Source organism: Arsukibacterium sp. UBA3155, from assembly GCA_002364615.1.
GTDB lineage: Bacteria > Pseudomonadota > Gammaproteobacteria > Enterobacterales > Alteromonadaceae > Alishewanella.
Genome location: DEYP01000013.1, coordinates 115,343 through 173,013 on the forward strand (window position 1 = coordinate 115,343; position 57,671 = coordinate 173,013).

Consider the following 57,671-nt stretch of genomic DNA (forward strand, 5'->3'; position numbering starts at 1 on the left):
CACCGGTTAACGGGTAGCAACCAAGGGTTCGAAATCGCACATGCTTCATCTGCGGTGTTTCACCATCTTTTAACGGCATACGCTCATCGTCAACCATAATCAGCGTGCCATCACGCTCAACCACCGGCCGGGGCTTAGCGAAATACAAATCCGGAATATCAATGTTTTCCAGGTAGATATATTGCCAGATATCCAGCTCAGTCCAGTTAGAAAGCGGAAATACCCGGATACTCTCACCTTTATCTACCCGGCCATTAAAAATACTCCACAGCTCCGGCCGCTGGTTTTTCGGGTCCCAGCGATGGTGTTTATCGCGAAACGAATATACCCGCTCTTTCGCCCGGGACTTTTCTTCATCTCGACGCGCCCCGCCAAAGGCCGCATCAAACTTATACTTATCCAGTGCCTGTTTCAGGCTCTGGGTTTTCATAATATCAGTATGCTTGGCACTGCCGTGGCTGAACGGCCCAACATTCATTGCCCCCCCTTCCGGATTAATGTGCACTAGTAAGTCCAGGTCCAGCTCTTTGGCAATTTTGTCGCGAAAGGCGATCATTTCCTTAAACTTCCAGGTGGTATCAACATGCAGCAGCGGAAACGGAATTTTGCCAGGATAAAATGCCTTGCGGGCCAGATGCAGTAGCACTGAAGAGTCTTTGCCTACCGAATACAGCATCACCGGATTATCAAACTCGGCAGCCACTTCGCGGAAAATCTGAATAGACTCATTTTCCAGCGCTTTTAGATGGGTCATTCCTTTACTTTGATTTGGGTTTTGCAAAGAGGTTTGCATAAATCACTCCTGTTGATTCGTTGCTATAGCTTACAGAAATAGTCATGGCAGTACCAGATATCAGCGAACGATAAACCACCGGCAGTGGCAGATAAATGCAGCGGTTTAGATGGCTGCAACGGCGCAAATATACCGCTGAGCATATGAAGGGTTCAAGGAATGGTTTGGTATAAGATATAGCGCTGTGCTTTGGCTTCTAATTAGCCCTTAAAAAAAGGGTCTGAGTGAATAATTTATTCACTCAGACCCTTTAAAATAAAATAAAAGACGCTTATATAAGTTACCAATATTTTGGTACCAGTTATCAAGTGTTAAGCCGAAGCCAAAGCCAAAACCTCACTTAAAATCTGACAGCTTTTTGCCATTTCGTCCTTAGTCAAAGTTGGATGCACCAGCATCATCATGCTGGTTTCACCCAATAACTTTGCATTTGATAAGCGCTTAGTTGGTCGCCAGGAAGTATTATCAAACGCTTTTTCCAGATAAACTTCAGAACAACTACCCTGAAAGCAAGGCACACCTCTGGCCATAATTTCATCGACAATACGGTCGCGACTCCACTCTGCGGCCAGATGCTCTGGATTAACAAAGAAATAATGCTTATATTCGGCATGCTCATAGTCAGCAGGAACCTCGACTAACCGAAGTACCGGAAAGTCTTGAGCAACTGCATCCAGTTTAGCGGCGTTCTGTTGCCGGGCATTAGTCCAGCTTGTAATCCGCCGAAGCTGAATCCTTCCGATCACTGCCTGCATTTCCAGCATGCGCCAGTTGGTACCAAAGCTTTCGTGCACCCAACGAAACCCAGGTGGGTGCTCCCGCTCGTACACGGCTTCAAAACTTTTGCCATGATCTTTATAAGACCACATCCGCGACCAAAGTGCTTTGTCGTTAGTAGTCACCATGCCACCTTCACCACCGGTGGTCATTATTTTATCCTGACAGAAACTCCAGGCACCGATATGGCCGATAGAACCAACTGAACGCCCCTTGTATTTTGCGCCATGCGCTTGAGCGCAATCCTCTATAACAGCAAAACCGTGCTTTTCAGCCAATGCCATTATAGGGTCCATGTCGGCAGGCATACCAGCAAGGTGCACAACTATCACAGCTTTGGTATTAGGTGTTAATACTGCTTCAATGGTCTCAGCTGTGATATTTTGGCTGTTTAAATCAACATCAGCAAAAATGGGGTTAGCACCCGCCGTTACCACACAAGAAGCAGAAGCTAAAAAAGTCCTAGGCGTTACAATTACGTCATGGCCAACACAAACACCCAGCGCTTTGAGTGCAACATCGAGTGCTAAAGTGCCATTGGCCAGGGCTACTGCATACTTAGCCTGTGACCATGCAGCAAAATCTTTTTCAAATTCTCGGCATTCCTGACCAGTCCAGTAATTCACTTTATTTGAAAGAACGACATCACGAACTGCATTGGCTTCTTCTTCGGTAAAGCTTGGCCATGGAGAAAATTTAGTGTTTAACATACCACTCCGTTACTACTTAATAATTTTGGCGGGTACACCCACCGCAGTGACATTGTCTGGAAAATCTGTCACAACCACAGCACCAGCACCCACCATTACATTTTTACCAATACTTTTTAATTGTATTACCGAAACACCGATGCCTAACCAACTGCCCTGCCCGACTTCAACGCCGCCCGCTAAACATGTACCAGGACTGATATGAACCGCCGCAGCAAGTTTACAATCATGCTCTACCACAGCATTTGAGTTAATAATGCAAGCATGGCCAATTTTTACATCTGCATTGATTACCGCACCAGCCATCACCACAGTACCTCGTTCGATAACAGCAGATGAAGAAACTGTCGCTGCGGGGTGCACAACAGTCGCTACAGCAAACCCTTTAGCAGCAAGTTCTTGTTGTTTAGCAAGTCGCACATTATTGTTGCCAATCGCTACAATAACAGCAGGTTTGTCAGTTAAACTAAATAAGCTGGCGGTACTGCCCACAATATCAGAACTGCCATTTTTAGTTTTAGCGGGCCAGGCATCATCATAAAATGCTACTTTATCCCAAAGCCCAGTGGCAAGTGCAGCATCTGCTACTACCTTGCCATGTCCACTTGCACCCAATATTGCAAGCGTTGTCATTTAGGCTTACTACCCGTGAATTTTGACATAGTTGCTTCACCAGCAGCAGATATACCCTCACGCACAAATACTTTTTTCACCGTTAGAAAAAGTATTTTGATATCCAGCCACAAGCTGCGGTTATCCACATACCAGACATCAAGCTTAAGCTTTTCTTCCCAACTAATCGCATTACGGCCATTTACCTGCGCCCAGCCAGTAATGCCAGGCCGAACTTCGTGCCGTCTTGCCTGTTCAGCAGAATATAAAGGTAAATACTCCATTAGCAATGGACGCGGCCCAACTAAACTCATATCACCTTTTAAAACATTAAAAAGCCCAGGCAGCTCATCTAAGCTGGTAGACCGTAAAATTCGACCAAAGCGTGTCAAACGTTGATCATCCGGTAACGTCTTACCATCGATACCTACTGAGTCAAGCATCGTTCGAAACTTAAGTATTTTGAAAGCTTTACGATTAAAACCGGGTCTAACTTGACTAAATATAACCGGTCTTCCTAATTTCAGACTTACAAGCAAACCGACAACAATCATCAATGGAAGTGTTAAGGCTAAACCGACTGAGGACAACAAAATATCAACTAATCTTTTCACTTAAATAATACCTTAGCTAGGCTATCTGAAAGTTTGGAATAATCATGATGTTTGACGGCGTAAAGATGACCATTCTCACCCAGAATATCAAGTTCGTTCTGGGTTTTTGATTTTAAATTCAAAACAGCATCTGCTATAGCTTGTGGATCTTCAGCGGGAACAGATATACCCGCGTTTGCATTTACAACAAAATCGAAACTACCAGAATAAGAATGTATAATTGGTTTTCCAGCCATCATATACTCAGGCAATTTATTAGGTGCGATACCAAATCTATAAATAGACTCTTTTCGCCAACCAATAAAACAAGCATTGAAAGCCCTTAACATTGATTGAATTTGTGATTTTCTGATTGCCTCTATAAATACTACATTACTCAGACCTCTTGCCTGCTCCATTAAGTTTCGCTTCTCTTTCCCATCACCGACTAATACAAAAACTACATCAGTCTCATTTTTTAATATGTAAGCAGCTTTAATCAAAATATCTAAAGCATTAGCAACACCCAATGTACCGGTGTATCCTACCAAGAACTTATCTTTCGGCAATTTTTCTACAATACTATCAGGTAAAGGTGATGTTTGTGATATCTCAGACATGTCAATACCATTAGGAATCCAATAGAATTTATCTCGAGTTAGCCCCCTTGCTACCATATGTTCAACAGCATTTGGAAGGTTTGACAAAACTATATCTGAAACTCGGTAAGCCCTATCTTCAATCCATTGTAAAAAACGAATAAAAAGGTGCTTGGCAGAACGACCACCAAGTTCAATAAATGTCAAAGGCCAAATATCACGAACTTCAAAGACAAGTTTCGCTCCAAATTTTTTAGCTAATCGTTGGACAGAAAGAAAAGGTATCAAAGATGGGGAGCTGTATAGAATAACATCAGGCTTGTTCGATATAAATTCTAATAAATAGCGCAATTTCCAAGCAAAGACGAACCAATTAAGTATCCTTTTTATGCTGTGAGCGTTAGAGTATTTTGATACCCTAACCCAAACAAAATTAAACCCTGAAACTTGCTCAATGTTTAATTCACTTTTACACAAAGGAGGTTCTCTTAACAAATGCGTATAACTCGCAGCAACTACATATACGCTGTATCCACGCTTTGAAAGCTCCTTAGCCAAATAATAATGACGACCACCCATTGAAGTTTCAGGGGTTGAGGCATATTGGTTTATGATCCAAATAGTTTTAATTTTCTTACTAACGTGCATAATAAGCCTAACAGATAGATGGAGTCATGAGTTAAAAAAAGATGAGATTATCATCTGCTGAATTCGTCTAAGAAATAAACAAATATGTAAATATTGAAAATCAGTTTTGCTTTTTCCACCAATTGAAAACTTCGCAGCCAAATACTGCGCCGCTGCAAGATTTAAAATCTAAGTAATGATCTTTAATCTTAACCAATTTCACATTATTTTCGAAAATATATTCGGATATTACCAGTTGTCCTGAAGTAGTAGATGAAAGTAGCGAATATGTTAAAAAAAGTAGCTGGTCATCATAGTCTGGATAGCTTCTAATAATATCATTCTCATAATAACCACTAAAAAATGGCGAATTCCCTAAAACGCCTGTAGGTAAGTAGCGCCAACTAGGTTCATAAAATTCTGAACCACTGACAAAAAAAGAAAATTTATTATCATCTTTAACAACATTCTCTGCAATATCGTTGATGAATATGGGCATATTTTTATTTAGTAAAAGACTCGCTTCTAGCAAAAAATCTAACACCAAGGTGGCATGTATCGTGTCTTCAAATAAAAGGTCACTAGTTGCGAGTTGAGAGGGCCGTGTTTGGCTAGAAAATCTAGAAGAATCCCATCCATCATAGAATGATGATGGCCAGTAGCGCCAGATAATAGTATCAGAATTAGCTTGAAGATCTTCCGTAAATTTATTAAATAATATTTCAACACGGTTGTAATATGAAATATCATTAGTCATCTCATACAATTTTATAAGAACCAGGCCCAAAGCAAACTGCTGATTATATGGCATTACTATGCCGTCATAATCCACATCTGAAGTGCTCTGTATTCTATACTCATGATAATCTTCGTACCATTGATCCTCATAAAACTCAATCATTCTCTTTGCTTTAAGAAGGATATCATTGGAAGTATTATACTCACCTAGAATACTAAGTCCTGTTAGAATAGCATTCCAAATAAGACCATTATCAACTGCAAAGGCAATCTCACTAGTACCAGAAATGGAATACTTCTTACTATATAGAAGTCCATTTTCATCAAACTTTGACACTATTTCTTGAACAGATTGCTTTAACAACAACTTAATCTCTGGTTGCCGAAATTTTTTATATAAAACACTCAATGATTGCAGTCTATAAGACTGATTATTCGACACCCTTCCAAGGTAATCATTTGAAAAACTAAAAGGCTCATTACCTTGTTCAACGAAGAGTTTTTTGAGCGCCCAAAAATAATGTAGAGCACCACTTGATCCTCTTACGCTATATAACCGTTCCATATTATTATTGGAACCGGAGATGTAAATAGATTCTTCGAAACTCTCGACGAAAACTTGAGTAAAAGCACGGTCGAATACCTTAAATTCATATGTAAGGGTATCTGAATAAAAGAAAACTCCAGCTATGTAATTTTTAGCTCTAAAAATAGCATTAGAAAAGGAACGAGATGGCTGACAATTATGTTGAACTTCTGATAAATCCATTTTACAAATATACTGTCTATCTGATAAGAACTTCAGCCAATAAAGTATCCCATCAACTAAAACGGGGGAATAGTGATAACCCAACCCGACATGCAGTTGCTTACCATTAAGGATAATATTAGTTTGTGTATTAGAATTTTTAACTTCAACCCAAACGACATCATTGCCAAATACATCTAAATCATACTTAAGGCTTTCACTATTAGTAATTCTAATCCCGTCTCTATAAACATTAGAATTACCTTCTTTATCAAACCTAATAGAGTAATGAATATCTGTATAAAAAACAGACGATAATACAGGTGAAATTAGCGTGCTGTCCCCATCAGACTTGCACGATGAAAGTAGTAACAAACTCAGTAAAAAAAAAAATATTTTTTTATCCAATTCGAACTTCCCGATACACAGCAATAATTAGACCTACGAAAAGACCTGAGATTAACCCAAGAGCAAGGAGTAGTTTTAAATTAGGCCAAACCCGTTTTACAGGTGCGACTGCCTCGTCAAAAATAGTTATACCAAAGTTTGGTTCAGATTCAGTAACCAACTTATCAATCAAAAGTTGTAATAGACGATCATTCAACGCGACTTTAACTTCTACAGACAATGTATTGGACTGCAATCGATTTTCTACCAGGACAATCGTATTACTCAATGATCTCAATTTTAACTCTTGCAATCTAGAGTTAGCATGAATTGCAACTTTGTTAGCCCAGTCAGCTGCCTCGGCTGGATTGGTCCAACGAGATGATATAACAAGATGCCCATAGTCATAATCATACCTAGTTGAAAAAATATTCCTAAACGATCTGATTGCTGCCCAATCTTCAGAACCTTCAGCAACCCAAGTACCTCCGTCGTACGAATCAGAGTTTACTACCTGACTGATTCCGCTACTTATCATAAAATCTATGGCAAATGAACTACCAGACATTAATGATTGAATCTGCTTCTCTGAGCTACTTAAGGTATTTCCACTCAATATTGAACTTACATCAGGTACGCCAGAGAAACTAAATCCACTACTAATGTTTTTTATAGGAGAACCAATTATAACTTCTGCTTGATACATGGTAGTCATCAATTTTGACGATAATAATGAAATACCACCACCTAAAACACAGCATATCATTATAATGTATTTAGAACGCCAGACAATTTTAAAAAAGTCTGACAATTTCAAATAACTTTCATTGTAGGGTGATTTCATTATCGATGCCTTTGTTCGATGATTTATTCAATTCAAGTTTTTTAGTACAAAACTTCATCAAATCCTGATCATGTGTTACTACAATAACTATTCTGTCTTTAGATAAATCTTGAATAAGTCGACCGATAGCATTAGTCATATCCAAATCTAGTGCTGCACTTGGTTCATCAAGGATTAAAATACTTTTATCGAAATATAGTACTCTGGAGATTGCTAGTCTATGTTTCTGGCCTCCAGAAAGCATACGTCCAGAATCCCCCACGTGTCTGTTGAGACCTTCAGGACTATCGACATAAAGACTATTCAAGCCTACCCGGTCGAGAGAAGATTTTACTAAACCTAAATCGATGTCAGGCTCTGCTAAACCCAAGGCTACATTCTCCGAAAGACTTGCAGACAAGAGGAAGCAACTCTGTGGGATATACATAATGTGCTCTCTTGAAAAGTCTATAGAGCTTGAGTGCACTAACTTAACACCGTTGACTTTGACTGTCCCTTTACCTGGAGGTAATAGTCCGAGCATAACTTTTAACAATGTTGTCTTTCCTGTTCCTGATGGCCCTACAATTCCTAAAACATCACCTTTAACAAGTTTGAAGTCTATACCTTCGAAAATATTCTTTCCACCACCATAAGAGAACGCTAAATCCAACATTTCAAATGAGTCAACATTAGGTCCTTTTAACGTAACACAATCAACTGAACCAGACTTACTCAAAAATTTATCATTGTCTTCAGACTTTACTAAGGACTTGTCAAGTGAGTCTAATAACAACTCAATGTCGTTGAGCAGTGGCTCAGAAAATCTTATTTTATTGACATAATTTATTATGTTATTTATTACTGGTATAAGTCTAACAATTCCAATGCCAAAAGCGCCTGCAATCGCACCAACATCAACTAAACTTGCGCTTGTACTAAAAGCCCAAAATGAACCAATAACAAAAGAAAGAACGACTACAAACTCTAATAAATATCTTGGTATCGCTTGTAAAACATAGAATTTTGCTCCTGTTGTGGCGAATCGATGTGAGCTCATGTCTATTTTGTTTACAAAGTAACTACCTAAATTATGAACTTTTGTTTCAACGAATCCATCAATTGACTGCCTTGCCGACTCTATAACATTTTCTTGCGCATTTAACATTTCTTTGGAATATCCTGTCGAGCGTTTTCTTGTCACAAAAGCGAATAAGATCCCCAGGACCATCATCATCGAAAATAGAAAAATAGCTACGTGAGTATCAATTATTATTAATGTTGCAATAATCAAAGTAAATACAACTATTTCCGTCACCAACCTAATAGATGAATGAAGGCCCTCTTCAATAAACCTAGGTATCGACGTAACAACTGTCTGTATTAGTTTACTAGGTTCTTGTTTTAAGTACTCTAAATAGCTAAGAGAGAAAAATGAAGTGACTACTTTCTTTGTTAACTGAACTTGTTTATTGGAAATAAATATCACAACCCAGTACTGAACAGATAAAGAAACCAACACTTTGATAATAGATGCTATAAGTAGCGTAAATAAGGCGATTTCTGCTATGTGTTCTACAGGAATACCAAAAGTTGCAAGTTTTGATATTATCGGAGATGAACCTTCAAATGCAGCGGCTATACTTATAGGAATTAAACCTATGACTAGGGCATCTAATAACCCTGAAATACTTATAAAAAGTACAATTGTAATATACTTAAAACTTGTAACTTCAGCAATCTTAAGAATCTTCTTTAAATAGCTTATCATATATTCAACATTGATTTTATTGAGGTTTCAGGGTAGCTAATCATAATCCCTTTTGTCTTACTTGAATAAACAAATATACTACCCGCAGCTGCACCAGTGACACCTTTTATATCAAGTAATTCTCTTACATGATCAATAGACCCCGCTCCTCCACATACTACACATGGCACATCAATTTCATTTGTTAAACTTCGAATATGTTCTATGTCATAGCCGTTCATTAAACCATCAGCATCAGCGTAATTAATAAAAATTTCGCCAACACCTGCTTTTTTAAGTTTAAGTAAATGTGATGACATATCTAACTTCATTATTTTTTGCGAAGAAGAATTAAACAAGTGATAATTACCAAAAAAGCTCTTTTTTATTGTTACACCAGACACAACGGAGCTTGAACCAAATCTGCTAGCTGCCTCTTGAACAAGTAGATAATCATCGTTATAGTTATGTGAATCTATACATACCTTTTCAATGCCCATGCGGTAGAGCTTTGACATAGTCTGTATGTCTTTAACTCCACCTGCATAAGTAATAGGGATAAAGCACTCATAGACGATTTCCTCTAGCATTTTGAAATTAACACCATTTGATGATGCGCTCTTATCACAAATGACTAGTTCATCAACCTCTTTGTCCGAAAAGATTCTTGCTGCGTTAATAGGGTCGCCAATATAAGTTTCATTCTTAAATCGCACGGTTTTAACTAAGCGCTTATTATTAATCAAAAGTACAGGTATTACTCTTTTTTCAAACACAGCTCAACTCCAGTACGCTTTTAAAGAGAGCCATTCCATTCTTTCCACTTTTTTCTGGGTGAAATTGAAAGCCGAAAATATTTTTATTTCTAACTGCCGATATGAAACTACTACCGTAAACAGTTTTTGACAGAATGTACTCTTCATCACATTCAAAATGATAAGAGTGTACGAAGTAGAAACGTCCTGGCTCATCCCAGTTTTCAGAGAATGGGAGCTGCTTAAATTCGACTCTGTTCCACCCCATGTGAGGGACAGGAAGTTTCGTATCACAACCCGTAAAATTAAACTTTTTTACGTAGCCAGGGATCATACCAAGCCCATCCAACTTACCCTCCTCGCTACCATTTGAAAGTATTTGCATTCCTAAACAAATCCCAACAAAAACATTACCAGGTAAAGACACATATGCCTCTAACCTTTGTCTTAGCGAACTGCTATTTATTATCTGCATAGCAGTGTCAAAAGCGCCAACACCAGGAAGTATTACTAAATCGAACTCTTCTAAATCGCATTCAAGAGATAAAAGCTCGGCATTAGCGCCAAGCCTCCTAATTAGATTCACAACCGAGCTGAAATTTCCAACTCCTAAATCAATTACACCTATCCTACGATCCATTTTTAACCCGCTTAACATTTGCACCACGAAGACCAATCCTATTCAAAATAGGAATTTTCTTTATAATCTTCCAATACTTTGCTAATACTCTAAAGTATTTCTCATCAGACTTGTAAAAATCATGAGGCTTAGGAGACCTTTTCATTATTTCTTCAAATTCTGACTTGTCAAAACCAATTTTTTTGCAGAAATATTCTATATCGTTTCGCAGTTCTTGAACTGTATATAACGGCTCTTCTAATTTGACTAGTACGTCCTCTCTCGTCATTTCGCCATTTCTAATTAGAGCTGAGTAATGCGAAATTCTTTTATCTACTTTGAACTTTTCGGGCAAAATGTATGCTTGATAAAATTTTGTGAAGAAAGATTCGTAATGTTTTCCTGGGTACTCTCTCCAATCATACTCTCTTTTTAGAACTTCTATGGCCTCAAGCTTTTTAAAATCAATGTAATCAAGTATCGTAATACTCTCTATACCTACATCTCCTTTAAGACGATTAAACAAAATGTCGAATGAACTGTATCTTGGGAAAGTTTTAATTTTAACTTCACCAAACTTACTATGAATATCCTTAATATTCATCCAATCAGCCTTTCTCCACGACCAAGAAATGGGCATTCCACTCTCCGTCGCAACATTTGAGCCAGACAGGGCATATTTGATCCCAAATTTCTTTGAAATTTTCAACATTGTCGCTGTTATAGCATGGTCTGAGACCATCTCAATATCCACTACGTCTGAACGAATAAAAGCTTTTTGAATGTCCCTAAACTCGTCCCAATCTACTACAAGAGTGTGAAGGTCAAAGCCATTTTTAGTTATAATTTTATTTATATTGTCCACTGCTAATTCAGTATTCCAACCATTATCGAAATGAACAACTAATGGTCTTAGTCCGTGCATCTTGGCTAAGTGGGCAACATAAGAACTGTCGACTCCACCACTCATTCCCATTACACAATCGTACTGCTTGCCTTTACCGTCGCTTTTAATTTTTTCAATAATTGATTGAAATTGACTTGGATAGTTCTCAATTCTTTTAAACTCGCTTTCAACATCGATACAGTAATTACATACACCATTTTCATCGAGTTGAAAATCTGGATCATTTAGTTCATTTTGAACACATACTTTACAGATTTTCATAAACACTACCTTTTTTAACGTTAACCTTCGAAAGGCCAATAATTATACCAAAAACCATCCAAACATACGGATATGCGAAAGATCTCGAAATTAATAATTCAAGTAAAAATGCAATGAGCAAAATAGCGAAGTATTTTACATTAGTATTTTTCAAAAACAAAACAGCGAATGCACTTTTAGTAGCAAAATAAATTAAAAAACAAAAACCAATAATTCCATACTGAAGCCAATATGACATCACATTGTGTATGTACTTACCTGTGTGATTAAAGTGTTCTAGCTGCCAAAGTATATTTCCGAATATATAATTATTCTTCAGATATAAAGCACCTACAAACAACAAGTCTTCTCTACTCGACAGTGACGTTGTAAGACTTCTATCTACCAGCCAACCTAAATGTCTAAAATCTTTGAGTAGAGATGTCATTTCTGTCTTGAAAATCGCAAACAACAAAACTGGCAAAGACACTAAAATTACTAAGCTGAAAAATACTCTAATATTTGACCAAAAAACAACCCAGAACAAATAAATAACTGATCCTGCAACTAAACAAATAAAGGAAGTTCGACTGTACATTAGAGCTTGAATTAAAATAATAAAAAACAACCAGAAATACTGTTTCGATTTGAAGAGATAATAAACACCAATGCTTGAGTAAAAAAGGAACAAATCTGATAGAGTTAGATAACTAGAATCACCATCACCGCTACCAAACCCTAAAATAGCAGCTATATCGCCTTTAATGGCTAATAGAAAAAAAATCATTAAAGAAACTGGTTTGATAAAAGACAAAATGAATTCAATATTTCTTTCTACCCATCTGCCATCGTAAAACAACATCCTTCCAGTAAAATAATATATGAAAAAATTTGAACCGATTTCAAAATAAAGTAAAAATACGCGATAATCATACTCTAAGAATAACACAGCGATAAAAGCTGATAATATTGCATAAATTGAAAAAAACAAAACATAGAGCAAGTCTTTTGGAATTAGTTTAATAGTGTATGTACACGCCAAACTCCCTAGCAAAAGAAATAGAGAATTAACTGGCCCCATAACTATTAACGAGATTATCGTAGGTAAATCAGCTATAAAAAAGTTAAAAATTATTTGAAACAAAAAGAGGTAAACGAAAACACACCTTGAGTAGAAAATATAAAATGGCATGTTAACGTTTACCAACAATCCAGAGTTCAATTAAAATTCCACAACATTTTTAAAACTACTGAATTGTTCTTCTGCACACAATACTTTTGCCGCATGATGAGAGTTGCGTTTCAAAACTTTAATATCATCATAAGTTAAGGAATTTATTTTCGCTGACAATGTTTCAACGTCGGCACTTGCACTATATATTCCGTTATTAAACTCATCTATTATATAATGAGACTCGACAATACCACCAATTGCGAGACACAATCTTGATTGAACGAACTCAAATATTTTATTACTTAGAGAGTACTTAAGATTAAATGTAGTATCTGGAAACATACAAAGACCAATATCATATTTGTTACCCACACTTATCAATTCTTTGCTTTCTATAGGGGGCAGCAAATTCACATTTTTTCTACTTTTCGCTAAGTCTGCAATAAATCTACCATATTCGTCTGAATAATCGCTCATAAGATACATATCTAAAATAAATCTATCATCTAACTTATCCATGAGATATATCATATCTTCAATTTTTCTATTAGCACCCGAATGACCATGATGAATTAACTTTATTATTTCACCTGTATTCGCCGGCTCAAGGTCATGGTAGTTTGCATAACTTGGTAGAAAATAAACCTCTTTATGAGATATTTTCCTGTACTCTTCGCATAGCTTTCTTGACACTGAAAATAGTTTATCGACTTTAGGAGTGTAACTGTATGTTAACCAGGTCATTATCGGCTTTTGAATTAATCGCCAGACAAAATTGTGTTCGAATTGCCGAGGATAGAACTCTCTTGCATCTAGAACAACTCGAGTTTCACACTCTCCTTTTAATTCAAACACTAAAGGGAGCAATAGGATATCTGATGATATAATAACATCCCACTTTTCATTCACTGGCGGGTTAAAAATTGGAAATTTTTTTAAATATCTTTCAAAAATCTTATATTGTCTAAGTAGAAGTAAAAGTGCAAGCCATGCGGATTTTATCTTTGAAGAAGAAAAACGTTTCAATTTATAGTGCTTCTTCACATTGTCTAGTTCTAAAGAACTCAAATCAGAATCCTTACTAACCACCGAAACTTCCACGTCCATTTTGTTCAACCATCTTAACATTTTGCGTGGTCTAGGATCAGATATAACCTCTGAGTTAGTAACTAGTAAATATCTTTTTCTTGCATTCATTTTATATTTCACGCCTGCATTAATTTTTTGATTTTCGTAGGTAGGGATGCATTGGCAAACTAAAAACCTGCTTCGCTAACCTTGATGCTACAGGTAGATCGTCGTCAGTGTAGGCTAACTGCTTAAACGCTGTTTGTTGGTGCATACAGGTACCATAATAAATCATCGTGGGCACACCTTCAGCTTTGTACCGAGCCATTTCTGCATCACGATTCTCACTGATTAAGGTATATTGTGCCCAGGAACTAAGAAATCCTTCGGGTACAAGTGGGGTAATGTATTTGGTTGCTAAAGATTCGTTATAATTTACTGCAGCCCTGTTTCTTGCAATAAGCTCGGTCGGAAACTCAGCAAGTTTCTCAAGTAATACTGCCGCTTGAATGGTATCCAAACGACTATTAATGCCGATGCGCACGTTGTCGTATTTATCTTTACCTTTACCGTGTACCCGATATGAGCGAAACAACGCGGCATATTCGTCACTATTTGTAAATATCGCACCACCATCGCCATAGCAACCTAGAGGTTTAGCCGGGAAAAAGCTGGTAGTGGCCATATCGCCAAAACTACCTGCCCGTTTTCCATTAATTTCCCCGCCAAAGCCCTGAGCTGCATCTTCAATAAGTTTCAAGCCATACTTAGCTGCGATGGTTTCTAATTCAGGATAGTTTGCTGGTAAACCAAATAAATCGACTGCAATAATTGCCTTTGGTACCAATTTACCTTCAGCTATAACCGCTTGAATACGCTTTTCCAAATCTTGCGGACATATATTGAATGTTCGTTCGTCAGAATCGACAAAGACAGGTGTAGCACCAGCATAGGCAATTACTTCAGCGGTAGCAAAGAAAGTAAAGGTAGGACAAAACACCGCATCACCTGGTTTTATATCCAACACCATCATAGTGAGCTGCAAAGCATCAGTACCGTTAGCACAGCTTATACAATGCTTAACGCCAACATACTCAGCCAGTCTTTGCTCCAATTCTTCTACTTCAGGCCCCATTATATAATGGCCATGATCAAGCACTGTCTGGATACGTTTATCAATGCGCTGCTTTAAATGCTGATACTGAGCTGCTAAATCAATGAACTGCATGTTAGCTAACCTTACTTAGTGTGTTATTTATTAATGTGTATTTTACACCAGTATGCTGACAAACCGCTTCGCCATCGCCAGATACTGGCAAGCTTAAACGCTCACCAAACTCGCTCATCCAGCCAACTTGCTTCGCCGGCACACCAACCATTAGCGCATATGCAGGAACATCCTTATTGATAACAGCACCTGCACCAACAAATGCAAACTCACCAATTGTTACTCCACAGACGATAGTACAATTGGCACCAAGGGTAGCGCCTTTTTTCACCAGCGTATCGCGATATTCGTCCTTGCGCTCAACTAAAGAACGGGGATTGTATACATTTGTAAAAACCATACTTGGGCCACAGAATACGCCCTCTTCCAAATGCACATTATCGTACACCGAAACATTGTTCTGAATTTTACATTTGTCACCAATGGTAACTTTATTACCAACAAAAACGTTTTGGCCAAGAGAAACGCCTTTGCCAATTATTGCCCCTCCACATACATGGACAAAATGCCAGACGCGAGAGCCTTCACCAATAACTGCACCCGTGTCTACAATAGCGCTAGGATGTAACTGATAATTACTCATATTACTTAACCAGTTTTGACACAAACGGATGGAAGTCTCCAACCAGAGGACTTAATGCAGCCTCACGAATATGGGCCACAGTTTCAATTGCCACACGGTTTTCCTCCAGGCCAAAACCTTTGCCGGCCAGAATCTCTCGATAGCTTACAGTATGCAAATCAGTAAAGCCGTCAGAAAACTCTATTGATTCACCATCGGCCGTAATGGCACGATAAGTGCGCTGACCTGCGGCACGAACATCTGCTGGAATATCATTGACATCTACTGAAAGGAACCAACGCACCCTGGCTTTCTCATATTCCAGATATCCAGCGGCTTTAGTCGGTGAATTAAAATGTACTTTATTATCTAGCAGCTTGCCAAACACAAAATGCAACATGTCGTAAAAATGCACACCAATATTGGTAGAAATACCGCCAGATTTTTTATCATCGCCTTTCCAAGATTGCAGATACCAATGTCCGCGTGACGTGATATAAGTTAAATCGACATCAAACTTTTTATCCGCCGGGCTAGCAGCAACTTTTGCTTTTAGCGCAATAATGGCTGGATGTAAGCGCAGTTGCAGAATGGTGTGAACTTTTTTACCTGTTTCACGCTCAATTTCCTGTAAACCGTCAATATTCCATGGGTTTAATACCAGTGGCTTTTCACAAATCGCGTCAGCGCCGGCACGTAATGCAAAACGCATATGAGAATCATGCAAATAGTTAGGAGAGCAAATGCCAACATAATCCACTTGTCTTCCGTTGTTTGCCCGGCGGAGTTTATCGATATGGCGATCAAATCTTTCAAACTCAGTAAAAAAGTCAGCGTCAGGGAAATGGCTGTCGATGATACCAACAGAATCATTTTTATCCAACGCAGCAACCAGGTTATTGCCAGTTTCTTTAATTGCTTTCATGTGACGAGGCGCTATGTAACCTGCGGCACCGATTAGTGCAAAATTTTTCATAAATTAGCTCTCTGAATTTTAAAAACGAATATCTACCAGATTTTTATCAAGTATGTATTTTAAATCATAAATAACGCTATCAGGCCGGCAAAACTTCCTGATGCCTGTTGCGCCCAAAGTTTTAAATTCGTTATGGCCAACAGCCAATATAACGGCATCATAATTACCATGAACAGGTGCTACTACTGGCGTAATTCCATACTCATGCTGCGACTCAGCCGCATCAACCCAGGGGTCGAAAACATCAGCCTGTACGCCATATTCGTTTAATTCTGTGAGAATATCTACAACCTTGGTGTTGCGAATGTCGGGACAATTCTCTTTAAACGTCAGCCCCATAACCAGCACTCTTGCACCGTCAACATGTATGCGCTTTTTCAACATGGCTTTAACCAGTTCACTTACAACATACTGTCCCATACTGTCATTAATACGCCGTCCAGCCAGTATAACTTCTGGATGATAGCCAACAGATTGTGCCTTGTGAGTTAGATAGTAAGGGTCGACACCAATACAGTGGCCGCCAACTAAACCAGGCCTAAACGGCAAGAAGTTCCACTTAGTACCAGCGGCTAATAATACCTCTTCAGTATCTATACCCAACTTATTAAAAATTACTGCCAACTCGTTAATAAGTGCAATGTTTAAATCACGCTGAGTGTTTTCAATTACTTTAGCCGCTTCTGCAACCTTTATTGAACTTGCTTTATAAGTACCGGCCGTAATGATGCTGCGATAAAGGCTGTCGACAAATTCCGCAACCTCCACATTAGAACCTGACGTTACTTTTTTAATAGTGGTAACACGGTGTTCTTTATCACCCGGGTTTATTCGCTCAGGGCTATAACCAGCAAAAAAGTCTACATTGTATTTAAGGCCAGATACACGTTCGATAACCGGAATACAGTCTTCTTCGGTGGCACCCGGGTATACCGTAGACTCATAGATTACAACATCTCCGGCTTTAATAACCTTACCAAGAGTTTCAGAGGCTTTAATTAATGGTGTTAGATCTGGCTGGCGGTGTTCATCAATAGGAGTAGGTACCGTTACAATAAATACATTGGCAGTGGTTAAATCTTCAATATTGCAGCTATACGTAAGATCTTTCGCTTCTGATAACTCCTCAGCGCTGACTTCTAACGTATGATCCTGGCCATTTTTCAATTCAGCCACTCGCGACTGATTAATATCAAAGCCTAAAGTGGAAAAGTGTTTTCCAAACTCAACTGCTAAAGGTAAACCGACATATCCTAAACCGATTATCGCTAATTTTGTTTCATTTAAGCTCAACATCTAAATATCCAAATTTTAAAATACTATTTGCAGTTTAAACAACATAATAATACGACTAAACTAGTTAATATATTATCCAGCACTATACTCGTTATGCACATAGATATTTTGTGCTGTTTTAACTAATTACCCGTAACTATATTTTGTTTCTTAGAATCTTTGATATATATTTCGAAAATTTTTCCGAAGTTATTTTTGGAACTAACCACTATCTAAATCAGCATTAGAAAAGTACTTTTTTCTAATACTATCCTAATTTTCTTAATGCTAGCTTTTGACGCTAACATTTTCATAATGCTCACCCCGAAATCTATTTACTCCACTTACTAATTACGACTAGTAGTAATTAATAACGCACTCGATTGCGCTAATTCTACTTGTTGAAATCGAGCAACTTAAAGAGTTGCAAACTCGAATTAGGATATGTAACTTATCCTAATTAAAACGAATTAAGCGCTGCGATGGCGACGGCAGTTTGATAGAAAATCTGGGTAACCTGGGCCCACATGCTTAAACTGTCTTTATACTCGGTATCAAGTGGCGCAATAATAGTATCTCCTGGTTGCAAACGGGTGCTGGATACAGCAAACCAGTTACTTTGCGGAATAACCACTGAGCCATCGGCACGAATGACATAGACCCGCTCTTCATCAGCACGTTTACGCAGGCCACCAGCCAGTTTCAGATAATCGTTTAGTGACATGGCCGGGTTAAAGCGGTGGCTACTGGGGTGTTGTACTTCGCCCAGAATAGCAACCGTGTTGTTTATTCTGGGGATAGTCAGCATATCGCCATCCTGTACCCGGATAATATGGCTTGGGTTACCGGCAATAATACTTTCCAAATCAATAACCAATCGTCCGACAGGTTTTTGCTGTTCTAATTCACTGAGCATAGCGCCAGCATCGGCTACCGCTAGCGCCGGCCCTTCGGCGGTAAGGGCTTTGGCCGCAATATCTGCCCGCAGCTGGCTAATTAGCTTGGTCATTTGCTCGCTTTCACTTTCCTGAATTACTTCCCGGGTAAATACAGCGCCGCCGCTAAAGGCGTTAGCCGTTAAGCCGCCAGCGCGCTTAATAACGTCGGCCAGGCTTTCGTGTTGCTGAATGGTATAAACACCTGGGAACCGCACTTCGCCGCGTAAAGTAATGTTACGGGTAAAGTTCCAGTCAGGCGTTTGAAAAACATTTAACGTATCGCGGCTGGTTAACTCTGGATTGTAGTCACCGCTAAAAACGGCATTAAGATTTAGCGCGATATGGTTTGTTTCCACAGCACCGAGCGCGTCGTTATATTCTGCCCGGGTAAGCTCTGCCCTATTGGCAAAAGCCGATTGTGCCAGACCGCCGGCAGCGATAATTAAATCGCTTACTTTTGCATTTCTAGTCAGTGGATAGCTGCCTGCTACTTTAACATTACCGGCCACATTAACAATTTGTGGCTGCAAGTTATACCGTGCCTGCTGCTCGAGTTTGGTCATAACTGGCACTAATAACTCAGTACGGGTTAAATGCGCCGTATAAGGCAGCAAGCGGCTGTCGAACATATACTGCTGCTTAACGCGGTTCAAATGATATTCAATTTGCTGTGCCTGTTCGACGGTAAAAAAACCAAAGTCGGTTTCTTGTAATACCAGCGCTGCCGGCTCATCGAAACTTTGTACGGTAAGTTTTTCCAGCTCAGTAAATAGCTGCTTGCGCTGATAACTGCCATCGCCGTGTGGAAACACTAACAACATATCCCGAGCCTGCAAGGTTAAATTGCTGACACTGGAAGGTTCGGTTATGGCCCGGCCTAAATTAAACTGGATAACTTCAATATCGCCTGCGTTACTGCGCTCACGAACAATAAGTGCGTAATCAAGATCGGCCACCATATGCACGCCAGACCATAAGGTGGGTAACACGTCTGCCACCCTTAAACCCTGCTGCCAGGCAAACTGTCCCGGTCTTATAACGGCACCAGCCACGGTAATACTGTTTTCGACCCGGGGGGAGGTGGTCGCGATGGTTAACACATCGCCATTTTTGGCCAATGTGCCAGCATCTTTACCACTTGTTAAATCCAGGGTCAGTAAGTCACGCATATTGTCGTTATTAAAACGCTGTAGCACTGCGTTGCGCGGATAGGCACCAGCTTTGCTGCCACCGGCCATTTGCAGTACATTGGCCAGGGTTTCATTACCTTTAAGCTCATAAATTGCCGGACGCTGTACTTCACCTATTACTTCAACTAATGCTTTAACCGGCTCAACAAATACCACATCGCCATGCTGCAGATTGACATCTGTGATAGCGTTGCCTTTTAGCAATAATTCATACAAATCAACGTTAGCCAGCGTTTTGCCGGCGCGATTAACTTTAATGTGCCGCAGACTGCCGATATCAGAGACGCCGCCGGCCACAAACAAGGCCTGGGTTACGGTAGTCAGTGCTGACACAGCGTACACGCCGGGCTGTTTAGCTTCGCCGGCAATAATAATATTAATGGTGCGTAGCTGGCCCATGGTAACAGCAGCGTTGACACCAATTTTGGCATTTTGCACCCGCTCGGTAATCAGCTCGCGCGCCTGATTAAAGCGCATACCGCTGACATTAATGGTGCCAATTTCTGGCAGGCTGATGCTGCCGTCACGATTAACTGCTAATTCATAACTGGTGTTCTCTTTACCAAACAACTGCAATTCCAGGCTGTCTTCCGGGCCCAGAATATAGCTATCCGGCACCGGTACATTGGTAACAGGGGCAAAAGTACTGATTTCGCTGTTAAATAGCTTTAGACCGAAGCGCTCTGGCTGTTTATCCGCTACTGCCTGGCGATTATTGCTATTACGTTCAGGCTGTACCACACGCTCTGGCTGACGCAGTTGCTGTTCTAGCGGTTGGATGGGTGCAGTTTCACTGGTACTGCCCTGGTTGGCGTTGCCAGCCATTGCAGGCAGATCATAACCATACTGTTTGGCTAATCGTTCTTGCTCTGCCCGCGGCAGCTTTTGAAATTGCTCAATCATCGCCGGCGAAATTGCCTGAGCAGATACCGTTGCAGCAGTTAACCCTAAGGTTAATGCCAGAAAACTAAGTTGGACAAATCTAAGCACCCGGAAACTCCGTTTTAATTGTGTATTTCATTTAACTGCAGCGGCGCTGCTTATTTCTGTTGTAGCTTCAGACACGCTACCGCCATTAGGTTACAGCTCCCTAAAGGCTGATGGCAAAACGGCTTGTCTGATGACGGCTTAAAAAGTTGCGGAATTCTACCTTTTTAAGCGACATTAATCGAACACTATTAACAGTTTTTGACTGCCATTAACCCTTATCTGGCTGAATTTTACTTATCTGCTGGTTATCCATCGTGGTTTTTACCCACTGCCCCAACAGGTTAAGTAACACGATACTGCGCTTATCGCCCTCGGCCAGTTGATACACTGCCTGAATACCGCTGAACGGACCATTAAGCACGGTAAGTTCATCACCGGTTTTAAATGGCTGATTCTGGTCTTCCTGCTGCTGCCGGGCATGTTGTTGCCGGCTTAGTGAGGCAATAAGTTCAGCTGGCACCTGGGCCAATTGCTGACCGAAGCGGACAAAATCAGTAACGCCACGGGTACTACGAATGGTGCTGAGATTAAGCTGTTCACTGCTGATGCGTAAAAACAAATAGCGCGGAAACATCGGCTCAGTAACTTTAACCTGTTTACCCGCTTTAAGTTTATTCACCGTGAGCAGGGGCACAAAGCTATGAAACCCCTGATTCGCCAGATGCTGTTGCGCCCGCTGCTCTTGCCGCGGCTTACAGTAAAGTAAATACCAGCAGTTTTGCTTCATATCACCAGCAGCCATGTTACCAGCGACGCTCCCAGCGTATGCCAACACCTTGAGTAAATTCAGCTTCAGCTTCACTTCGCGTATCACGGTTTAACTGAGCGTCGATGGTAAGTAAGCCATCACAAAAGGGGGTTTGATAACCGGCAGCCAACTGACTGCTTTTAGTTAATGGTATCTCTGCTACTAACGCAGTGTTTTCACTATAACTTGCCTGACTGAGATTGGCATAAAAGCTGCTGCCATCCCGATAATGCAATTCCAGCCCGGCTAACCAGCGTGTAGCAGCCTGACCAAAAAGGTTATTGTGCTGCAGGCTCTGCCATTGCTGCATATCATCTGCAGTGGATTTGTATTCTGCGACCAGCATCGCCTGAACCGTTGAATTTGCAATTAAATACTCGCTGCCAGCTAACCATCCCAGAGCGCTGTTATTCTGTGTTAGCTCGCCATAGGCAGCCAGGTTGGGGTTTATGCTGTAACGGCTGTCGATACTAAAACTCGTTATTCTGCTATCAGGAAACTGGTAAACCGGGCTGAATTGCTGCTGCGCTGGCACAACATTATTTACGGTATACAGCTGTGAACCACTAATGCCAAATTCAAGCTGACTGTATGGTTTAATATTTACTCTTGCTGCCACTACTTTGGCGTGACGTAGCAGGGCGCTGCCGGGTTGCTCGGCCAGCACCAGTTGCATATTAACCGCGCCCAGGGGCTCCAGTATAGTTAACAACGGCTCACTGCTATTTAAACGGCTTAGTTGCAGTGCCTTGAGTGGCCGACCGTTATTACTGAAATTAGCACTACTGTCGTAACCCGGCCCCCACCACAGTTGCTGCTGCGCGGCACTTAATACCCAATTACCCACAGTATAGGCGGCATAGCTGCCATCCCAGTTACTATTGGCCTGATAGCCGTTGTCATAATGGTTGTCTGCTGCAAACTGTTTACTAATTCCCACGGCCCAGTTTTTACCAATAAACTCGGTACTGATATTCACTTCAGCCTTATGCTGGTAGTGTCGGCCAAAGCCGTTACTGTCGATAGCGTCGCTGCTGGTCGCAACACTAAACGACTTAACTGTGGGCTGTCTGGCAAAATCGGCTGCTGACACTACCCGCAAATATGCAAACAATTGACTGTCGTTCATGCTGGCGGTATTGATGTTAGCTAAGTCGCTAAGTAGCGGCTGCCACATCAGCGGATAGGTATTAATGGGCGAATGCAGATAACCACCATCGGCCAGAATTTTTAAACTGCTACGCAAATACCTGTCGTCGGTATCTACCCAGGGCGCTGCCTGACTAAATAAGGCCACGCTGCTAAAGCATACTGCCAGAAAATAACCTGATAATCGCATTGAAAAATGACATCCTGTACGCTGAAAGCCTTTAGAAACGGCGTGGATGGTAGCAGACCACCGTTATTGTGACAAGCAGCAAGCCCGTACCGTTTTTAGTAAACCTGTTTGCAAGCTTTCAACCGGTTGCCAGCCAAGCTGAGCCCGGATTTTACTGCAATCAATAGCATAGCGTCTATCGTGCCCGGCACGGTCGGTTACAAACTGAATAAATTGGTGATAACTAGCGCCTTTACTTAGCTGACAAAAACCGGCAGGGGCCAATTCATCCAGCAGATCACAAATTTGCTGGACCAATGCTAAATTAGTCAGCCCGCTTAAGCCGCCTATATTGTAGCTCTCACCGACTATACCTTTAGTTAATATAAGATAAAGCGCTGCAGCATGGTCGTCAACGTATAGCCAGTCACGAATTTGTTGGCCATCACCATAAACTGGAATAGGCTTGCCAGCTAACGCGTTGTGAATAGTTTTCGGGATAAGCTTTTCTCTATGCTGCCCTGGGCCATAATTATTACTGCAGTTGCTGATTACGACAGGCAGGCCATAAGTGCGATGCCAGGATCGCACCAGGTGATCTGAGCTGGCCTTGCTGGCCGCATAAGGACTGCTGGGCGCGTAGGCGGTAATTTCGCTGAATGGTTTGGCATCTGGGGCCAGATCACCAAATACTTCGTCAGTTGAAACATGGTGAAACCTGAAGGCCTGCTGTGCAGACGCTGGTAAGGTTTGCCAGTAACTGCGCGTAGCTTCAAGCAACGTATAGGTGCCGACAATATTGGTTTGAATAAATGCTGCCGGCGCATTGATAGAATTATCAACATGGCTCTCTGCCGCCAGGTGCATAACGCAAGTAGGCTGAAAATTGGTAAAAAGATTTTGTAGCAAATTGGCATCACAAATATCGCCCTGCACCATGGTGATCCTTGGCTGCGCTTTAAAACGCTCAACCTCAGCCACATTAGCGGCGTAAGTGAGTTTATCCAGCACCAGCAACTTGTGCTGAGTATGCTTAAGCAAATAGTTAACCAGCGCACAACCAATAAATCCAGCCCCCCCGGTAATAACTACCCTAAAATCACTCTGACCCATTTAATTATTCACTCTGACCCTTTTTAAAGAATAACTTATTCACTCTGACCCATTTTTTGCAGGCAGATGGAGAGGCTATGTTGCCACGGGGGCAGACTAAGACCAAGTTGCTCCGTCAATGCTTCACTGGACAGCACACTGAAAGCCGGCCGCTTTGCCAGAGCGAGCCACTGGTTACTGCTTACTGCAGCGACAGCGATATCGCTGCGGGTTAGTCTGACAATTTCCTGCGCTAATTGATACCAGCTTGCCTGGCCCTGACCGGCGCAGTGCAGCAGCCTGGTTTTGGCAAAGCGTTCAGTAAAGTCTGGTGCCATAACCAGCTTAATACAAAGCGCTGCGAGCTCGCGGGCGTAGGTGGGGCTGCCTATTTGGTCGTTAACCACCTGCAAAAGACTGCCCTGGCGAATTTTACTAACTATACGGCGGACAAAATTGTGGCCAAACTCACTGTACAACCAACTGGTGCGCAAAATTAACCCTGCTGGCGCGATATCTAGCATCGCATTCTCGCCGGCCAGTTTACTCTTGCCATATTGATTAAGCGGTGCCGGCGTATCGATTTCAGTATAGGGCTGATGTTGCCCGCCGTTAAAAACATAGTCGGTACTACAATGCAGTAACGCTGCACCATTGGCTTTGGCGTAATGGCTAAGCTCCGCAACTAATTGCTGGTTAATAAGCCACGCCAGTTCAACCTGGCGCTCTGCTTCATCTACATTGGTGTAAGCACAAGCATTAATAATGATTGACGGCGAGTACTGTTGTAAACAGTGCTTGAGCGCTCTGCTGTCTGTCAGTTCCAGCGCCTGACGCGGTATAAAGCACAGCAGCCGTCGAGTGGCGTCTGGTAAGTTCATGGCTTCAGCGTTCAGCGCCTGGCCTAACTGGCCGGACGCACCGAGGATCACTATCCGCCTAGTCATACAACTTATCAGTAATATTAAAATGAACTGGAAGCGCGCTTAGCAGTGGCTGTTGCTGATCTTTCGCTGATAACCGCAACTGCGAAGGCTGTATAGGCCAGCTTATTGCCAGCGTTGGATCAGCATAATGTAAGCCGCAATCATCTGCCGGACTGTAATAATTATCAACTTTATATTGTAGTAATGCGTGCGACGTTAACGTCAGATAGCCATGAGCAAAGCCACGCGGAATAAATAGCTGCTGAAGCGTATCGGCCGACAACGGCGTAGCCAGTGCCTGACCAAATGTCGGGCTGCCGTGGCGAATATCGACAATAACATCCAGTATCGCTCCCTGCAGTACGCGCACCAGCTTACTTTGGGCAAAAGGCGGTTTTTGATAATGCAGCCCCCGTAACACGCCCAATTGCGAAACAGCTTCATTGTCCTGAATAAAACGCACACTATAGCCAGCAGCGTCATCCAACTGCTGCTGCCGGTAGGTTTCAGCAAAATAACCGCGTTCGTCACTATATGCTTTGTGTTCCAGCAGTAAGGCACCGGTTAAAGCTAATTTACTAATTTTCATTTTAAGTAAGTTCGGGTTTCCGGTTAATTTATTAATTGTAAAAGATACTGGCCGTATTGAGTATTGTGCATTGCCATTGCGAGATCTAATAATTTCGCTTTATCGATATACCCCTGCTCGTAGGCAATTTCCTCCAGGCAAGCAATCTTTAAACCTTGTCGTTGTTCAATAACGTCAATATATGCAGAGGCGGCTTGCAAATGTTCATGGGTACCGGTGTCAAGCCAGGCAAAACCTCGCCCGAGTAGCGTCAACGTTAATCGTTGTTGTTGCAGGTATAACTGATTTAACTCGGTAATCTCAAGCTCCCCGCGAGCCGAGGGAGAAAGTAACCGTGCTTTGTCTACGACATCGGCAGGATAAAAATACAAGCCTGTAACAGCATAATGACTTTTTGGATGCACGGGTTTCTCTTCTAATGACAATACTTTGCCGTCTTCATCCATTTCAGCCACGCCGTAGCGCTGCGGATTACTGACCCGATAACCAAAAACCGTGGCTGAATTTTGCTGAATATTTGCCAGTGCTTGTTGCAGCAGCTGGCTAAATCCATGGCCAACAAAAATGTTATCCCCTAACACTAAGCAGGCAGGACTACCCGCGAGAAAATCCTCTGCGAGTAGAAAAGCCTGAGCGATACCATCAGATGAAGGCTGGATACAATAGCTAAAATTGACACCAAAATCGTTGCCGTCACCCAGCAGTCGCTTAAAGGCCGCCTGGTCTTCCGCTGTGGTAATTAACAGGATGTCACGGATCCCCGACAGCATCAGGACAGATATCGGGTAGTAGATCATCGGTTTGTCGTAAATCGGCAGCAATTGTTTGGATACACCACGCGTGATCGGATGCAAACGGCTACCTGTGCCGCCTGCTAACACGATTCCTTTAACGCTGTTTTGTGCCCTAGCCTCGCCCATGCTCGTCCCATATCAGACATATCAATACAAAGCCTGCATCTTACCAAACTAAAAAGGGTCAGAGTGATTTTAAAAATCACTCTGACCCTTTTTATTGCCAGTCTCGAATTTATTGCTATCTTTTATACAACTTAAATTAACTTTATTTTAATATGCCACGCAGAAAACGATACCTGATTGCGAAGATGCCCTACCATGTGGTCCAGCGGGGTCATAATCGTAGCAACTGTTTTTATGATGAAACAGATAAGGCCTGTTATCTATCGATATTAGAGACTTACCTGAAAACGTATCAGGTGCAGTTACACGCTTTTGTGTTGATGAGCAATCATGTTCATTTATTGCTGACTGCCAGCAAAGATGATGTTATTTCACGTGTAATACAGAATCTTGGACGTGATTATGTGCACTATTTTAATAAACGCTATCAAAGAGTTGGTACGCTGTGGGACGGGCGCTTTAAGGATAGCCTGGTTGAAACTGATCAGTATTTTCTGACGTGTCAGCGTTACATTGAGTTAAACCCGGTTCGGGCTAAAATGGTGGCCCACCCGGCTGATTACCATTGGTCAAGTTATCATGCTAACGCCAGAGGTATAAAAATAAGTGTGGTCACTCCGCATCAGGTCTATTTAAATTTGGCAGAAACGGCTGAGAGGCGTTTGGAAAACTACCGGGCTTTATTTCAGGACAGCTTGCCGGCTGATGACTTAAAGTCTATCCGTGACGCTATCAAGCACAGTTATCCGCTGGCAAATGAAAGTTTTGTTCAACACCTTACTACCAAGTACAACATGAATTTTGGCCGGCGAAACAAAGGCAGGCCAGAAAAAGGGTCAGAGTGAATAAATTATTCACTCTGACCCTTTTTAGAAGGAATTACAGCCTTAAGTCGGCGTCGGCGGCGTTAAGCAGGTATTTCAGGTCGTATAAAATATGCTGAGGCTTGGCCAGCGCTTTGATACCTGCTGCGCCCATTTCACGGAACTGCTTGTGGGCGACAGCCAGAATAATGGCATCGTAGCTGCCAGCTGCGGGCTTGGTAATCGGAGTAATGCCGTACTCATGCTCCGCTTCTTTGCCATCAACCCAGGGGTCGTATACGTCAGCCGTTACGCCGTATTCTTTTAGCTCACTGAGGATATCTATCACTTTGGTATTGCGGATATCGGGGCAGTTTTCTTTAAAGGTCAGGCCCATTAACAACACTTTGGCCCCGGCAACGTGAATGCGCTTTTTCACCATGGCTTTTACCAGCTCACTGACCACATAGCGGCCCATGCTGTCGTTGATGCGCCGCCCAGCCAGAATAACTTCCGGATGATAACCAATAGATTGTGCTTTATGGGTTAAGTAGTAAGGGTCGACCCCGATACAGTGGCCACCAACCAGGCCTGGCCGAAATGGCAGGAAGTTCCATTTGGTGCCCGCTGCCAGTAATACTTCTTCGGTGTCGATATCCAGTTTATTAAAAATAACGGCCAATTCATTGATCAGCGCAATGTTCAGATCTCGCTGGGTATTTTCAATAACCTTGGCAGCCTCGGCCACTCTGATACTACTTGCCATATAGGTGCCGGCAGTAATAATGCTGGCGTATAAAGCATCAACCGTCGCCGCAATGGCCGGCGTAGAGCCGGATGTGACCTTTTTAATGGTGGTAACCCGGTGCTCTTTGTCGCCAGGATTAATGCGCTCGGGGCTGTAACCGGCGTAAAAATCGACGTTGTATTTCAGGCCAGATACCCGCTCTATAACCGGGATACAATCTTCTTCAGTCGCGCCGGGATACACGGTTGATTCGTATATTACGATATCGCCCTGGCTTATCACTTTACCCAGCGTTTCGGATGCTTTAATTAGTGGGGTTAAATCGGGACGGCGGTGCTCGTCAATTGGCGTTGGCACCGTGACAATATAAATATTGGCACTTTTTAAGTCATCAAGCTGATGGCTGAACTGCAACTTGCTGGCAGTGGCCAGCTCTTCACTGCTGACTTCCAGCGTGTGGTCTGTACCGTTTTGCAGCTCGGCTACCCGGGCCCGATTAATATCAAAACCCAGGGTCTGATAATGCTTACCAAATTCTACCGCCAAAGGCAGGCCGACATAACCAAGACCAATAACGGCCAGTTTTGCATCTGTTAACGCTGTCATATCTTTCCTTTTGCCATTATTTTGCTGGCTGGGCAATGTACCAGGGCATCGCCACGGCGATACCTTCGTTAATAGTATGGCTGGGTAAATAGCCCAGCATTAAACGCGCTTTACTGACGTCGGCCTGCGAATGGCGGACATCGCCCGGCCTGAAATCGGCATATTGCGGACAATGTGGATAAGCAATACCGTTGCCGGCCAGTGCCGTTTGGATGGCACTGAATAACTGGTTTAAGGTAGTTCTGTCACCCACGGCCACATTAAACACTTCGCTTTGCTCAATAGTAGCCAGTGCAGCACGGATATTGGCCTGCACCGCATTGGCGATAAAACAGAAATCGCGGCTGGTTTCACCGTCGCCGTTAATGATCACTTTGTCACCGGCGATCATGGCTGCAGTCCACTTTGGAATGACCGCAGCATAGGCACCTGCGGGGTCCTGCCGCGGCCCAAACACATTAAAATACCGCAAGCCTATACTATGAAAGCCATAGCTACGACTAAATACATCAGCGTACAGTTCGTTGACATATTTTGTAATCGCATAAGGGGATAAAGGCTTGCCAATATTGGCTTCTACTTTGGGCAGGGCCGGATGATCGCCATAGGTAGAACTGGACGCCGCATACACAAAACGTTTAACGCCCGCGTCACGGGCAGCCACCAGCATGTTTAGGAAACCACTTATGTTCACTTCATTGGTGGTAACCGGATCGGCCAGTGAGCGCGGTACTGAGCCAAGCGCCGCCTGATGCAGTACATAGTCGACTCCGGCAACGGTCTGTTGGCAATGCCCGGGGTTACGAATATCGCCTTCAATAAAGGTAAACCGTTGCCATTGTTCAGGACTTACCAAGCGTTGCACTTCATCTAAATTACGTTGATGGCCGGTGGCAAAATTATCCAGGCCGGTAACCTGTTGATCGGCTTCCAGTAAGGTTTGTAATAAGTTGGAACCGATAAAGCCGGCACAACCGGTTATCAGCCAGCGTGGCGTAGCTGAACCTGCGGCTTTTTCTTTAATTATCTGCCTAAAATCCATTTCTGTTAATCCTTCTACCGACTGCTGGCTGTTCAGGGTATTTTCCACACAGCACTTAACTCGCTGCAGCATAACATGGCTGCGCAACGGAGTTAAACCTCTGCATAGCGCGTTAAAATATTATTTGCTGGCGGCCATATGTTGCTTTATCGCGCTAACTATCCGCTGGCAGGCTTTACCGTCGCCATAAGGGTTATGGGCAAAGCTCATACCCTGGTAGTACTCGCTGTCGGTAAGCAAACGGCTGACCTGCTCGACAATTCTCTGGCGGTTAGTACCAACCAGCTTTACGGTGCCGGCACTGACGGCTTCCGGCCGCTCGGTAGTATCCCGCATTACCAGCACGGGTTTGCCCAACGATGGTGCTTCTTCCTGAATACCGCCAGAATCGGTCAGTACAATCGTCGCCTTACTCATCAGGTACACAAACGGCAGATAATCTTGCGGCGGAATTAAGTGAACATTGCTGACATCGCTCAGCAGACGATAGACCGGCTCGCGCACATTCGGGTTTAAATGCACCGGATAAACGATGTCGCAATCGGTGAAGGTTTTTGCCAGCTCAGCTAAGGCGGCACATATTTGTTCAAAGCCATCGCCAAAACTCTCACGCCGGTGGCCGGTAACCAGAATTAAACGCCGGCCATTCTGACCATATGGAAACTGATTGGCAAAGGCGTCACTCAGTTTTTCGTCTTCAGTAATTTTATCCACTACCTGCAATAGGGCATCAATAACGGTGTTACCGGTAACCATAATAGACGTGGCAGCCACATTTTCCGCCACCAAATTAGCCGCTGAGGTATCTGTTGGGGCAAAGTGCAGGCTGGTAATGGCCCCGGTCAGCTTCCGATTAGCTTCTTCCGGCCACGGGCTATAGATGTTGCCGGTGCGCAGCCCTGCTTCAACATGGCCAACCGCAATTTTTTCATAATAGCAGCCGAGCGCCGCGGCGAAAGTGGTGCTGGTATCGCCATGCACCAACACGATATCGGGCTGAAAATCACGTAACACCGGCTTTATTTTCAGCAAAATGCTGGTGGTCACGTCGTAAAGATCCTGGCCGGACTTCATTATGGCCAAATCATATTCAGGTTGTATAGCAAACAAACTGAGTACCTGATCCAACATCTCACGGTGCTGGCCGGTGACACAAACCCGGCTGTCGATTTCACTGTCTTGCTTTAGCAAATTTACCAGCGGCGCCATTTTAATTGCTTCGGGGCGGGTACCGAACACGCTGAGTACTTTAATCATATTAATCCTTAATTCTGTAAATCCATTTAAATCACTCTGACCCATTTTTTCTTATAGCAGGAAAAGGAAAAAAGGGTCAGAGTGATTTTAATTATTGGAATTCGTCAAGATAGTCCAGTAGCTCATCGTCCAGCTCTTCTTCTTTGGGCTGTGGCGGATTACCGTCGTATATTTTAAATTCCTGACGTTGATAATAAGATTCTTTAACAAAAGCGTACGGATCGAGTGAGTCTTCCAGCATTTGTTCCAGGTTCATCAACTGTTCCCGGCTATCCAAAGCATTGATCGCAAAACGGGTGATGGTTAATGGCGTACTTAGTAACGCCAACGGAAAATATAAGCCATCTACCACGTCACCTGCGGTATCACGCACCGTTGTTGGCCCGCGGCCAGGCACCATTAAATAAGCACCATCACCCACGCCCCATACTGCAAGAGTCTGGTTAAAGTCTTCTTCCGTTTCGGTCAGACCAATTTTCGAGGCAACATCAAATAAGCCTAGCAAACCGACAGTAGAGTTAACCAGAAAACGGCCGGCGCTGATGGCAGCACGGTCTGGTTTAGCCTGCAATAAGCCATTTAAAAAACTGGCAGGCTCGTTTAAATTCTCCACCACATTGATTAAACCTTTGCGAGCCGGCTTGGGTACCACGGTCATATAGCCTACTGTCGCTGGCCTTAATAGGTATTTATCCAGTATATCGTAGTTAAAATCCCATAATGGCCGGTTAATGGACTCCAGCGGATCACGCGGGTCAGCATAGGCAGGCGCTTCGGGCTCTGCCGCCTCTGCTGCCTCAACATATTCATTCTGCTCGGCGTTTTGCTGCTGATTTAGCGGTGTGGGCGGCTCAACCTTGCTGGCGCAGCCACTGACAAACAACGCTGCACAAAGGCTAAGCACTGCCGGTAATCGTAACGTATTGTATCTCACTGCCATGTCAGGGTTCCAGAGTCAGCGCTACGCTGATTTTTGCTTCGTTAAAGGTTAGGATGTCAGATTCTACCTGCAGATCGCCCGGCATTTGCTCTACAGTTCCTGCCTGTGACATACGGGCAACCACTATCACTTGCTCCGCTCTGGCTAAGCTCCATTCTGGCTGCATAGCCATTTTTTCGTCCAGCAGTAACTCTACTTCGCCACTGGGCAGCGGTATGCGCTGCACCGCTAAGGGTAAGTTAGACCCCCCAACCGCGCGGGCGAATAAAAACAGGCTGGCATCAGGATTGGCTGCTGCCAGCTGGTGCGCTACCGTTAAGCGCACCCGGATTTGCCGGCCAATAGTGGCAATAGTATCTGCGCCCAGCTCACTTAGCTTGCTCAGAACCAGCGGATAACGCGGGTCATCTTGCTCCAGTTGCTCTGCCAGTAAGCTCCAGGCTTTAATAGCTTCAGCCGTGTCGCCTTTGTCGTGGGCGATTAACGCCATTAACGACATGGCATCGAGGTTATCGGGCTCGGTTAACAATACCCTGGCCACCGCGCGCCCGGCCCGGCCGAGGTTTTCATCGCCACCGACCACAATTAATGCCTGGGAGTAATTTAACAACAGCGGTATGCGGTTAGGGCTAAGCGCCAGCGATTTTTCAAATGCTTCAATAGCATCTTCCATTAAGCCCTGTGACATCCAGATCCGGCCAAGTAACATCCAGGCTACGGCGTCATCGCCATCCACTGCCAGCTTGGTGCGCAGTGCCAACGCAAACAAGCGGGTTTCATGTTCAGATAATGGCTCACCCTGGCCCAGCAGCGCCCGCTCCCCATAACTTGCCAGTTCAGTTTTGGCTAACTGCCAGTCGGCCAGTTGCTGATAGTGGCCATTAAACCGATAGGTTAATGCCACCACCACAAACACCAGCGCGACCAGAGCCAAATGCCATAACAACTGGTGTTTCGGCTGGCGAAAACTGATGGTTTGCTGCTGTTGCTGATTAAACTGCTGTTTTAATTCTGCCGCGGCGCTGGCAAAATCCTGCTCGGCCAACTCGCCACTGTCGCGGGCCAACGCCAGCAGTTGCAGGCGCTCTTCAAATAATTGCAGCGGCGTCTGGTTATTGGCCGCGTTGGCTTTACGGGGCCAGCTGATAATTATGACGCAAAGCGCCAACATAAGCAGGGCAACCAATAGCAGAGGCCATAACGTCATTTCTTACTCCGGTATTGTTCGATCAATTCGTCCAGCTCGGCATCCAGCGCAGCCGATGCGCTCTGCTCAGATGCAGACTCTGCTGCGGCTTCTGATGAAGATTCAGCAGCCTGCTGCCGGCGGCGCTTTAGCTGCAGCGCGACCAGAGCCAGCAGCATAAGCACTGGTGCCAGCCACAATAACAAGGTGTAGCGATTTAGCGGTGGCTGATAATGTACAAAATTGCCATAACGGTTAATCATATAATCTAATACGTCGTCGCGACTGCTGCCCTGCTTAATCATATCGTAAGTTTTCTGGCGCATGTCGACAGAGACAATCGCGTTAGAATCGGCAATATTCTGATTCTGACACTGTGGACAACGCAGCTCAGCCGTCAGCTGCTGGTAGAGTTTCCGTTGCGTTTCGTTATCAAAACGCAATGCTTCTTCTGTTGCAAAAGCCGGTGTTGCACAAGCCGAAAGGGCAAGCAGTATGCTGGTGAGGAGCCAAAGCAGAGTCTTCATCACTGGCTGCCATCCTGTTGCCGCCATTTCTGATAAAGCGGCGCCAGTTTATTGCGCCACACCTGCGGATTAATATCGCCAATATGGTGTTCGCGCACGATGCCGTTGCTATCGACAATAAAGGTTTCAGGTGCACCGCTTACGCCTAAATCCAGCGATAAACTGCGATCTGCATCCAGTATATTAAACTGATATGGATTACCACGCTGCTGCAATTTGTTGCTGACATCGGCCTGTAGCATTGTTAAATCAAAACTTTCACCCAGCAATGGATCGACCGGCAATACATAATATAAGCCAATAATTTTAACGCCCTGCTGCTTCAGCTCTGTCATATAACTCAGCTCGGCGTTACAGGTAGGACACCAGGTGCCCCAAACATTAAGTAAAAACGTTTCACCACGCAGTTGCTCTGGCTGCCAGCGCTGTGCTGGTTGCATTAAATCAGGCAGGCTGAATGCGGGCAACGGTTTGTTGGTGGTAACGGATTCACGCTCCATCGGGTTTGAAAACAGACCACTGAGTAAAAATAACGCCAGAGTCAGAAACAACACCAATGGCACATAAAACATAAGTTTACGCATTAATAGCCTCCGACTTATTTGCTGCAGTAAGCCTGCTACTGCCCCGGCGATAGCGCTTATCAAGCAGTGCCACCAGCGCGCCCAGTGCCATTAGCAGCCCACCCAGCCAAATCCAACGCACAAAAGGTTTAACGTAAAGTCGCAGTGCCCAGGCATTGTCCGGCAGCGCCTCGCCCAATGATACGTAAAGATCACGGCTTAATCTGGCATGCACTGCCGACTCGGTCATCACGGTGCGCTGAATTTGATAAAAACGTTTCTCGGCATGCAACTGGCTGATTAGCTGTCCTTTACTGTTATGCACGGCAATTTCAGCCGCTTCGCCACCAAAGTTCGCGCCCTGCAACGGGTAGACTTCCAGTAGGGTAAACTGGTAACCGGCCAGGCTGATGCTGTCGTTAATTTGCATCCGCACATCGCGCTCGACACTGTAGGTTTTAGTCATGGCCACCCCCACCACCAACACGGCAAAACCGATATGGGCGATAGTCATGCCATAGTGGCTGGCGTGTAACTTAAACGCGCCTTTGCTAACCGAACCAAACTGGCTAAGCCGCTGGTATAACTCGTATAATGCGGATAAGCCCACCCAGGCGCCTAACAGCAACCCCAGCAAGGCTAAATTTGCCTGGATACTTTGCATCGCAGCCAGGGTACCGAGGGCCAACGTCAGACTGGCCAGTGCAATTAAACTAAAAGGCCCAAGTAATGGCTTCACCGGTTGCTGTTTCCAGCGCACCCAGGGCCCGAGGCCAAGCAACAACGCAAATGGAATAGTCAGGTAGTAAAACATCTGGTTAAAAAATGGTTCGCCAATCGAAATGGTGCCCAGCCCCAACTCTTTATGGAACAGCGGGAATAGCGTGCCTAGAAACACCACCAGGGTGGCGGTTAATAAAAAGACATTATTGCCCCATAGCATCACTTCGCGCGAAAACAACTGATAACGGGCCTGACTGCGCACTGAATTCATCCGGCTGGCATATAACGCCAGCGAGCCACCAATCACCAGCAGCAAGAATATCAGTAAGAATATACCGCGGTCGGGATCGGCAGCAAACGAGTGCACCGATACCAACACGCCGGAGCGGACTAAAAATGCCCCGACCAGACTTAACGAAAAAGCCCCTAATGCCAGTAATACCGTCCACGATTTGAACGTACCGCGCTTTTCGGTCACCGCCAGGCTGTGTAGTAACGCCGTGCCTACCAGCCAAGGCAGGAAAGACGCGTTCTCAACCGGGTCCCAGAACCACCAACCGCCCCAGCCCAGCTCGTGGTAGGCCCACCAGCTGCCAAACATAATGCCTAAGGTTAAAAACAACCAGGCTGCCAGGGTCCAGGGCCGGGCCCAGCGCGCCCAGGTACTGTCAAATTTACCACCAATTAATGCGGCGATCGCAAAGGCAAACGACACCGCAAAGCCCACGTAGCCCATATACAATAGCGGCGGGTGGATGATCATGCCAAAATCCTGCAACAGCGGATTTAAATCCATCCCCTCGACCGGATAAAACGGCAAACTACGGGCAAACGGATTAGACATAAACAACGAAAATGCAATAAAGCCGATGTTAATAAGGCCCAGCACACCCAGGATCCGGCCCTGCATTAACAACGGCAGGCCTTTGGAAAATATCGCCACCAGCGCAGTCCAGCCAGACAACATTAAGATCCACAGCAGCATTGAGCCTTCGTGGGAGCCAAAGCTGGCGGTGATTTTGTAGTACCAGGGTAAAATTGAACTGGAATTGGTCGCGACATTAATCACGGTAAAATCGCTGGTTAAGAACGCATGAACCAGCGCCAGTTTTGCCAGCAAACAAAAAATAAATAAACCAATCGCCAACGGTTTGGCCTGCAGCAATGCCCGTTGGTTACCACTAAAACTGCCATAAAATGGCACTATTGCCAGTAGTACTGATAATGCCAGAGCAAAGGTCAGTGCCAGCTGGCCATATTCAGCTATCATCGCCCTGCCCCTTAATACGTTGGTTTATCTGCTGGTTTACGGTAGTCATTCTCGGCAGCGCTGTCACCCGTGGCAAAATTGGCCTGCGAGGGTGGCACGTGTCGGATCCCTTTCATCGCTTCGGCGACTTCTGCAGGCATATATTCTTCGTCATGCTTGGCCAGTACTTCCGTTGCCGCAATAACATCCGGTGCCTGCAAGGTGCCTTGCGCGACAATGCCCTGCCCTTCGCGAAACAAATCAGGCAAAATGCCTTCATACTCTACCCAGACGGTCGGGCCGGTATCAACCAGCTGAAAACGAACTTTTAAACTTTGCGGATCGCGTGACACTGTACCGGGCACTACCATGCCACCGATACGCAGGCGCTGTCCGACTATCGGTTTTACTTTATCTTTCCCCAGCCCCTCCACCAATTGAGTGGGGGTGTAAAACAAGTCAATGTTTTGCTGCAAGGCAAATAGCATGGCACCGACGGCACCGGTGATTAGGCTGATAATGAGTAAAATCGACAACAGGCGTTTTTTACGTCTTGGCTGCATTAGATTTGTTGCTCCTGATACTGCTTAACTCGTTGTTCGCGGGCAATCGTCGCTTTTAACTGCTGCTTAAATTGGTGTTGCTGATACACACTGACGGTAATTAACCCAAGCAACAGCAAATAGGTAATACCGAACGACAACCAGACAAAAAAGCCATAGCCTCCCATGGCCAGAAATTCGCTGAACGACTGAAAATGCATGATTAGCCTCCTACCAGCTTTCTGACCCAGGGCCGGTGCTGTTCGTTCATTAATATGGCAGTGCGCAGCCTTAAGCAGGTTAACGCCAACAGTAATACGGCAAACGCCAGAATACTGATTAACAATGGCCACAACATGCTGGGGTCAATGGATGGTTTGGCAAACTTAGTAATACTGGCCCCCTGATGCAGGGTATTCCACCACTCTACTGAAAAATGAATAATGGGTAAGTTAATCACCCCGATTAATGCCAGCAGGCTGGACACTTTAGCGCCCACTTGCCGGTCACTGAATGCGCCATTTAACGCGATAACACCTAAGTATAAAAATAACAGAATAAGTTCCGAGGTTAAGCGGGCATCCCATACCCACCAGGCGCCCCACATAGGTTTGCCCCAGGCCATACCGGTCACCAGTGCAATGACAGTATACACCGCGCCAATTGGCGCGATGGCCAGCACGGCCCAGTGGGCCACTTTAATTTGCCAGACAAGCGCCACAAACGCCGCACTGGCCATGGCTGCGTAAGCGCCCATTGACATAATGGCGGATGGCACATGAATATGAATGATCCGGTAACTGTCACCTTGTTGATAATCAGCCGGGGTAAATGCCAACCCCCAGATATTGCCAAGCAGCAGAAGTGCCAGCGCACTCACCATCAGGTAAGGCAGCAGTTTGCCGCAAAAATGATACAGCGTTTCACTTTTTGCGTACGGATCTAACCACTTAAACATATCAACTCACATTAATTCGCAAGGCACTGGTTACCGCCATCGGCACCAGCGCTAACGCCAATAATAACATGGCAAGTAAAATGGCCAACTGCCCCTGATACCCCAGCCCGATACTGGCAGCCTCGATAGCGCTACTGGCAAAAATTAATAGCGGAATATACAGTGGCAAAATCAGTAGCGCCAGTAAAATACCGCCTTTATCAGCAGCCATGGTAAGGGCCGAGCCAAGCACACTTAGCAGGCTAAGCAACGGGGTACCGAGCAGCAAAGTCAACGCCATTGCACCAAGTGCCGCCTGCTCCAGCCCCAGCAACAGGGCAACCACCGGTGACAACAATAGTAATGGCAGCCCGGTGCTTAACCAGTTAGCAAAGGTTTTTGCCAGCACGAACGCCAGCAGGCTATGCCGTCCTGCCACCAACTGCTCGATAACGCCATTACGGTAATCGTCTTTAAACAGCCGCTCTGCGGCCAGCAGCACACTGAGCAGTGCCGCAATCCAGATAACCCCCGGAGCAATAATACGTAACATATTGGGCTCTGGCCCAATCCCTAATGGAAACAGACTAAGCACAATAATAAAAAACAGGATGGGGTTTAGCCAGTCGGCTTTTTGCCGGGCCAGTAAGCGCAATTCACGCTGTAAAAAAACCATGCTTACCATCGGTAGGCCAGCTCCAGCTGAATTAAGGACTGAAATTGCAACGTAAGCTGCTGATGCGTCGTTAAGATAATGGCCCCACCCTTATTCAGATGTTCCAGCATATGCTGTTGCAACAGGCTAATCGCGCTTTGGTCCAGTGCAGTAAAAGGCTCATCGAGGATCCAGATTAACGCCGGGGTTAACCACAACCTGGCCAGAGATACGCGCCGCTGCTGCCCGGCAGATAACATCCGGCACGGCACATCTTCCAGGCCCGCTAAACCCAGTTTGGCCAGAAGCGCCCAATCATCAGCCGGTTGCAGGGTAGCAGCGGCGCGCCAGAAACGTAAGTTTTCCAGCGCCGTTAATTGCTCATGAACACCGCTCTGATGGCCGATATAACATAAGTTAGCGCAATAAGCTGGCAAGCTTTGAGCGAATGGCTTAGCCTGATAATACAAGTGGCCATCGTCGGGCTGTGCCAGGCCCGCTAAAATACGTAGCAATGAACTTTTGCCGGCGCCATTTTTGCCTTGTATTTGCAGCAACTGGCCGTAACTAAGCTGAAGCGATAATTGCTCAAATAACACCCGGTCTTGCCGGATGCAACTTAACTGCTGGCCTTGTAACACAGGCCCGGCATTTTTTGTGGCAATGGATGCGGCATCCGTTGCTTCAGTGCTGGCAGATAGTGGCTGATTTAAGTTCACTGGCCCTGGTATCGACGGCTGTTAAAATTGCGCGCATAGTAGCATACCGCGGCGGGAATACGAATCAGAACAACTGCCGGCATGGTGATTAATCAGGGGAAATATGAACCAGATCAATCTGGAAAAATTACTGCAGAGTCCGCCGTCAGCCGCGCCGTCCAAAGCCGGCGTAAACAGCGCCGAGCTAAAATTGTTGGTTGGCGAGCTTTACACCGCCAGGCTGCAAATGCTGTCGGGCACCAGTCAGCTGCAACTGCAAACGCCTCAGGGGCAGCTGAAAATTGCACTGCCCGCTCAGCTGGCTCAGCAAATCAGTCAGCAATTTGGCCCGCAGTTACAGATAAAGTTAAGCCCCCTTAGCAATAATCAATTTAGCCTTACCGTACAGGCTATGCCACCAGCGGCCAGCAGTATTGGCCTGAGCACAGCCCAACTGCAACCGGTGATCAGTCAATGGCTAAGCCAACAGTTGCCGGCACTGATGATAAAACCGGACAGTGGCGTTAACCTGACCAGTAACCATGCCCGGGCCGGCATTAGCGCTGGCAGCAACCTGGCCGCGCAGGCTAACTCTCAGCACTCTCAGCACTCGCAGAACTCGCAGCAGGCTCAGGTCAATCTGCCGGCTAACATGGCTGTCAATCAGTCAGCTCAGGCTCAAACTGCCAGCCAGGCGATTACGCTGCCAATGCTGCTTGATCTGAAAACCGGTCAGTTGCAATTGTCCGGCACTACCGCTGCCAGCCAGGTTTTGCTTACCTTAACCAGCAAGGAACTTGCCGCTTTTAGCCGGCTTATTCAGGTTAGCCAGGCAACGTCGGGGCAACCCCCTCCACTAACAGCAGGGCGCCAGAGTGTCTTGCTGACAATAACCCCACGCCAAAGCAATTCGCTTCAATTGTCGCTGCAACCTGCTGCAGAGGCCAGGACAGTTTCCGCCAGCCCGGCACGCGCCGAAGCGCTTCCTCTGAGCCCACCGGCCGCGCAGCAACTGTTACGTGCCCTGGTAAGTCAGCTACCGCCGATTGAGCAACGTATTGCTCCTGATGCCACTAAAATTCGTATCGGCCAGCTGAGTGTTACGATACCGCCACAACTGTCGGCTACACTGGCCAGTATGGCAAGCATTACGGCAAGCCTGTCCCCGGCCAGCGCCCCGCTAACCCCAGCAAATAATCTGGTGCCATTGTTGCTGCAATTGCAGGCCCCGCAGAATAAAAACGGACAATGGCAATTGCTGCTGCAAGCCAGCGGACCAAGCAGCACCGTCACGGTGGGCCAGAACCAGGCCGATCGGCCGATAAACTGGCAGGCCAGCCCAGTTAACGTGCAGGCGGGCACATCGCAGCAGCCACTGAAAAATACCGTTCAGACAACCCCTGTTATGCAACAGCTATTGCAGCTACCGCCGGAGGTAAAAACTCAGGCCTGGCGTAATTTGCTGCCGTTATTATCTCAACCGTTAATGCAGCCCGGTAGCATGCCAAATCTGCCGGTAGCGCTGCAACAATTGTTCAGCCAGATCCAGCAAAGCCTGCCAGAAATCAGCAAACCAATAGCGCCGCCGGCGATCGCGGCTCAGCTTGCTGCCGCACTGCAGTTTCAGCCATTACAAAGCCAGCCAAATCTGCAAACCACAGGCGGCACGCTGGCACTGGCCATTCAGTTACTACTGGGCCACTTAAGCCAGAAACAACAAACACCGGCCGGCAACACCGCGGCAAACCGCTTAAGCCAACTGGTATCGCAGCTGGATGGCGCGCAAGCTGGCAGTGCGCTGCGCCAGTTGGCCAGCTTAAGCAGCCCATTACAGCAAAGCCAGCTGGCCACGGTAGATGCGCAAAGTCAGCTGCAGCAGTGGTTGTTGCAGTTACCTTTGCAGCAGCAAGGCCAGACTATCCTGCCGCAACTACAAATAGAGCAGCGCGAAGCCGATGGCAGAAGTGGTAGCACCGGTCAGAAGCAGTGGCAACTGACCATGAAATTCGATTTACACCAATTCGGTAATTTGCTGGCAGTCGCCAAATTACAGGATCATGAGCTGCAACTGCAGTTTTATACCGACCATAATCAGGCATTACGGCTGGCCCAGAAATTTCTGCCGCTGTTAAAAGATCGCTGCGCGGCGCAGGGTTTAACCGTCACCAAAGCGGACTGTCAGCTGGGCAAGATACCTGAAAGCTTACTGCCCCGACACAACAGCCTGCTAACGGTAAAAGTATAAGGAAAAAAGCAGATGGCCAACGACGATAAGCAAAGCAATAAACCCCAGCGCAGTGCCACCGCATTAAAGTATGATGGTAAGTCTGCACCGACAATCGTCGCAAAAGGGCATGGCGAACTGGCAGAGGATATTATTACCCTGGCCAAAGAGCATGGTGTGCTTATTCATCAGGACGATGAATTAAACCGGCTGCTCAGCCAGTTGGAGCTGGGCGATAATATCCCGAAAGAGCTATATGTGGTGATTGCCGAGCTAATCGCGTTTTCGTATGTGTTACAGGGTAAATTTCCAGATCAATGGCAGAATATTCACCAACGGATTGATTTAAAAACCTAAAAAGGGTCAGAGTGAATAAACTAGTAGTAAAAAAGGGTCAGAGTGAATTCTTTATTCACTCTGACCCTTTTTTAAGACTTGGCCTGGTGCAGGTTAAATAACAGTTCGGCCTCGGCGCGCGGTAATTCACATTCGCGCATAATTTCTTCTAAATCGGCGCCTAACTGCACCATTTTCATGGCACGGGTATAAATTTTGCTCTCCGGATCGGTCAGCGATAGCGCCTGTTGTTGTTCGGCCAGCTCAGTGTAAGCGCCATGTAACTGGCTGAGCTGGTTTTCTAGCGTCAGTACCCGCTGGTCAAGTGTTAATACCCGCTGGCCTACCCCGATAATGCCGGCACGTAACTCTTCGGTCTCGCTCTGAGCAGCTGTCAGTTGCTGGTTGTTCAGTTCAAGCTGTTTTTCTAGCACCGCCAGCTGATGACGATTAACATGACGTTGGCGCAGCAGTTGCCAGAATAACAACAGTACCAGCAGTACCAGCAACCCGGTAACAATAGCCTGGCCCAGCATCCATGGGTTCATTGCCGGTTCTCCGCTTACAGACTATTAATTTCTTCCCACTCTTCATCATTGAGAAGTTTGTTTAAATCGACCAGGATCAGCAACTCGCCTTCACGATTTGATACCCCCTGGATAAAGCGGGCACTTTCGTCTGTACCAACATTAGGCGCAGTATCCACTTCAGACTGCTTCAGGTATACCACCTCCGCTACGCTGTCGACCAGAATACCAATAACCTGACGTTCGGCTTCAATAATAACAATTCGACTGTTATCAGTGACATCGCCGGCTTCCAGACCAAATCTGGCACGGGTATCAATGACCGTCACCACATTACCCCGCAGGTTAATAATACCCATCACATAGCCGGGTGCTCCGGGTACAGGCGCAATTTCGGTATAGCGCAGTACTTCCTGTACCTGCATAACATTAATGCCGTATGTTTCTTCCTGCAACCGGAACGTTACCCACTGGAACACCAGATCGGTACTTTCTTTTTTGCCGGTTGTCTTTACCTGGTTATTGCTCATATACCGCTCCTGTAAATTGTACTGCCCGCTCAGGCGTTAATGTCCTGACCACGATTAAGTAGGTTAATCATAGCGTCCACATCAACTAAAGCACACATATGCTTTTTAATTAATCCTGCCATCCAGGGTCTTTTGCCGTCTGTTTCCCGCCATTTTACCTCGTCTTGCTCCAGACTAAAGGTATTTATCAGCGTTTCACATGCCAGCCCCCAGTTGCTGGTTCCCAGCATAATAACATACTGATAGTTTAGCTTTTGCTGCATAACCTGATCATATTTCTCTGGCATAACCCAGCGGGCACTGTCCACCACACTGATTTTTTGCTGCCGGTACAGCATAACGCCTTTAAACCAGGCTGGCTTACCAAATAAACTGTTTGTTTCACTTAGTTGATGAATACCGCCAAGTTCGGTCAGCGGCACTGCCAGTTTTAACCCCGCGACATTGAAAAATAATGCCTGAAACCGGCCTTGCCGGTAAGTTTTACTAACGCTATCCGGAATAACGGCTGGCGGTGCTTCGTTCGCCACTGCCAACCGCTCAGCAATAGGAATGTCGCGATTATGCACAGGCATCCCGACATCAGCTACGGGGACATCAGCGGCGGGAGTAACCCGGCTAGCCAGCGCTGATTTTTCTGTGGCAGGCGTAATGACGGCGGCTACCTTCGGTTCAGGCGCAGCGGCTTTGGTCTCAACCTTCGCGACCGGGCTTGCCTGCGCCAATAACCGGTTTAGCTCCCGGGTTTTAGCATCCTCCACCAGACTGGTTTCAGTAGCGCCGTCGTCAGTTAATAATGCAGACAAATAATGCTGCATTACTTTCTGGCTGGCGATTAAGCTGCTCATTATGCCTCCGGTGCCAACTGCAATAAATACGTTAGCAAGGTATTGTAAGCAAACACCCCCCGGGAAGTTGGCGCAAATACGTTTGGTGGCGTTTGCGCTACGCTGGCATCCCGGAATTTGGTATCTACCGGTACGACTGCCGACCAGACTTTATCCTGATAAGTAGCTTTTAATTCTTTGTAGGCTTCAAGCGATGCCCGGGTTCTTTTATCGTACATGGTTGGAATAATCGTAAACGCATAGTCTCTTTTTTGCGAGCTGCGCATTAGTGCCATGGTGGCAATCATCCGCTCCAGGCCCTTTAGCGCCAGAAACTCTGTTTGCACCGGAATTAAAATCCGGTTACAGGCGGCTATAGCATTGACCATTAGCACCCCCATTACCGGTGGGCAATCCAGCAGCACGTAATCATATTCTGCTTTCACTTTTTGCAGGGCTTTCTTTAAAATCAGTCCCATACCACCTTTATTACCAAGCGAGCGGTCAAGGGTGGCCAATGCCATTGAGGAAGGCAGAATATCCAGATTGCTGACGCCACTTGGGCACAACGATTGTAAAATTTCTTCGCGGGTGATGTCTTTGCCACGAATAAAAATATCGTAAACACTGTTTTCCAGCTCTTCAGCATCGATACCGAAATAGTACGTTAATGAGGCATGCGGATCGGTGTCCACCAGCAGCACCCGTTTGCCGCGCTCTGCCAATAAACCGCCTAAGGTAACAGTCGTTGTGGTTTTACCAACACCACCTTTCTGATTTGCTATTGTCCAAATTACCACGTTCAGGGTTCCTGTTGTTCCGGCAGTGCATCTGGATTGTCCTGACGGGTGGTGATTCTGACCCCACCACCTGGCAACGCAATTACCCTGATACTGCCATCATCCTGGGTAACTTGCAGCAGTTGCTGTTGTAACTCTGCGCTTTGTTGCTGCTGTTCCAGCTCATCTGGCAGATAACCATAGCGTGACACCGCAATAACCACTTTGCGGTTTTCTGCCCGTCCTTCTGCGGTCGCATTGCTGCTGTCAGCATAGTATTGGCCATAACCCTCTATTGCCATCCGGTGTGAAGGCGTCCCCAGCGTTTCCAGAACCCGCAGCACCGATGTTGCCCGGGCAACCGATAATTCCCAGTTAGACGAAAACAGCTCGTTATTAATAGGCTGGTCGTCGGTGTAACCGCGGATCCGGATAAAATTGTTTATCGGATTAATAATGGTGGTAATTTCATTTAACAAGGTACGTGCTGAGTTGGTCGCGGTGGCACTACCACTGGCAAATAACAAGCCGCTGTTTAGTTCAATAATAAGCCAGTTCTCATCCTGGCGGATATCGACTACCCCCTGCTCAATGAGGTTCGCCAGCGCCTGATTAAGCTCCTGCTCAAGTGACACCAGCGGGCTGCCTAAAAATTGCTGCCTGACATCAGATAATGTGCTGGCATCGGCAACCAGCTCTGGCCCTGTTGCTGGTTCAAGTGAACTGCCATAACGGCTGAAATCGCTTTGCGGGCCAGGCTGAGGTAATACACCGCTGCCACTGACACCACTGCCCGTTTTTGCAGGGCGTTCGAAGACATTAGTTAAGGTGTCCGCCAGCGCGCTGAATTCTTCGTCTTTCACCACGGACATGGCATACAACACCACAAACAAGGCAAACATCAGGGTCATGTAGTCGGCGTATGACACTAACCACCGGTCAAGTTGCTCAGGTTCATCATGCTGATGTTGCTGCTTGTGCCGGTACATAATCGTTAGCTCAGCCGGTACGCTGCGAGCTTACGCTCAATATTACGCGGATTCTCGCCCTGCGCGATCGATACCAGGCCTTCAACAATCAGCTCATGATACAGGGTATGCTGATAGACCAGGCTCTTAAGTTTATTACCCACCGGAATAAAAATGAGGTTAGCAAAGCCTACGCCATAAATCGTCGCAACAAACGCGGTTGCCACCCCCATACCCAGTAATTTGGGTTCGGAAATATTGGCCATAGCCTGAATTAACCCCAGCACTGCGCCAACGATACCAATAGTAGGACTATACCCGCCCATCGCTTCAAAAATGCGGGCCCCCCGCAGTAAACGTTCGCGCTCCAGGGTCAGCTCGGCATCCAGCGTATCCTGCAGTACTTTCGCTTCAACACCATCCACCAGTAAATTTAATCCGCGGTGTAAGAAAGGATCGCTTTCTTCCAGCGCTGCCGACTCCAGAGACAAAAACCCATTGGTTCTGGCTGAGCTCCCCCAGTTTACGATACGTTCTACCGCATTTTGCATCGGTAAACTTTCCGGTCTGAGTACCCAGGGTAACATGCTCAGGCCAAGTCGGAATTGTGGCAACGGGGTCTGCAACATTACGGCACCCACTGTTCCGCCCACCACGATAATAAATGCGGGTAAATGCAGCAAGGTGCCAAGGGCACCGCCCTCCAGCATAAAACCACCTGCTACCGCCAGTACCGCCAGTATAAAACCACTGATTGCCAGTTTATCCATGTTTCACTTCCGTTATCAGCCGGCCAGCCACCTCGTTTAAACTGACCTCGAGATCCATGAGTCCCGCCGCTGCGATTGCCTGAGGCATTCCATACACTACACAACTAGCCTCGTCCTGAGCCCACACCCTGGAGCCCGCCTGTTTAAGCATTCTGGCACCCTCACGGCCATCAGCGCCCATGCCGGTTAACACCACGGCAAGCACCTTATCCTGAAATACCCTGGCAGCCGTGGCAAAGGTTACATCGACACTGGGTTTAAAGGTGATCCGTGGCGAGTCATCTTCTTTAATACGCAAGCGAGCCTGGCTGTCGTTGCCTTCTACCAGCATTTGCTTACCACCCGGAGCCAGATAGGCCACGCCAGGACGCAGAATATCGTTATCAGAGGCCTCCTTAATTTCAATTTTTGCCAGGGTATTTAAGCGCTGAGCAAAAGCCCCGGTGAACGCTGCGGGCATATGCTGAATTAAGATAATAGGTAGCGGAAAATCAGCAGGTAAGTTGGTCAGAATACGTTGTAGCGCCACCGGTCCGCCGGTTGAAGTACCAATAGCAACCAGCTTATAACTTTGACCACTGGCTTTAAAGTTGGCGTTGCGTACCGTGCTGCCCAGCCGCTCGCTAAGCTGTGGCCGGCCTAATGCAGCGCGGGTAAGCCCGCCAGCAGCAGGCGTAACTGGCCTGGTATTGGCTGAAGTACTGTCTGTGCTGTTAGTGCCAGAGGTATGAGCGGAGCTACTGAATGTACTACGCCCCAGTGGTCTTTTGCGCGCCACGGCTTTTACTCTGTCCCGCAGCACGTTACCCGCTTCTTCTTTGTCGCGGGCAATATCTTCAAATTTTTTCGGTAGAAAATCGACTGCGCCGGCTTCCAGCGCATCAAAGGTGGCTTTAGCACCTTCGTGCGTCAGCGATGAAAACATCAGAATGGGGATACGCTGGTTTTGTAATATTTCAGCCACCGCACTAATGCCGTCCAGCACCGGCATTTCGATATCCATGGTAATAACATCAGGTTTTAATGCCAGCGCTTTTGTGACGGCCTCACGACCGTCACTGGCAGTGTCAATTACTTCAAGCTGTGGATCTGAATTCAGAATTTCCGTTAACCGACGGCGGAAAAAACTGGAATCATCTACAATCAGCACCCTGATCGTCATGCGGCACTCTCTTAAGCGTTAAGCTTATTAAATCGATCAAATTTAATCTTGGATTTCTTCGCATAATGTTTCAGTAAGTTTGGTACATCCAAAATCAGTGCAATGCCGCCATCAGAGGTGATAGTGGCGCCTGCCATACCTGGTGTACCCTGCAACAACGCATCGAGCGGTTTAATAACCACTTCTTCCTGACCGATTAACGAATCGACCACAAAACCGACCTGCTGGGTACCAATTTGTACTATCACGACATGGCCCTGCTCACGCCGTAACTGTTTATTCGAGCCTTTAACCAGCCAGTGCTCGAGGTAAAACAGGGGCAGCGCTTTATTACGCACCACGATAGTCAGCTGACCATCGACGATATTGGTCTTGGCCAGATTAAGATGAAATATTTCGTTTACGCCAGCCAATGGTAAGGCGAAGGTTTGTTTACCCACCATAACCATCAGGGTTGGCAGAATAGCTAAGGTTAGCGGTACTTTAATTTCAAGCAGGGTACCTTCACCCAATTTTGAGTTAATCTGGACGGTACCGTTCAGCTGGTTAATTTTCGTTTTAACCACATCCATGCCAACGCCACGACCGGAGATATCTGAAATTTGCTCTTTCGTTGAAAACCCGGGTGCAAAAATCAGATTGAAGGCATCGTTGTCCGACATGCGGGCGGCTGCATCCGTGTCCAGGATGCCGCGTTTTATCGCAATACCTTTCAATTTTTCCGGGTCCATGCCGGCGCCATCGTCCTGAATGGTTAGTAAGATATGATCACCAGCCTGGGTAGCAGCCAGTTTTACCAGACCCACTTTTGGTTTGCCTGCTTTTAAGCGGACATCGGGCATTTCAATGCCATGGTCGACCGAGTTTCGCACTAAGTGCACCAGCGGGTCTGCCAGCGCCTCAACCAGGTTTTTATCTAAATCAGTTTCTTCGCCTTCCAATACCAGATTAATGTCTTTTTGCAACGATCGGGCTAAATCGCGAACGACTCGCGGGAACCGGCCAAATACTTTTTTAATGGGCTGCATCCGGGTTTTCATTACCGCGCCCTGAATATCGGCCGTTACCACATCAAGATTAGAAATGGCCTTAGTCATTTCCTCGTCCTGAGTGCTGGTAGACAAGCTAACCAGACGGTTGCGCACCAGTACCAGCTCACCAACCATATTCATGATCTGATCTAGCCGTTTAGTATCCACCCGCACCGTTGTTTCAGCGGCGGGCGCTGCATTGGCAGCTGCAGCTTTATCTGCTGCTGGTGCAGATGGTGCAGCAGCCGAGCCTGGCGCTGCCGGGGCTTTGGCTGCGGGCGCAGCAGCAGTAGCCGCCGCTGGTGCTGCTGGTTTGGCTGCAGCAGTTGGCGCAGGTTTGCGCTCTGGCGCTGCAGGCGGCTCTACCGGTGCATTACCTTTGCCATGCAACTGATCAAGCAGGGCTTCAAATTCGTCATCACTTATTTCATCGTCGCTGGCGGATGTTGCAACAGCGCTTTTACCAGCACCACTGCTCGTTGCCGGCTTACTGGCGGCGGGTTGCTTAGCAGCAGGTTGACTTGCCGCTGCAGTGCCAGCAGCTTTATTAGTATCGGGAACAAAAGAGCCTTTGCCATGAAGCTGATCCAGAATGGCTTCAAATTCGTCATCAGTAATATCGCTGCTGTCAGACGCAGGTTGGCTTGGCTTTGATGCCGATGGCGCGTCGGCACGGCCTGGCGCATTTTTGCCATGCAGCTCATCGAGCATTCTTTCAAACTCAGCTTCACTGATGTCATCAATGTCACCGTCAGCAGCAGGCGTTTCATACTCCGCTTCAGGCATGACTGGTGCTTCTGGTTCGGCAGCGGTGACAACCGGTGGCGCTTCACCCGCCTTTTCAGGCTCGCTGTAGTGATGCAATGCGTCAAGCACGGCAGGGTTTGCCGGGGTGAGTGGCTGACGAGCCTGCACTTCGACAAACATGGCATTAATTGCATCCAGAGTTTGCAAAATAACGTCCATCAGCTCCGGTGTTACCCGCCGTTTACCTGTACGCAGAATATCAAATACGTTTTCAGCACCGTGACAGGCGTCGACCAGTTCGGTCAGTGACAAAAAGCCGGCCCCGCCTTTTACCGTGTGAAAACCACGGAAAATGGCATTTAGCAGATTAGCATCATCCGGATTATTCTCCAGTTCAACCAACTGCTCCTGCAACAACTCCAAAATCTCGCCGGCTTCTACCAGAAAGTCTTGTAAAATGTCTTCATCCATATCAAAGCTCATGCGCAGACACCTCTGTTAGAAACCCAAGCTGGACAGTAAATCATCAACGTCATCCTGACCAGACACCACATCATCCCGCTCGGCTGCATCAATAATGGGCCCTTCAGCCTCATGTGCTGCTTTGGCTTTTGCCTTGGCCGGTTTGGCCTTGATTTCTGGCTGGTCGGGGTTTGTTTGACCAAAGGCCGTTAACAAACCAATCAGACTTTCCTCTACCTCACGCACCAACTCAATAACCCGGCGCAAAATCTGGCCGGTTAAATCCTGGTAGTCTTGTGCCATCAGCACATCTGTCAGCAACGCATTCAGGGTTGCGGAATCAGCTGTTGCCTGCTGCATAAAGCCATCGACGCCATGACACAGCTGTTTAAATTCAGGCAGCTGAATTTGCCGTTGCATCAGCCGCTGCCACTGCGGTTGCAACTGATTAAGCTGCTGGGTAATTTGATCGGCGATAGGTAAGCAGGACTCAACCGCATCCATGGTTTTATTGGCCGCTTGCTCTGTCATATCAATGACATGATTCAGACGCTTTTTCGCATCAGGAATATCTTCTGAGAGCAAATTATTCAGCGAAGGGTCAATATGAAAGTTTTCAAGTGAATTATGCAGTTGCCGCGTGAGTTTACCCACTTCGGCAAATAATTCAGAAGAACCGGGAACCGTGATCGATTGTACCAGCTTATTCGCCAGTTGTTGTTCGCCCAGCTCCAGTAACTGGACCAGCTCTTTTGCTTGCTCAAGCGTAATATCAGCAGCCGTAGTGTCAGACATAGTGTCACTCCTTGTCAGTTACGGCTTAACCTAAACGCTCAAAAACTTTTGCCAGCTTCTCTTGCAGGGTGGCGGCAGTAAAAGGTTTAACAATATAGCCATTAACCCCAGCCTGAGCGGCGGCGATAATCTGCTCTTTCTTAGCCTCGGCGGTTACCATCAGCACCGGAATATGCTTTAGTTTAGCATCTGCTCTGATCGCTCTGAGCAAATCGATACCTTGCATACCGGGCATGTTCCAGTCAGTCACCACAAAATCAAATTCGCCATTTTGCAACATTGGAAGCGCCGTGCTGCCATCATCTGCTTCTGAGACATTAGTAAAGCCTAAGTCACGTAACAGGTTTTTAATAATGCGTCTCATGGTTGAAAAGTCATCAACCACAAGAATTTTCATATTTTTATCCAAAGTCCCCTCCGACGAGATAATACGTCTGGTATCTCAACTGCTTTAATTTTATACCCAAGCCTGCATTCTGGCCTTCAATCGTACCAGTGCCTGGCTATGGATCTGACTTATTCTGGACTCGCTGACATCCAGCACTGCCCCGATTTCTTTTAAATTTAGTTCTTCGTTGTAATACAGTGAGAGTACCAGAGCTTCGCGCTCCGGCAAACTGCTAATAGTTGAAACCAACGCTTTATTAAATGCTTCATTTGCCTGCTGCTCATATAACAGATCGCCATCGCTATCTTCAGCAGTGACCAGTACATCCTCTGACACCCCAAGGTCTTCAATGCCAATAATTCGGCCTGTGCTGACATCGGTTAACATATGATGGTACTCATCGAGAGATATATCAAGTTTTTCAGCAACTTCAAAGTCTTTTATATCACGGCCAAATTCCGCTTCAAGTTCAGCAATGGTGTCGGCTATTAAGCGGGCGTTACGATGCACCGAACGGGGAGTCCAGTCGCCGCGACGCATTTCATCTAACATGGAACCACGAATGCGGATGCCAGCAAAAGTTTCGAAACTGGCCCCTTTACTACCGTCAAAGTTTTTCGCTGCTTCAATTAAGCCAATCATGCCGGACTGAATTAAGTCGTCAACCAGCACACTGGCCGGTAACCGGGCCATTAAGTGATAAGCGATACGTTTTACCAGCGGCGCATGTCGTTCAACCAGCTGCTGCATCTGGTCAACTCCACCATATGCGGCAAGCTTACTGTTCACACGACCCCCTGATCAGCATGCGGCTGCAGTAACTGTTCCAGAAAAAACTCAAGGTGACCGGACGCATTGGCCGGAACCGGCCATTTAATCGCTTTTAACGCCAGGCCTTTAAGCGCCATGCTGGCCGGAGTTTTTGGAAAGACATCAATAAAAGCTTTTTGCTTGCGGGCTGCTTTTCGCACATTTTCATCATAAGGAATGGTAGCCACCAGCTCGAGACTGACATCTAAAAAACGATCGGTAACCCGACTGAGTTTAGCAAACAGTTCCTGGCCCTCTTTTAAATTACGGACCATATTGGCAACAATCTTAAATTTTTCCACCCCATGATCCCGGCTTAATATTTTCATTAGCGCGTAAGCATCGGTAATTGAGCTTGGCTCATCGCAGACCACGACCACGACGTCCTGTGAAGCACGGGAAAAACTGAGCACCATATCAGAAATGCCGGCGGCAGTATCCACCATTAATACGTCAACCGGGGTTCGTAGCTCACTGAATGCCCTGATAAGGCCGGCATGCTCAACCGGTGACAGCTCAGTCATATTTTGCGAGCCGGAGGTGGCAGGCACAATTTTAATACCAAAAGGGCCGTCGATAATAACATCATCCAGTTCACATTCACCGGATAACACATGCGACAGATTCTTTTCGACCCGCAGGCCCAGCATAACATCGCAGTTTGCCAGACCGAGATCGGCGTCCAGCACCAGTACTTTTTTGCCTAGTTGGGCCATGGCCATCGCCAGGTTAAGACTGACGTTAGTTTTACCCACGCCGCCTTTACCGCCGGTTATTGAAATTACTTTTACCATCTGCTTATTCATTCTTCTCAGGCCGTTGGCTTGATCGTCAATTAATTCGTGATTATGCATAGGCTTTTTCCGCTCGGGACACCTCATCCTGATACCACTGATGTCCGGTACTGCTATGGGTCAGGCGCAATATTTCAGCACGTTGTACTAAATCGGCTGCATCAGCTACCACTAAATCTTCAGGTACCCGCTGGCCATTAGTTAAATAGCTAACCGGTAATGCGTTCTGAATGGCCACGTTGATCACTTCTCCTAAACTTAAGCATTCATCAAGTTTAGTAAAAATACAACCCGCCAGGGAAATCCGTTTGAACTGCAGAACCGTCTCCTGCATTACTCTGGCCTGCGCTGTGGCAGACAATACCAGATAACTTTTTATTTTGACACGTGAATTATGCACTAAACTGGCAAGTTTTTCAGCCAGCCTGACGTCGCGCTGGCTCATACCGGCCGTATCGATCAAAATAAGTTTGCGCTGCGCCATCTGATTTAGCAATAAGGCCAGCTCATCACTGTCTTTTGCCTGCTTTACCGGGCATCCAATAATGCGGCCGTATGTAGCCAGTTGCTCAAACGCACCAATCCGGTAAGAATCTGTGGTGATCAACGCAACCTGATCGGCACCATGGCGCTTGGCAAAGCCCGCTGCCAGCTTAGCTACCGTTGTTGTTTTACCGACACCGGTAGGCCCGACTAATGCAACAATACCACCGCGGCGCAGAATATCGTCATTGGTGGTACTTAGCTGACCGCTCAGTAACTCCATTGCGGTATCCCAGGCTTCGGTAGCGCCGATATCTTCTGGCATAAAACACGCCAGCTGATCTGCTACCTGCTCGGATAACCCCAATTGTTGTAAATGCTCAATCACCAAGGCACGCACCGGCTCGCGACGGGCTAAGTCCTGCCACATCAGGCCTGAGACCTGATGCTGTAATAACTGACGCATTGACAGCATTTCGTTGCGCATAGCGTCAAACTGGGTTGCCATTGATTGTGCTTGCTGCTGTTGTTGTTTAGTCAGCTCCTGCCATTGGCTGGGGGCAATACCTGCTGTTGTGCCAGAACTTTGACGCTCAAATGCGGCCGCCGGAGTTACCGTCGGTTGCATCGGTGTCGGCGCGCGCTTATTGTTTTGTGCAACCGGCTCCCGTCCTTGCTGTTTAATCATTTGTCGGGCCAGTAGCTCGCGCAGTGAATCAGCCGGCGCCTCGGTTTGCTCAGAGCTAACGTTATTGCTGGCAGGCGTGCTGTCGCTATCATCAACCCTGGCGCTGAAGCGTGGCTCGTGACGCGGCTTCTGACCTGCCGCCACTGGCTGCGCCGAAGCTTGAGCCGGTTTATGCGCTGTAGCGTTTTGGCTTTCCGGGTCAATTGCCGCAACAATTTCCACCCCTTCAGCCACTTTTTTGTTAGATAAAATTATCGCATCAGGTCCGAGGAACTCTTTGACTTCCGTTAAAGCGGTACGCATATCTTTAGCGACAAAGCGTTTTATTTTCATGAGTTACTCCTAGTTTTGCTGACCAATAACGCTGACAATTCGAATTTGTTTATCATCGGGAATTTCCTGATAGGACAAGACCCGTAACCCTGGAATGGTGTATTTCACGAATCGTGCCATGACTGAGCGTAAAATTCCTGACGTTAGCATTACCGCGCCCTCGCCATTTAATTCCTGGCTCTGATGTGCTTCTTGTAATGATTGCTGGATCCGATCGGCCAGGCCGGGTTCAATACCAGCCCCGTCATTACCGGCAGCCTGCATTGACTGATGCAGCATTTGTTCAAGCTCCGGAGCGAAGGTAATCACCGGAATTTCACTCTTATTGCCTACCACCTCCTGCACAATCAAGCGACGCAGCGCAATGCGACATGCTGCAGTAAGTACATCCACATCCTGGCTTTTACTGGCGTATTCCACCAGAGTTTGCACGATGGTGCGCATATCACGAATGGGCACGCCTTCCTGCAGCAGATTTTGCAGCACTTTAACCACGGTGGTTAATTGCAGCATGTCAGGTACCAGACCTTCAACCAGCTTAGGTGAATGTTTGGCCAGCATGTCCAGCAGGTTTTGCACTTCTTCATGCCCCAGCAGGTTTGCAGCATTGTTGGTTAAAATCTGACTTAAATGAGTCGCGACCACGGTAGCCGCATCCACTACGGTGTAACCCAGCGTTTGTGCATGCTCACGCTGATCCTTACTGATCCATACCGCCTCAAGGCCAAAGGCCGGATCTTTGGTTGCCACCCCTTTTACCTGACCAAATACCTGGCCTGGATTAATGGCCAGTTCATTGTCGTGGCGCAGCTCACCTTCACCCGTGGTAACACCCATCAGGGCCACCCGGTAACTGTTTGGCTCTAAATCAAGATTGTCGCGGATGTGCACCGGCGGGACCAGAAAACCCAGCTCCTGCGACAGTTTTTTGCGCACGCCCTTGATCCGGTTCAGCAGTTCACCACCCTGAGCTTTATCTACCAGGGGTATTAAGCGATAGCCGACTTCCAGGCCAATAGTATCGACGCCCTGTACATCGTCCCAACCAATTTCTTTTACCGGCTGTACCTGATTATCTGAGGTTGGCGCGGCATTTTTGGTGACCAGTTCAGCCTGTGTCTGAGCCGCTTTACGGCGCATAAACCAGGCTGTTCCGCCAATTAATGCTGCCAGGCTTAAAAAAGCAAAGTGAGGCATACCCGGCACCACGCCCATCAGGGTCAGCACGCCAGCGGCGATAAATAACACATGGGTGTTATCGCTAAGCTGGGCAGTCATCTGCTCACCTAAATCGCCAGATTTATTCTGACGGGTGACAATAATGGCGGTACCGATAGACAGTAACAACGAAGGAATTTGGGCAACCAGACCATCACCTATGGTTAGCAGAGTATAAATTTCCATGGCATCGCCAAAGCTTAAGTCGTGCTGCAGCATGCCAATAAACAGACCACCGATTAAATTGATAACCAGAATGACGATACCGGCAATGGCGTCACCTTTAACAAACTTACTGGCACCGTCCATCGAACCATAAAAGTCCGCTTCACTGGTCACTTCTTCGCGTCGGGTACGTGCCTCTTCCTGCGTGATCAGGCCAGAGTTTAAGTCGGCGTCAATCGCCATTTGCTTACCGGGCATAGCATCTAAGGTAAAACGGGCAGATACTTCAGCAATCCGGCCGGCGCCTTTGGTGACCACGACAAAGTTAATAATAATCAGAATTAAAAACACCACGATACCCACGGCGTAGTTGCCGCCGATCACCACAGAGCCGAAGGCCTCAATGACTTTACCGGCAGCATCGCCACCATTGTGACCTTCCAGTAATACGACCCGGGTACTGGCAACGTTTAATGCCAGGCGCATAATGGTAGCGACCAGCAGCACACTGGGGAAAATGCCGAAATCAAGGGGGCGCAGGGTATAAATGGTCACCAGCAGCACAACCAGTGCCAACGCAATATTAAAGGAGAACAAGGTGTCCAGCAGAATGGGCGGCAGCGGTAACACCACCATTGCCAGGGCAGCCAGAATAAGCAGCGGTGTACCGAGCCCTTTCATAAACGACAGTTTTGACTTGTCAAAGCTATGGAAATACTGAACAAACTGCATGGCGTACCTAACAAATTATTGGCGCATAACGCGAGAGCTAACTGGTATCAGCAAAAACCATTCCATAAATCTAACGAAAAAAGGGTCAGAGTGATTTTATCGAAAAATCACTCTGACCCTTTTTTCAGCTATTTTCGCTTTAATGGCGATAATCGGCAGGAATAGGTAATTCTTTGGCAAGGGTTTTCGGCCGGCTGCCTTTGCCTTTTTTGTACATTTTAAGCTGATAAACATAGGCCAGTACCTGAGCGACCGCAGCAAACAGTTGTTCCGGGATTGGGTGATCCAGCTCTGTGGTATAAAATATTGAGCGGGCCAGTGCTGGTGATTCTATCACCGGCACTTTATGTTCATTACCAATTTTCCGGATATGCATCGCGACTTCGTCCACGCCTTTTGCCACCACTACCGGGGCGCGAAATTTCCCCTGATCATATTTTAACGCAACCGCAAAATGGGTCGGGTTGGTGACAATAACGTCGGCGGTAGGTACTTCCTGCATCATCCGTTTCATTGACATTTGCATCTGGGTGCGGCGAATGCGGGCTTTAATCTCAGGGCTACCTTCTGAGTTTTTATGCTCGTCTTTAATTTCCTGCAGGCTCATTTTCAGCTGCTTAATATGATTCCATTTCTGATATGGCGCATCTACCATGGCAATAATGGATACACTGCTGCACAGCCCTAAAAATAACCACGCTAATATGTACAGCGCTGACTCAATATTATTCGGCTCGCTCATCAGCGACAGCGCCATAATATCCATAAAGAAAAATTTTAGCAGCAGAAAGGCAACGGTCACCACTACCGCTACTTTTAAAACGCCTTTAACCAGTTCGACTATTGCCTGTAAGCCAAACATGCGCTTAAAGCCTTTTAACGGACTCATTTTGCTGAGTTTAGGCCCCGCAGCCTGCCAGCTGAAATTAAAGCCGCCGATCAGACAATTGCCGACAAACGCCGCCACCAAAATAAAGGCAAAAATGGCCGCTAACGGCGGCAGTAACTCAGTGCCAACTTCGGTCCAGGCGGTGAACATTGAGTTCGTTTCAAACATGTCTTTCTGATCCAGCCGCATCATCCGCTGGCCGACATTGAGAATCCCCATCGCCAGCATTTTTCCGAACATCAGCATTGCCGCTGCGCTGGCGATTAACACAAACGCCGTACCAAGATCTTTTGAACGGGCTATCTGGCCCTTGTCGGCTGCGTCTTGCAGCTTCTTAGGCGTGGGCTGTTCGGTTTTTTCTGCGCCGGAATCTTCTGCCATAGTCAGCCTCCGTTAGCAACCAATAAGCCGGCAGCTATAATCTATCGCATGCTGCCATTGCTTATCGTAGTGGAATAAAAACGTATCCAGCGTCAGCCATAAAATCAGCAAACCTGCCAACATGGTGATGGGAAAACCGATGGAGAAAATATTCAGCTGTGGTGCCGCGCGGGTCATAATACCAAATGACAAATTAACGACTAACATGGCGACTATTGGCGCCAGGGCAATCGCCAGGGCGGTAGCAAACATCCAGCCACCAAATTCAATAATGGTCCAGTAGCTGGTAACGTCCCACCACTGGCCGTTAATCGGCAGGGTGTCAAAACTAAATACCAACATCTGGATCATGATCAGATGACCATTAAAAATAAAAAACAGTAAGGTAGCCAGGATCAGATAAAACTGACCTATCGCCGGTACACTGACCCCGCTTGACGGGTCAACCATCGAAGCAAACGCCAAACCGGTCTGCGTCGCCAGC

General features: G+C 46.1%; 56 protein-coding genes (2 of these 56 running past the window's edge). 3 read left to right on the plus strand and 53 right to left on the minus strand.

Features of this window, described 5'->3' with window-relative positions; all coding sequences use genetic code 11:
- From cysD to rfbA, 24 genes are all read right to left on the minus strand, one after another.
- Positions 1-793, minus strand: the 5' portion of a protein-coding gene (gene cysD / locus B2X65_RS04530) for a sulfate adenylyltransferase subunit CysD (protein WP_290610940.1). 140 nt of this gene lie to the left of the window's left edge; 793 of the gene's 933 nt are visible here — the first part of the coding sequence; the start codon lies at positions 791-793; its stop codon lies off the left edge, out of view.
- A gap of 311 nt (positions 794-1,104) precedes the next feature.
- Positions 1,105-2,280 (minus strand): DegT/DnrJ/EryC1/StrS family aminotransferase, encoded by a 1,176-nt coding sequence (locus B2X65_RS04535; protein ID WP_290610941.1) that lies wholly within the window; start codon positions 2,278-2,280, stop codon positions 1,105-1,107.
- Between the two features lie 12 nt (positions 2,281-2,292).
- Positions 2,293-2,913, minus strand: coding sequence for an acetyltransferase (locus B2X65_RS04540; RefSeq protein ID WP_290610942.1), 621 nt, complete (start codon positions 2,911-2,913; stop codon positions 2,293-2,295).
- Positions 2,910-3,506, minus strand: coding sequence for a sugar transferase (locus B2X65_RS04545; protein WP_290610943.1), 597 nt, complete (start codon positions 3,504-3,506; stop codon positions 2,910-2,912). The genes B2X65_RS04540 and B2X65_RS04545 overlap by 4 nt, the downstream gene beginning before the upstream one ends.
- Positions 3,503-4,732, minus strand: coding sequence for a glycosyltransferase family 4 protein (locus B2X65_RS04550; protein WP_290610945.1), 1,230 nt, complete (start codon positions 4,730-4,732; stop codon positions 3,503-3,505). The genes B2X65_RS04545 and B2X65_RS04550 overlap by 4 nt, the downstream gene beginning before the upstream one ends.
- 100 nt (positions 4,733-4,832) lie before the next feature.
- Entirely contained in the window at positions 4,833-6,605 is a 1,773-nt protein-coding gene (locus tag B2X65_RS04555; RefSeq protein ID WP_290610946.1) for a hypothetical protein, read from the minus strand.
- On the minus strand, positions 6,598-7,428 hold the full coding sequence (locus B2X65_RS04560) for a Wzz/FepE/Etk N-terminal domain-containing protein (RefSeq protein ID WP_290610947.1): 831 nt from the start codon (positions 7,426-7,428) through the stop codon (positions 6,598-6,600). The genes B2X65_RS04555 and B2X65_RS04560 overlap by 8 nt, the downstream gene beginning before the upstream one ends.
- Positions 7,409-9,178 carry an ATP-binding cassette domain-containing protein gene (locus B2X65_RS04565; RefSeq protein WP_290610948.1) on the minus strand — a complete coding sequence of 590 codons (1,770 nt, stop codon included), beginning with the start codon at positions 9,176-9,178 and terminating at the stop codon, positions 7,409-7,411. The genes B2X65_RS04560 and B2X65_RS04565 overlap by 20 nt, the downstream gene beginning before the upstream one ends.
- Complete coding sequence (locus B2X65_RS04570; RefSeq protein WP_290610949.1) at positions 9,175-9,933, minus strand: HisA/HisF-related TIM barrel protein; 759 nt, start codon at positions 9,931-9,933, stop codon at positions 9,175-9,177. Before B2X65_RS04570 ends, B2X65_RS04565 begins: the two co-directional genes overlap by 4 nt.
- On the minus strand, positions 9,926-10,552 hold the full coding sequence (hisH, locus tag B2X65_RS04575; protein ID WP_290610950.1) for an imidazole glycerol phosphate synthase subunit HisH: 627 nt from the start codon (positions 10,550-10,552) through the stop codon (positions 9,926-9,928). Before hisH ends, B2X65_RS04570 begins: the two co-directional genes overlap by 8 nt.
- Positions 10,542-11,699 (minus strand): N-acetyl sugar amidotransferase, encoded by a 1,158-nt coding sequence (locus B2X65_RS04580; RefSeq protein ID WP_290610952.1) that lies wholly within the window; start codon positions 11,697-11,699, stop codon positions 10,542-10,544. The genes hisH and B2X65_RS04580 overlap by 11 nt, the downstream gene beginning before the upstream one ends.
- Positions 11,686-12,759: a hypothetical protein gene (locus B2X65_RS04585; protein ID WP_290610954.1), complete on the minus strand. Its 1,074-nt coding sequence runs from the start codon at positions 12,757-12,759 to the stop codon at positions 11,686-11,688. The genes B2X65_RS04580 and B2X65_RS04585 overlap by 14 nt, the downstream gene beginning before the upstream one ends.
- A 141-nt stretch (positions 12,760-12,900) precedes the next feature.
- Positions 12,901-14,049: a hypothetical protein gene (locus B2X65_RS04590; RefSeq protein WP_290610956.1), complete on the minus strand. Its 1,149-nt coding sequence runs from the start codon at positions 14,047-14,049 to the stop codon at positions 12,901-12,903.
- Positions 14,050-14,068: 19 nt separating this feature from the next.
- The gene (locus tag B2X65_RS04595; protein WP_290610957.1) at positions 14,069-15,148 is read right to left on the minus strand and encodes a DegT/DnrJ/EryC1/StrS family aminotransferase; all 1,080 of its coding nucleotides are present in this window, start codon (positions 15,146-15,148) and stop codon (positions 14,069-14,071) included.
- 1 nt (position 15,149) lies between these two features.
- Positions 15,150-15,731 (minus strand): UDP-2-acetamido-3-amino-2,3-dideoxy-D-glucuronate N-acetyltransferase, encoded by a 582-nt coding sequence (gene wbpD, locus B2X65_RS04600; protein WP_290610958.1) that lies wholly within the window; start codon positions 15,729-15,731, stop codon positions 15,150-15,152.
- Position 15,732: 1 nt separating this feature from the next.
- Complete coding sequence (locus B2X65_RS04605) at positions 15,733-16,686, minus strand: Gfo/Idh/MocA family oxidoreductase (protein WP_290610959.1); 954 nt, start codon at positions 16,684-16,686, stop codon at positions 15,733-15,735.
- A gap of 18 nt (positions 16,687-16,704) precedes the next feature.
- Positions 16,705-17,982, minus strand: a complete 1,278-nt coding sequence (gene tviB, locus B2X65_RS04610) for a Vi polysaccharide biosynthesis UDP-N-acetylglucosamine C-6 dehydrogenase TviB (RefSeq protein ID WP_290610960.1) — start codon at positions 17,980-17,982, stop codon at positions 16,705-16,707.
- Between the two features lie 439 nt (positions 17,983-18,421).
- Positions 18,422-21,079: an SLBB domain-containing protein gene (locus tag B2X65_RS04615; protein ID WP_290610961.1), complete on the minus strand. Its 2,658-nt coding sequence runs from the start codon at positions 21,077-21,079 to the stop codon at positions 18,422-18,424.
- 208 nt (positions 21,080-21,287) lie between these two features.
- Positions 21,288-21,806, minus strand: a complete 519-nt coding sequence (gene rfaH / locus B2X65_RS04620) for a transcription/translation regulatory transformer protein RfaH (protein WP_290610962.1) — start codon at positions 21,804-21,806, stop codon at positions 21,288-21,290.
- A 16-nt stretch (positions 21,807-21,822) separates the two neighbouring features.
- Positions 21,823-23,166: a capsule assembly Wzi family protein gene (locus B2X65_RS04625; RefSeq protein ID WP_290610963.1), complete on the minus strand. Its 1,344-nt coding sequence runs from the start codon at positions 23,164-23,166 to the stop codon at positions 21,823-21,825.
- Between the two features lie 63 nt (positions 23,167-23,229).
- Positions 23,230-24,258 carry a dTDP-glucose 4,6-dehydratase gene (gene rfbB / locus B2X65_RS04630; RefSeq protein WP_290610964.1) on the minus strand — a complete coding sequence of 343 codons (1,029 nt, stop codon included), beginning with the start codon at positions 24,256-24,258 and terminating at the stop codon, positions 23,230-23,232.
- Between the two features lie 35 nt (positions 24,259-24,293).
- Positions 24,294-25,184: a dTDP-4-dehydrorhamnose reductase gene (gene rfbD / locus B2X65_RS04635; RefSeq protein WP_290610965.1), complete on the minus strand. Its 891-nt coding sequence runs from the start codon at positions 25,182-25,184 to the stop codon at positions 24,294-24,296.
- Positions 25,177-25,752, minus strand: a complete 576-nt coding sequence (gene rfbC / locus B2X65_RS04640) for a dTDP-4-dehydrorhamnose 3,5-epimerase (protein ID WP_290610966.1) — start codon at positions 25,750-25,752, stop codon at positions 25,177-25,179. The genes rfbD and rfbC overlap by 8 nt, the downstream gene beginning before the upstream one ends.
- A 23-nt stretch (positions 25,753-25,775) precedes the next feature.
- Positions 25,776-26,672, minus strand: a complete 897-nt coding sequence (rfbA, locus tag B2X65_RS04645; RefSeq protein WP_290610968.1) for a glucose-1-phosphate thymidylyltransferase RfbA — start codon at positions 26,670-26,672, stop codon at positions 25,776-25,778.
- 185 nt (positions 26,673-26,857) lie between these two features.
- Between rfbA and B2X65_RS04650 the strand changes: the two genes are divergently transcribed.
- Positions 26,858-27,517: a transposase gene (locus B2X65_RS04650; protein WP_290610969.1), complete on the plus strand. Its 660-nt coding sequence runs from the start codon at positions 26,858-26,860 to the stop codon at positions 27,515-27,517.
- Between the two features lie 34 nt (positions 27,518-27,551).
- On the opposite strand, the gene tviB (B2X65_RS04655) is transcribed toward B2X65_RS04650, so the two are convergent.
- From tviB (B2X65_RS04655) to ccmA, 13 genes are all read right to left on the minus strand, one after another.
- Positions 27,552-28,829, minus strand: coding sequence for a Vi polysaccharide biosynthesis UDP-N-acetylglucosamine C-6 dehydrogenase TviB (tviB, locus tag B2X65_RS04655; protein WP_290610970.1), 1,278 nt, complete (start codon positions 28,827-28,829; stop codon positions 27,552-27,554).
- 16 nt (positions 28,830-28,845) lie between these two features.
- The gene (locus tag B2X65_RS04660; protein WP_414631410.1) at positions 28,846-29,871 is read right to left on the minus strand and encodes an SDR family oxidoreductase; all 1,026 of its coding nucleotides are present in this window, start codon (positions 29,869-29,871) and stop codon (positions 28,846-28,848) included.
- 120 nt (positions 29,872-29,991) lie between these two features.
- On the minus strand, positions 29,992-31,128 hold the full coding sequence (wecB, locus tag B2X65_RS04665; protein ID WP_349678699.1) for a non-hydrolyzing UDP-N-acetylglucosamine 2-epimerase: 1,137 nt from the start codon (positions 31,126-31,128) through the stop codon (positions 29,992-29,994).
- Positions 31,129-31,219: 91 nt separating this feature from the next.
- Positions 31,220-32,068, minus strand: a complete 849-nt coding sequence (locus B2X65_RS04670; RefSeq protein ID WP_290610972.1) for an MlaA family lipoprotein — start codon at positions 32,066-32,068, stop codon at positions 31,220-31,222.
- Position 32,069: 1 nt separating this feature from the next.
- Positions 32,070-33,275: a c-type cytochrome biogenesis protein CcmI gene (gene ccmI / locus B2X65_RS04675; protein ID WP_290610974.1), complete on the minus strand. Its 1,206-nt coding sequence runs from the start codon at positions 33,273-33,275 to the stop codon at positions 32,070-32,072.
- On the minus strand, positions 33,272-33,781 hold the full coding sequence (locus B2X65_RS04680; protein WP_290611044.1) for a cytochrome c-type biogenesis protein: 510 nt from the start codon (positions 33,779-33,781) through the stop codon (positions 33,272-33,274). The genes ccmI and B2X65_RS04680 overlap by 4 nt, the downstream gene beginning before the upstream one ends.
- Positions 33,781-34,365 (minus strand): DsbE family thiol:disulfide interchange protein, encoded by a 585-nt coding sequence (locus B2X65_RS04685; RefSeq protein WP_290610975.1) that lies wholly within the window; start codon positions 34,363-34,365, stop codon positions 33,781-33,783. The genes B2X65_RS04680 and B2X65_RS04685 overlap by 1 nt, the downstream gene beginning before the upstream one ends.
- Positions 34,358-36,337 (minus strand): heme lyase CcmF/NrfE family subunit, encoded by a 1,980-nt coding sequence (locus B2X65_RS04690; RefSeq protein ID WP_290610977.1) that lies wholly within the window; start codon positions 36,335-36,337, stop codon positions 34,358-34,360. Before B2X65_RS04690 ends, B2X65_RS04685 begins: the two co-directional genes overlap by 8 nt.
- A gap of 11 nt (positions 36,338-36,348) precedes the next feature.
- Complete coding sequence (gene ccmE, locus B2X65_RS04695; RefSeq protein WP_290610978.1) at positions 36,349-36,879, minus strand: cytochrome c maturation protein CcmE; 531 nt, start codon at positions 36,877-36,879, stop codon at positions 36,349-36,351.
- Positions 36,879-37,079: a heme exporter protein CcmD gene (ccmD, locus tag B2X65_RS04700; protein ID WP_290610979.1), complete on the minus strand. Its 201-nt coding sequence runs from the start codon at positions 37,077-37,079 to the stop codon at positions 36,879-36,881. The genes ccmE and ccmD overlap by 1 nt, the downstream gene beginning before the upstream one ends.
- 2 nt (positions 37,080-37,081) lie before the next feature.
- Positions 37,082-37,816 carry a heme ABC transporter permease gene (locus B2X65_RS04705; RefSeq protein ID WP_290610980.1) on the minus strand — a complete coding sequence of 245 codons (735 nt, stop codon included), beginning with the start codon at positions 37,814-37,816 and terminating at the stop codon, positions 37,082-37,084.
- A gap of 1 nt (position 37,817) precedes the next feature.
- Positions 37,818-38,480 (minus strand): heme exporter protein CcmB, encoded by a 663-nt coding sequence (gene ccmB, locus B2X65_RS04710; protein ID WP_290610982.1) that lies wholly within the window; start codon positions 38,478-38,480, stop codon positions 37,818-37,820.
- Positions 38,474-39,169, minus strand: a complete 696-nt coding sequence (gene ccmA, locus B2X65_RS04715; protein ID WP_290610983.1) for a cytochrome c biogenesis heme-transporting ATPase CcmA — start codon at positions 39,167-39,169, stop codon at positions 38,474-38,476. The genes ccmB and ccmA overlap by 7 nt, the downstream gene beginning before the upstream one ends.
- Before the next feature lie 103 nt (positions 39,170-39,272).
- Here ccmA and B2X65_RS04720 point away from each other — a divergent pair, with 103 nt between their 5' ends.
- Together B2X65_RS04720 and B2X65_RS04725 are read left to right on the plus strand one after the other, a co-directional pair.
- Positions 39,273-41,393 (plus strand): flagellar hook-length control protein FliK, encoded by a 2,121-nt coding sequence (locus tag B2X65_RS04720; RefSeq protein ID WP_290610984.1) that lies wholly within the window; start codon positions 39,273-39,275, stop codon positions 41,391-41,393.
- A 12-nt stretch (positions 41,394-41,405) separates the two neighbouring features.
- Positions 41,406-41,729, plus strand: a complete 324-nt coding sequence (locus B2X65_RS04725; RefSeq protein ID WP_290610985.1) for an EscU/YscU/HrcU family type III secretion system export apparatus switch protein — start codon at positions 41,406-41,408, stop codon at positions 41,727-41,729.
- A gap of 71 nt (positions 41,730-41,800) precedes the next feature.
- Here B2X65_RS04725 and B2X65_RS04730 read toward each other — a convergent pair whose 3' ends face one another.
- The 16 genes from B2X65_RS04730 to fliR all read right to left on the minus strand — a co-directional run.
- On the minus strand, positions 41,801-42,256 hold the full coding sequence (locus tag B2X65_RS04730; protein ID WP_290610987.1) for a DUF2802 domain-containing protein: 456 nt from the start codon (positions 42,254-42,256) through the stop codon (positions 41,801-41,803).
- A gap of 14 nt (positions 42,257-42,270) precedes the next feature.
- Positions 42,271-42,765, minus strand: coding sequence for a chemotaxis protein CheW (locus tag B2X65_RS04735; RefSeq protein WP_290610989.1), 495 nt, complete (start codon positions 42,763-42,765; stop codon positions 42,271-42,273).
- Positions 42,766-42,794: 29 nt separating this feature from the next.
- On the minus strand, positions 42,795-43,613 hold the full coding sequence (locus B2X65_RS04740; RefSeq protein ID WP_290610990.1) for a chemotaxis protein CheW: 819 nt from the start codon (positions 43,611-43,613) through the stop codon (positions 42,795-42,797).
- Complete coding sequence (locus B2X65_RS04745; RefSeq protein WP_290610992.1) at positions 43,613-44,392, minus strand: ParA family protein; 780 nt, start codon at positions 44,390-44,392, stop codon at positions 43,613-43,615. The genes B2X65_RS04740 and B2X65_RS04745 overlap by 1 nt, the downstream gene beginning before the upstream one ends.
- 2 nt (positions 44,393-44,394) lie before the next feature.
- Positions 44,395-45,360, minus strand: coding sequence for a flagellar motor protein MotB (locus B2X65_RS04750; protein ID WP_290610994.1), 966 nt, complete (start codon positions 45,358-45,360; stop codon positions 44,395-44,397).
- 5 nt (positions 45,361-45,365) lie between these two features.
- Positions 45,366-46,109 (minus strand): flagellar motor protein, encoded by a 744-nt coding sequence (locus B2X65_RS04755; protein WP_290610996.1) that lies wholly within the window; start codon positions 46,107-46,109, stop codon positions 45,366-45,368.
- Positions 46,102-47,271 (minus strand): protein-glutamate methylesterase/protein-glutamine glutaminase, encoded by a 1,170-nt coding sequence (locus B2X65_RS04760; protein WP_290610998.1) that lies wholly within the window; start codon positions 47,269-47,271, stop codon positions 46,102-46,104. Before B2X65_RS04760 ends, B2X65_RS04755 begins: the two co-directional genes overlap by 8 nt.
- Before the next feature lie 11 nt (positions 47,272-47,282).
- Positions 47,283-49,532 carry a chemotaxis protein CheA gene (locus B2X65_RS04765; RefSeq protein WP_290611000.1) on the minus strand — a complete coding sequence of 750 codons (2,250 nt, stop codon included), beginning with the start codon at positions 49,530-49,532 and terminating at the stop codon, positions 47,283-47,285.
- A gap of 15 nt (positions 49,533-49,547) precedes the next feature.
- Positions 49,548-50,306, minus strand: a complete 759-nt coding sequence (locus tag B2X65_RS04770) for a protein phosphatase CheZ (protein WP_290611001.1) — start codon at positions 50,304-50,306, stop codon at positions 49,548-49,550.
- Positions 50,307-50,331: 25 nt separating this feature from the next.
- Positions 50,332-50,715, minus strand: a complete 384-nt coding sequence (gene cheY, locus B2X65_RS04775; RefSeq protein WP_046554797.1) for a chemotaxis response regulator CheY — start codon at positions 50,713-50,715, stop codon at positions 50,332-50,334.
- Positions 50,716-50,763: 48 nt separating this feature from the next.
- Entirely contained in the window at positions 50,764-51,444 is a 681-nt protein-coding gene (locus B2X65_RS04780) for an RNA polymerase sigma factor FliA (protein WP_349678700.1), read from the minus strand.
- A 35-nt stretch (positions 51,445-51,479) separates the two neighbouring features.
- The gene (locus B2X65_RS04785; protein WP_290611046.1) at positions 51,480-52,310 is read right to left on the minus strand and encodes a MinD/ParA family protein; all 831 of its coding nucleotides are present in this window, start codon (positions 52,308-52,310) and stop codon (positions 51,480-51,482) included.
- A gap of 40 nt (positions 52,311-52,350) precedes the next feature.
- Complete coding sequence (gene flhF / locus B2X65_RS04790; protein WP_290611004.1) at positions 52,351-53,802, minus strand: flagellar biosynthesis protein FlhF; 1,452 nt, start codon at positions 53,800-53,802, stop codon at positions 52,351-52,353.
- Between the two features lie 9 nt (positions 53,803-53,811).
- On the minus strand, positions 53,812-55,917 hold the full coding sequence (gene flhA / locus B2X65_RS04795; protein WP_290611005.1) for a flagellar biosynthesis protein FlhA: 2,106 nt from the start codon (positions 55,915-55,917) through the stop codon (positions 53,812-53,814).
- A gap of 139 nt (positions 55,918-56,056) precedes the next feature.
- The gene (gene flhB, locus B2X65_RS04800) at positions 56,057-57,187 is read right to left on the minus strand and encodes a flagellar biosynthesis protein FlhB (protein ID WP_290611007.1); all 1,131 of its coding nucleotides are present in this window, start codon (positions 57,185-57,187) and stop codon (positions 56,057-56,059) included.
- Between the two features lie 12 nt (positions 57,188-57,199).
- Positions 57,200-57,671 carry the 3' portion of a flagellar biosynthetic protein FliR gene (gene fliR / locus B2X65_RS04805; RefSeq protein ID WP_290611008.1) on the minus strand. 302 nt of this gene lie beyond the right edge of the window, so 472 of the gene's 774 nt are visible here — the last part of the coding sequence; the start codon falls outside the window, past its right edge — the gene reads right to left on this strand; its stop codon occupies positions 57,200-57,202.

What these genes read in the sequence shown, in the direction of transcription:
- B2X65_RS04535 (WP_290610941.1), bottom strand. Translation starts at nt 2,280, where the DNA reads ATGTTAAACACTAAATTTTCTCCATGGCCAAGCTTTACCGAAGAAGAA.
- B2X65_RS04540 (WP_290610942.1), bottom strand. Translation starts at nt 2,913, where the DNA reads ATGACAACGCTTGCAATATTGGGTGCAAGTGGACATGGCAAGGTAGTA.
- B2X65_RS04550 (WP_290610945.1), bottom strand. Translation starts at nt 4,732, where the DNA reads ATGCACGTTAGTAAGAAAATTAAAACTATTTGGATCATAAACCAATAT.
- B2X65_RS04560 (WP_290610947.1), bottom strand. Translation starts at nt 7,428, where the DNA reads ATGAAATCACCCTACAATGAAAGTTATTTGAAATTGTCAGACTTTTTT.
- B2X65_RS04565 (WP_290610948.1), bottom strand. Translation starts at nt 9,178, where the DNA reads ATGATAAGCTATTTAAAGAAGATTCTTAAGATTGCTGAAGTTACAAGT.
- hisH (WP_290610950.1), bottom strand. Translation starts at nt 10,552, where the DNA reads ATGGATCGTAGGATAGGTGTAATTGATTTAGGAGTTGGAAATTTCAGC.
- B2X65_RS04580 (WP_290610952.1), bottom strand. Translation starts at nt 11,699, where the DNA reads ATGAAAATCTGTAAAGTATGTGTTCAAAATGAACTAAATGATCCAGAT.
- B2X65_RS04585 (WP_290610954.1), bottom strand. Translation starts at nt 12,759, where the DNA reads ATGGGGCCAGTTAATTCTCTATTTCTTTTGCTAGGGAGTTTGGCGTGT.
- B2X65_RS04590 (WP_290610956.1), bottom strand. Translation starts at nt 14,049, where the DNA reads ATGAATGCAAGAAAAAGATATTTACTAGTTACTAACTCAGAGGTTATA.
- B2X65_RS04595 (WP_290610957.1), bottom strand. Translation starts at nt 15,148, where the DNA reads ATGCAGTTCATTGATTTAGCAGCTCAGTATCAGCATTTAAAGCAGCGC.
- wbpD (WP_290610958.1), bottom strand. Translation starts at nt 15,731, where the DNA reads ATGAGTAATTATCAGTTACATCCTAGCGCTATTGTAGACACGGGTGCA.
- B2X65_RS04605 (WP_290610959.1), bottom strand. Translation starts at nt 16,686, where the DNA reads ATGAAAAATTTTGCACTAATCGGTGCCGCAGGTTACATAGCGCCTCGT.
- tviB (WP_290610960.1), bottom strand. Translation starts at nt 17,982, where the DNA reads ATGTTGAGCTTAAATGAAACAAAATTAGCGATAATCGGTTTAGGATAT.
- rfaH (WP_290610962.1), bottom strand. Translation starts at nt 21,806, where the DNA reads ATGAAGCAAAACTGCTGGTATTTACTTTACTGTAAGCCGCGGCAAGAG.
- B2X65_RS04625 (WP_290610963.1), bottom strand. Translation starts at nt 23,166, where the DNA reads ATGCGATTATCAGGTTATTTTCTGGCAGTATGCTTTAGCAGCGTGGCC.
- rfbB (WP_290610964.1), bottom strand. Translation starts at nt 24,258, where the DNA reads ATGGGTCAGAGTGATTTTAGGGTAGTTATTACCGGGGGGGCTGGATTT.
- rfbD (WP_290610965.1), bottom strand. Translation starts at nt 25,184, where the DNA reads ATGACTAGGCGGATAGTGATCCTCGGTGCGTCCGGCCAGTTAGGCCAG.
- rfbC (WP_290610966.1), bottom strand. Translation starts at nt 25,752, where the DNA reads ATGAAAATTAGTAAATTAGCTTTAACCGGTGCCTTACTGCTGGAACAC.
- rfbA (WP_290610968.1), bottom strand. Translation starts at nt 26,672, where the DNA reads ATGGGCGAGGCTAGGGCACAAAACAGCGTTAAAGGAATCGTGTTAGCA.
- B2X65_RS04650 (WP_290610969.1), top strand. Translation starts at nt 26,858, where the DNA reads ATGCCCTACCATGTGGTCCAGCGGGGTCATAATCGTAGCAACTGTTTT.
- tviB (WP_290610970.1), bottom strand. Translation starts at nt 28,829, where the DNA reads ATGACAGCGTTAACAGATGCAAAACTGGCCGTTATTGGTCTTGGTTAT.
- B2X65_RS04660 (WP_414631410.1), bottom strand. Translation starts at nt 29,871, where the DNA reads ATGGATTTTAGGCAGATAATTAAAGAAAAAGCCGCAGGTTCAGCTACG.
- wecB (WP_349678699.1), bottom strand. Translation starts at nt 31,128, where the DNA reads ATGATTAAAGTACTCAGCGTGTTCGGTACCCGCCCCGAAGCAATTAAA.
- B2X65_RS04670 (WP_290610972.1), bottom strand. Translation starts at nt 32,068, where the DNA reads ATGGCAGTGAGATACAATACGTTACGATTACCGGCAGTGCTTAGCCTT.
- ccmI (WP_290610974.1), bottom strand. Translation starts at nt 33,275, where the DNA reads ATGACGTTATGGCCTCTGCTATTGGTTGCCCTGCTTATGTTGGCGCTT.
- B2X65_RS04680 (WP_290611044.1), bottom strand. Translation starts at nt 33,781, where the DNA reads ATGAAGACTCTGCTTTGGCTCCTCACCAGCATACTGCTTGCCCTTTCG.
- B2X65_RS04685 (WP_290610975.1), bottom strand. Translation starts at nt 34,365, where the DNA reads ATGCGTAAACTTATGTTTTATGTGCCATTGGTGTTGTTTCTGACTCTG.
- B2X65_RS04690 (WP_290610977.1), bottom strand. Translation starts at nt 36,337, where the DNA reads ATGATAGCTGAATATGGCCAGCTGGCACTGACCTTTGCTCTGGCATTA.
- ccmE (WP_290610978.1), bottom strand. Translation starts at nt 36,879, where the DNA reads ATGCAGCCAAGACGTAAAAAACGCCTGTTGTCGATTTTACTCATTATC.
- ccmD (WP_290610979.1), bottom strand. Translation starts at nt 37,079, where the DNA reads ATGCATTTTCAGTCGTTCAGCGAATTTCTGGCCATGGGAGGCTATGGC.
- B2X65_RS04705 (WP_290610980.1), bottom strand. Translation starts at nt 37,816, where the DNA reads ATGTTTAAGTGGTTAGATCCGTACGCAAAAAGTGAAACGCTGTATCAT.
- ccmB (WP_290610982.1), bottom strand. Translation starts at nt 38,480, where the DNA reads ATGGTAAGCATGGTTTTTTTACAGCGTGAATTGCGCTTACTGGCCCGG.
- B2X65_RS04720 (WP_290610984.1), top strand. Translation starts at nt 39,273, where the DNA reads ATGAACCAGATCAATCTGGAAAAATTACTGCAGAGTCCGCCGTCAGCC.
- B2X65_RS04725 (WP_290610985.1), top strand. Translation starts at nt 41,406, where the DNA reads ATGGCCAACGACGATAAGCAAAGCAATAAACCCCAGCGCAGTGCCACC.
- B2X65_RS04730 (WP_290610987.1), bottom strand. Translation starts at nt 42,256, where the DNA reads ATGAACCCATGGATGCTGGGCCAGGCTATTGTTACCGGGTTGCTGGTA.
- B2X65_RS04735 (WP_290610989.1), bottom strand. Translation starts at nt 42,765, where the DNA reads ATGAGCAATAACCAGGTAAAGACAACCGGCAAAAAAGAAAGTACCGAT.
- B2X65_RS04740 (WP_290610990.1), bottom strand. Translation starts at nt 43,613, where the DNA reads ATGAGCAGCTTAATCGCCAGCCAGAAAGTAATGCAGCATTATTTGTCT.
- B2X65_RS04750 (WP_290610994.1), bottom strand. Translation starts at nt 45,360, where the DNA reads ATGTACCGGCACAAGCAGCAACATCAGCATGATGAACCTGAGCAACTT.
- B2X65_RS04755 (WP_290610996.1), bottom strand. Translation starts at nt 46,109, where the DNA reads ATGGATAAACTGGCAATCAGTGGTTTTATACTGGCGGTACTGGCGGTA.
- B2X65_RS04760 (WP_290610998.1), bottom strand. Translation starts at nt 47,271, where the DNA reads ATGACGATCAGGGTGCTGATTGTAGATGATTCCAGTTTTTTCCGCCGT.
- B2X65_RS04765 (WP_290611000.1), bottom strand. Translation starts at nt 49,532, where the DNA reads ATGAGCTTTGATATGGATGAAGACATTTTACAAGACTTTCTGGTAGAA.
- B2X65_RS04770 (WP_290611001.1), bottom strand. Translation starts at nt 50,306, where the DNA reads ATGTCTGACACTACGGCTGCTGATATTACGCTTGAGCAAGCAAAAGAG.
- B2X65_RS04780 (WP_349678700.1), bottom strand. Translation starts at nt 51,444, where the DNA reads ATGCAGCAGCTGGTTGAACGACATGCGCCGCTGGTAAAACGTATCGCT.
- B2X65_RS04785 (WP_290611046.1), bottom strand. Translation starts at nt 52,310, where the DNA reads ATGAATAAGCAGATGGTAAAAGTAATTTCAATAACCGGCGGTAAAGGC.
- flhF (WP_290611004.1), bottom strand. Translation starts at nt 53,802, where the DNA reads ATGAAAATAAAACGCTTTGTCGCTAAAGATATGCGTACCGCTTTAACG.
- flhA (WP_290611005.1), bottom strand. Translation starts at nt 55,917, where the DNA reads ATGCAGTTTGTTCAGTATTTCCATAGCTTTGACAAGTCAAAACTGTCG.
- flhB (WP_290611007.1), bottom strand. Translation starts at nt 57,187, where the DNA reads ATGGCAGAAGATTCCGGCGCAGAAAAAACCGAACAGCCCACGCCTAAG.